We start from the raw sequence: 57671 nt of genomic DNA, 5'->3' as shown, positions 1-57671 counted from the left end.
CCTGCTCGACATCCTCGACCGCCATCTCGCCGTCGGCGTGCCCGTGCTGCATCTGCGGCGATCGGTCCCCCGGCAGCGCGCCGGCGAAGTTCTCACGGAGGCCCGATGACCACCAAGCCCCTGGTCGGTGGCCCGACCGCCGCCGAGGAGAGACTGCACCGGATGGTGGTGGCCAGCGACGGCTCCACGACCAGCCTGCTCGAGTCGTACCTCGACGAGCCGCTGCGCGTCGAGGTGCTCCCGCAACGTCCGGCCCGGGCCGGCGAGGCCGCCGCCTGGCCCGAGCAACCGTTGACGCCCGAGCTGCTCGTTCGCTACTCCACCCTCGTCGGAGCGCACACCGGCACCGTGGCCGCGTACGCCCGCTGCCTCATCGCTGTCGACCGGCTGCCCGCCGCGGCACGCGCCGACATCAGCCGCGGCGACGAACTCATCGGCCGGGCCCTGCGCGCCCACCGGGTCGAGCAGCACCGGGAGATCCTCGCCGAGGGCCGGGGGCGGCCCCCCGCGACGCTGACCGGGCCGGAGCACCCCGACCTGCCGTGGCGCACCGTACTGATCGTGGTGGGCGGCGCGCCGGCCATGCTGATCACCGAGTGGTTCCGGCTGTCCGGGCCGGACACCACCGATGGGTGAGCGACCCGGACGCCGGCTGCGCGCACGCGCGCGCCGCGTGGCCGACAGCTGCCTGGACCGGCTGACCGGCATGGCCAGCCGGCACCCCGACGGGGACGACGACGCCCACCCCTACGACGTACGCTACGAGGCGTCGCGGTGGGCGTCCCTGACCCGCGTGGTGCCCTGGTCCACGGTCGGCCGCGGCGACGTCTTCGTGGACTTCGGCTGCGGCAGGGGCCGCGCACTCTACGTCGCGTCGTGGTACCGCTTCGGCGAGGTCATCGGGGTGGAGAAGTCGGCCGACCTCGCCGAGGCCGCCCGGCGCAACCTGGGCCGCGCGCGCGGCCCGGCCCGGCTGCGCCGCGCCCGCGTGGTCACGGCCCGCGTCGAGGACTTCGACATCCCCGACTCGCTCACCGTCGGGTTCCTGTTCAACCCGTTCCACGGGCCGGTCTTCGACGACCTGTGCGCGCGGCTCGCCGACTCCGCGCGTCGGCGCCCGCGCCGGCTGCGCATCGTGTACGCGAACCCGGTCGAGGGCGACCGCCTCGTCGCGCACGGGTTCGAGCCGACCCGTTCGGCCCGCAAGCTCGCCCTGTACGAGTGGCGCCCCGAGGCGTCACGGCCACAGTAACGACGCCGGGCGGAACGAACCGACCGGCCGGCGCGGCTCGCGCCGGCGCAGCAGCCCGGCGAAGACCGTCCGCTCGTGGTCACGTTCGGCGTCGGTCTCCGGGCAGTGCACCACGTTGTGCCGCTCGTCGCCGCCGAGCGTCCGGCGCAGCCGCCGTTTGGTCCGGTGGGCCCGCACGATCGCATCGTCGCCGCGGACGTCGAGTACCGCCATAGGGCCCTCGCAGAGGTACCGCAGGGTCAACGGCCCGTCGGGCTCCTCCAGCTTCTCCGGGTACCAGTGGCGCGCCGCCTCGTCGGTCAGCCACACCCAGCCGACCGGCACCGCCAGCAGCCCGTCCGCCCGCAGCCCGTCCAGGACCGCACCGGTCAGCCCGCGCCGTACGCCGTCGGGCTTGACGAGGACGTGCGTCTCCTGCACGCTCGCTCACACCAGCGATCGGGACGCGGGCAGCGACGCGTCGCCGGCCCGGTCGAACAACCGCTGCGGGAACGGCTGTTCCCAGGCCATCGGCTCCGGCAGGTCCCACTGCCCGAACCGGGACAGCAGCTGCTCCGCGTCCGGGCAGCGGCCCCGCAGCTCGGCCAGCGCCTGCGCGTCGACCACCGCCGGGAACAGCAGCGCCAGGTGGGCGAGGCCGTAGTACACCGGCGCCACCAGACCCGCCTCGGTCACCCGGGTGACCAGCCCCGGCCAGGACACCCGGTCGCGGTTGGCCGCCAGGTACTCCGCGACATCGACGTACTTGAGCAGCCGTCGGTGCTTGCCCGCGTGCATGAACCGCAGTGCCGTCGAGTTCTTGTAGATGTGCGAGCACAGGTCGATGACCGTGTCCTCGACGTCCATCACGTACGCCGGGGCGCCCACCAGTTCCTGCCGGGTGGCCCGTTCCAGCACCGGCCCGACGGGGATGTCGAACTCCTTGCCGGGCAACGCCAGCGACACGTTGACGTCGATGGACACCACCGGCCGGGCGGTGTCGCCGGTGTGCCGGTTCAGCTTCGGCAGGTCGCTGCCGTACAGGTGCCAGAACAGCCGTTCCCGGCGGCTCAGCGGGCGGGTCTCCCCCGCGGCCCGGCCCCCCTCGGCGTAGCCCAGCTCGGTGAGCACCCCGAGCAGCTCCGCCACCCGGCCGCGGTCCACGAGCACGTCCAGGTCACCCATCGGGCGCAGCGCCGGATCGCGGTAGACCCGGTAGGCCAGGTACCCGCCCTTGCGTACCACGACCGGCACGCCGGCCGCGTCCGCCGCGGTGAGCACGGCGGCGAGCGCCTCCGCCATCACCTCGTTGCGCCGACCGGTGTAGAAGTGGATCGCGCGCAGCGCGGACAACACCGCCGGGTCGAACTCCGGCAGCGCCTCCCTCGCCGTCAGGGCCCGCACCTGGGGACTCAGCAGCGCCGCGACGCGGTGCTGGTTGGCCTGATCCAGGAACGTCGCCCAGGGGAAGCGTGGCCCCCCGGCGCGCACCAGTTCGCGGGCTCGCGCCTGCCGCTCCTCGGTCACGTCCTGCCCGGCAAGCAACAGGATCAGCTCGTACCCCGGATCCAAAACCGTGATCACCTACTTCTCGTCGCTCGTGTCGTCGGCGGGCGGGCGGGCGGTGAGCGCCTGCCCGACCGCGGCCAGGTCGTCCGCGACGATGCCGAACCGACCCAGCAGGGCCGCCGCGCCGCCGTGGCGCTGCTCCACCTCGTCCAACACGTGCCGGATCGTCGACGGCACCGTGTGCACCCGCCGGGCGAAGTCCGCCTGCGGTCGACCCACCAGGTCCCACACCGCCGGCCCCGGTCCCGGGCGCAGCCGCCGCGCGGTCAGCGCGTAGTCCCCGGCGATCCGGTCGGCCGGCGCGCCGAGCGCGGCCAGCAGCAACGCGACCACCATGCCCGTCCGGTCCTTGCCGAGGGTGCAGCCGATCTGCGCGGGCAACCGTCCGGGTTCGGCGAGCAGCCGCACCACGTCCGCGGTCACGGCGGCGGTCGGCTCCAGCAGGGCGGCGTACACCCGCACGTAGTCGCTCGGCTGCGGCGGTCCGCTGGGGAACGGCGCGGCCCCCCGCACCGGCAGACGGACCCACCGCACACCGTGCCCCAACGCCTGTGGGCAGGCAGGGTGTGCCGCCACCTCGTCGTCGCCACGCAGGTCCACCAGCGTCCGGAAGGCGAACCCGGCGGGGGGTGCCGGCCGCTCGGGCCACCACGTCGTCGGCACCGGGCCCCGGTAGAGCCGGCCGGGCGCGACCGTCCCCCACCGGGTCGGCATCCCCGCCAGGTCGCGGGTGTTGACCGTCGGCGCGTCGACCAGCCACACCGAGCGCGCGGCGCCGGCCGCCCCGGCCGTCATCGGGCCGACCAGGCGTCGATGAAGCGCAGCGCCTCCTCGGCGGAGCCCGCGACGCAGTCGGGGCCGGACTCGGCGGTCGCCGGCCGCGCCCAGGTCACCAGCACCGTCGCCATGCCCACGGCACCACCGCCGCCGACGTCCTCATGGATCCGGTCGCCGAGCATCACCGCGTCGGCCGGGGCGACCCCGAGCGATTCGGCGGCGGCGACGAACATGTCCGGGTGCGGCTTGCGCCGGTGACCGGCCGAGGAGAGGATCACCGAGTCCACCAGTGGGGTGATGCCGAGGTCGTCGAGCAGCGAACCCATGAGTGGCGGCGGGGTCGGCGTGTTGGACACGACCGCCACCGGCAACCGACGCTCGCGCAGGCCACGCAGTAGCCGCTCGCCGTCGGGCAGCAACCGCTGGAACCGGTGGAAGTGCCGGTGACTGGCGGCCAGGAAGGCATCGGCCTCGTCGAGGCTGACGTCCTCGCCGGTGAGCTCACCGAGGGCCCGACGCGCCAGGGCCACCAGATCCTGTTCGTGTTCCCGCCGCGTGCCGCCCTCGCCGACCGCGCGCCGCAACCACAGCATGATCCGCGTCGGGGACGCCCGGCCCGACCGGCCGACCGCCTCCAGGCCGATGCGGAACCCCTCGGTGCTGGCGGCGAGCGTGATGTCGTCGACGATCAGCACATCGCCGAGATCGACGAGAACCGCCTTCACACGTGCTCCCCACGACCGTCCCGACCGACGCCCGCCCGCAGGGAGCCATCGCGGGAGAATGATCGCATGATCGACAACCGCCACGCAATCGCTGACCAGCGCATCCTCTAGCCTGGTCGCGTGCCACTGTCGATCCCCCTCGGCGCGCTCGCCGAACACGACTTCCGCCGGTACTTCGTCGGGCAACTCTCCACCCAACTGGGCAACCGGATCGCGCCGCTCGCGCTCGCGTTCGCCGCACTCTCCCTGCCGGGCGCCGACGCCGCCACGCTCGGCCTCCTCCTGGCTGCCCAGATCGTCCCGCAGGTGCTGCTCCTGCTGCTCGGCGGCGTGGTCGCCGACCGGTTCGACCGGCGCGCCATCATGATCGTGGCGGATCTGACCCAGTTCGCCACGCAACTGGCCACCGCGGTCCTGTTCCTCACCGGCGCGGGAACGATCTGGCACATCGTGCTGCTGCAGTTCGCCTTCGGCACGGCCAGTGCGTTCTTCAACCCCGCGTCGACCGGCCTGGTCAAGCAGATGGTGTCGGCGGAGCGGTTGCAGCAGGCCAACTCGCTCCTCGGTCTGACCAAGAGCCTCACGGGCGTGGTGGGGCCCGCCATCGCCGCGGCGCTCTTCGCCGTCGCGCCCGCGGCGTACGGGCTGCTGGTCAACGCCGCCACCTTCCTGGTCAGCGCCGCGATGCTCAGCCTGATCCGGGCCGTCCGGGGCCGGGCGGCGCTGTCGACGACGATCCGCGCCGACCTGGCCGAGGGGTGGCGGGAGTTCCGCAGCCGCCGCTGGCTCTGGGTCCTCGTCGCCGACGCCAGCCTCTACGCCGGCGGGGTCGCCGCCGCGTTCGCCGTCGTCGGCCCCGTCGTCAGCGAACACAGCCTGGGGGGCGCGTCCGCGTGGGCGCTGGTGCTCACCGCCCGCAGCATCGGCGCGGTCGTCGCCGGGCTGCTGCTGCTGCGCTGGCGTCCCGCCCGGCCCATGCTCACCGGCCGCCTGCTGCTGCTGGCCGATGTGCCGTTCCTGCTGTGCCTGGCGCTGCCGACGCCGGTGTGGTCACTGGCCGTCCTGGCGACTGCCAGCGGCGCCATGCAGAGCGGGTTCGGCATCCTCTGGCGCACCGCCATGCAGACCCACGTGCCCGACCGGGTCCTCTCCCGGGTCGCGTCCTACGACTGGCTCGGCTCGCTGGCGGTGGCCCCGGTGGGCCTGGTCGCCGTGGGCCTGTTGAGCGAGCACGCCGGCGCCCGCGCCACCCTGCTCGGCGTCGTGGCACTGCACCTGGCCACCACGATCGTCGTGGTACGCGTCCGCGACGTGCGCGCCCTCACCTCGACGCCGCCGGAAGCCGACGTCGACGGCACCGGCCAGGACGGTGCGGACAGCCGGACGACCGCCGCACGCCGCTGACGCCGCGTAGCCACCCGCTGTTCCCCCTGTCACCGCCCCGAACGCCGCAGCCCGCACGGGGTCGGCCCGTGGCTGCGCCGGCCGCGCCCCAGGGTCACCCGCACAACTGACGGAGGCGCTTGAGCGAAGCCGCTCAAGCGCCTCCTACCGCCTGCCGGAATTACTGGCAGGCCATCGGGCCGCCGACAACGTCGTCCAGCTCGTCGTCGGCCATCTCACGGATGTCGACAGCCTCGAAAGAAACCTCGGTCATGTTGATTCACCTCTTCCCGCATCATCGGTATTTCTTTCACCCGACCGGTCGATCGGGCAACCATGGCGGCGGGCACAACCTCGCCGGCTTCCCTATGGAGCGAAAAAACCGTTACGGCTTGCAGCCAATCGGGCCGCCGACGACGTCGTCCCGCTCGTCGTCGGCCATCTCCCGCATGTCGACAGCCTCGAAATAACCCTCGGTCATGTTGGCTCACCTCTTCCCGCATCGACCGGTCAATCTCCGCCCGACCGGTCGATCGGTCAACCATCGCGGCTGGAGGCCATAGGATACCCCCGAAAGGCCCGCAAGCCGATGCCGTGTCGACCGCATTCATTCGGCACCTGACAGTAACCATCAACCCGACTCCAGGTCGGCTTTGACGGCGCGCAGGAACGCCACCGCGGAGCGGCCGTTGACAAATCGGTGGTCGTATGCCAGGCCGAGATGGAAATAGTCACTGGTCGTGACCGAACCATCATTCTGAAGCACCAACTCGCGCTGCATGGAGGCAAGCGAAACCGCGCACGTGTGTTCCGGGAAGACGATCGGCCGCGCGTGCACGACGTCCGCCTCCGTATGTATCGTGAGCGCGATGTTCGACCCGGCCAGGTCCGCTTCGGCGAATTCCCCGCGCGCCGCGGCCCGGCGGAACCGCAGCAGGTCGGCTGCGACGTCCCGCAGCGGCCGGGTGTCGGCGTCGACGACGACCGGCAGATAGAGGCCCTTCCCGACGTCGATCGTGACCCCGACGTGCGCTCCCGGCCGCACCGTCGCCGCCCGATCGCCCTCCGCTCGCGCGAAGCACAGCGGGAACTGCGCCCGACGCGCCGCGGTCGCCTTGACGACCAGCTCCGGCACGCCGACGAAGCCGATGGCTGCCGCCTCGTCGCGCAGGCGCTGCTTGAGCCTGTCGGCGACCACCTTCACGACCGTGTAGGCGGTGGGGATCTCGCGATGCGAGGTGGACACCGTACGGGCGACCCGTCGCTGGACGGCGGACAGGCTCACCCGCTCGGCCGTGTCCGGCGGCTCCTGCCCGGCGACGAGCTGCTCGATGTCCGACCGCGCGATGAGCGGCTTGCCGAGCGACCGGACGGCCGCCTCCGTCACCCCCTTCTCGGCCATCAGCCGCCGGGCCGGCTCGGTGATGGTGACGGTGACGGTGGTCGGATCCGGATCGACGGTCTGCGGTGCCGGCGACGGGCGGTCGTCCGCGCCGACGGTCGCCACCACCTCCCCCGGACGGCAGGTCGAGGGTGCGGGCATCCGCTGCCACAGCAGGCCGGCGTCGTCCGTGACGAGTTCGTGCGCAGCCTTGGAGGTCTCCACCAGAGCCACTGCGGTGCCCGCCTCGACCGGCGCCCCGTCACCGACCAGCCACTCGGTCAGCGTGTACTCCTCGTCGGTCGCGTTGAGCCGCGGCAGCCGGATGTCACCCACCGACGACCGCCGTCACCGTGGCGCGGATGTCGTCCTCCTGGACCAGCACCGCACGCTCCAGGTGAGGTGCGGCGGGGATGGTGCGCGCCGGCGCGTGCAGCAGCCGGACGGGCTGGGACAGCACCTCCCACATCTGCTGGTGGATGGTGTGGGCCACCTCGGCCCCCCACGTGCCGCCGGCCGCCGCGTCCTCGACGACCACCACCCGTCCGGCTGCGGCGACCAGCGGAGCCAGCGGCGCGGGGTCGAACGGGTAGAGCCGTGACGGCACCACGGCCCGTACCGCGATCTCGTCGTTCAGATAGGCGCCGCGCATCGCGCCGAGCACCCTGTCGGTGAGGCCGCCCGGTGCGATGACCACGACGTCCACCTGGTCGACCCCGCGCACGCCCAGCTCCGCGAAGTCGCAGGCGCCACCGATCCGCGCGCACTGGAACAGCTCGTCTCCGGCCGCCGCGCCGAACCGCCGCCGGCCGTAGAGGACCTTGTCCTCGAAATACAGCGCGGGAACCGCCGCGTCGAGGATCCGGGCCAGCGTGGCGTGCCCGTCGTGCACCGGGCTCATCTCGTGTACGGCGAGGTTGGGGACGCCGATGAAGTGCTTCTGCAGGCTCTGGCTGTGGGTGGGCCCGTATCCGCGGTTGCCCCCCGTCGGGCACCGGACGACCAGCGGCATCCGCACCGGCCGGCCGTACATCGTGACCACCTTGCTGGCGAGGTTGACGATCTGGTCGAAGCACAACGTGGCGAAGTCGGAGAACATCACCTCGACCACCGCCTCCCGGCCGCGCAGGGCCAGGCCGACCGCGAAGCCCACGATCGCCTGCTCGCTGATCGGGGTGCTGAGCACCCGCTCGGGGTGGTCGGTGGAGAGCCGGCGGGTGACGCCGAAGGCGCCACCGTACGGGTCGGCGACGTCCTCGCCGATCAGGTGGAGGTCCGGTCGCTCCGCGAGCAGGGTCGCCAGGGCGCGGTTGAGGTTCTCCCCGACCCGCTCCACGGTCTGGTCAGCCATGGCCGGCGCCGATCAACGGCCGGGAGAGTACCGACTCGACCACGGTGCGGATCCTCTCGGTCGCCGCCGCGTCGAGCCGGTCGACCTGCTCCGGGAACGCCGCCCGGTACCGGGGGTACCAGTCCCGCCCGGCGACGGCGTCGAGCTCCGCCGACGTGCGGGTGTCGTCGCCCTTGCTGTGCGGCCCGAGCCGTACCGTGTCGAACTCGACCACCAGCGGAGAGCCGTCGTGGCGTACGGCGGCGACGAGCGGTCCCAGGGTGGCCCGGATCGCTTCGACGTCGACACCGGTCACCCTGACGTGCCGGATGCCGAAGGCGGCACACCGGTCGGCGACGCTACCGGCCATCTGCGCCGACGTGGGCGTCGACTGGGCGATCCCGTTGTGCTCGACGACGACGACCATCGGTGTCCGCCAGAGCGCGGCGAGGTTGAGCGCCTCGTACACCACCCCCTCGCCCCAGGTGCCGTCCCCGACGTACACCACCGAGATCGAGGTCGTGCCGGTGCGCCGCATGTCGAAGGCGGCGCCCACCGCGACCGGCACCAGTTGCCCCTGGACACCGGTGGACATGAAGCCGGGGCGGTGGATGTGCTGTGACCCGCCCATCCCGCCGCACAACGCGCCCTCCCGACCCGCGAGCTCGGCGAGCAGGCCCGCCGGATCGTCGTACCGTGCCAGGTAGTGTCCGTGCCCCCGGTGGTTGCTGAACACCTCGTCGTCGCGACGCAGCAGGGACTCGAGTGCGACCGGGATGTACTCCTGGCCCAGACACGTGTGGCTGGTGCCCTTGATCAGTCCGCGGCCGAGCAGGTCGAGGACCGCGTACTCGAAGCGCCGGATGGAGAGCATCGCCCCGATCGCGGCGTCGGCCAACGGACGCAGCTGGCTCTCACGCATGCGCGACCTGTCCGCCGGCCATGAGGTCCCGGGCCCGCGCGGCGAGCACCGTACGGTCGATCTTGCCGTTCGCCGTGTGCGGGAACGCGTCGACGTCGCGGCACAGCAGCGGCACCATGTAGCCCGGCAGGATCGCGGAGATCGGGCGGCGGATGTCCACGCCCGGGGTGCCGACGTAGAACACCGCGAGTTCCGTCCGCCCGGCCGCCTCGAACGCCACCGCCACGGCCCGTTCCACACCGGGCAACTGCCCGACGTGCCACTCCAGCTCGTCCAGCTCGACCCGGTAGCCGCGGACCTTCACCTGCCGGTCCATCCGGCCGAGGTAGACGAGCTCGCCGCCGGCGAGCTGCCGGACCCGGTCGCCGGTGCGGTACCAGCGCACCGCGTCGCCGTCGTGGAAGCGACCCTGGTCGTCGGCGGGGTCGAGATACCCGGGGAACATCTGCTGCCCGGTCACGCACAGCTCGCCCTCGCTGCCGTCGACGCCGTCCTCGGCGATCCGGTACCGCAGATGCGGGTACGGCGCGCCGATGGGGACGACTCCGTGCACGGCGAGGTCGGCCGACTCGGCGGACAGCCGGTGCGCGGAACAGGCGATGGTCAGCTCGGTCGGGCCGTACAGGTTCTCCACCAGCGATCCCGACGCCGCCCGCTGCCATTCCTGGGCATCCGTCACGCGCAGCGCCTCACCGCAGAACAGGCTCCACCGCAGCGTCGGCATCGAGCCGGGAGTCAGCCCGCCCCGGCGCCGCACCAGGGCGATGGCGCTGGGCACGGAGAACCAGAAAGTCACGCGCTCGCTGGCCAGGAACTCCGGCAGCGCGGTGAACACCTGCGGCGGCGTGGACAACACGGTCGCACCCGCACCCCAGGCCACGAACAGGTCGAACATCGCCAGGTCGAAGGTCTGGTCGAAGGTCTGCGAGCAGACGTCGCCCGGGCCGAGGTCGTAACGGCCGAGGGTGTACCGCAGGAAGCTGTCCATGTTGGCGTGCGTGATCGGCGCGCCCTTGGGCTGGCCGGTGGAGCCGGAGGTGAACAGCACGTACGCCGCGTCCGCGTACCCGGCCCGGGGCAGGACGTCCAGCGGCGTCGCGGCCTGCGTCGCGATCCGGAGGTCGGGCAGGGCCGCCGTGAGGTGCGGGAGCGTCGCCGCCGCCGACCGGTCGGCGATCAGCGTGTCGACTCCGGCCAGCACCGCCATCCGGCAGGTACGCGCGGCGGGGAAGCCCGGGCTGAGCGGCACCGCCGTCGCGCCGGCGTAGAGCGTGGCGAGGAGCCCGGCGTACGACTCGATGCTGCGCACCGCGAGGATGCCGACGGTTCGCGCCCCGCACCCGGTCAGCCCGCCCGCCCAGCGCCGAGCCACCTGGTCCAGTTCCGCGTACGTCCACTCCTGCCGACCGATCCGCAGCGCGACGCGGTCCGGCGCCACCGCCAGCCCGGCCAGGAACCACTCGTGCAGGAGGCGTTGCGGCAGCTGACCGGTCACCAGGCGACCATGTCTTCCGTGAAGAGCCCCATCCGGTCGAAGAACCGGCTGGTCTTGTGCATGACGGTCCGGTGGAACTCCTGACGGTACGGGTCGTCGAGCAGTTCGGAGCGGATCTGCTTCGCCCCGGGGAGGGCGGCGTCCGCGTACACCGCCGGGTGGTAGAACGCGCGTAGGCAGGAGCTGACATAGCGCGACAGATATGTCGCGGCCCTCGACAATTCCTCCGGCGTCGCGCTCTGCGTCGCCTCCTCGTACAGCGCCCGCATCATCTGCCGGCCGAACGCGATGTGTCGCGACTCGTCCTGGTGATGGACGGCGTTGATCCGCTGCGCGATCTCGGGCAGCCGGGTGTCGGTCGCCATCTTCGCGTTGTAGTAGTCGCACAACTCCTCGGCGACGAGGATGCGACCGAAGATCATGACGTCACGAATGGCGGGATTGCCCTCGACGGCGTTCCCGGCGACGCGTTTCGTCTTGTATACCTTCCCCCCGTACCGGTTGCAGAACTGGGCGAAGAACCACATGTGTTCATTCTCTTCGTGAATGAAGTCGTGGAAGAACTCCGAAAGTCCCGGGTACCGCGTGTCATATATCCGCCCGGCCACCTCGCCGATCAGCTCGCGGATGAGATGGACGTTGAGACTGAAGAAGTTCACCGCCTCGGCCTGGGTCAGGCGCATCCGCTCGGCGTCCGAGAGCCGGTCCCACACCGCGGTGCCGTAACACGTCGTCAATTCCGGGCTCATCCAGAACTGGTCGGCCGGTAGCTCGGCCGGCCAGTCGAAGATGTCGAAGACGTGGTAGCGCTGGTCCCGTGACTGGTCGCTCAACCTGGCGGCCACCGTGGCGAGTCGCGCCCAGCTCTGCGGCAGGGTTCCGTGCCCCTGATCGACGGTGCCGGTCACATGAGGCTCCTGACCGCTTGCCAGATGGTGCCCGGGGTCGCGAACACTTCCGGCTGCAGCAACTCGGGTGGGAATTCGATGTCGAACTCGGTCTCCAGATTGACGATCAACTCGACCACTTCCAGCGAGTCGACCCCCAGCTCGGTCAGGCCCTGGTCGGGGTCCAGGGGCGCGTCGGCACCGAGCAGCCGACTGCGCTGCCGGATGAGCGGTTCAAAGGCGGGTGGCCAGTCCACCATTTCGCCCTCCTGTGTCGCGGTAGGTTGGAAATTTCGCCTGGATCGGCTGACCGGCGTGGGCCACGAGGTCGCGGCGTTCGGCTCCGACGCGGCCGAGGATGGCGCCGAGCGAACGGTTCCGGTGCCATTGCGGCCCGGCCACCCCCCACTGCCGCAGGACGTCCAGCAGCACCGGGTCGACAGGAACCCAGACCCCGTCGACAAGGAACTCCGCCCACGAGTGCGACGCCGAGATCGGTGGGGTCAGGGATCTGCCGTACGAGAACCGGGCGGTCAGTCCCCGGCTGCCGGCCTCCTCGACCAGCAGGTGGGCCACGCCGATACAGTCGCCGATGCCGGTGTCTCGGACGAAGCCGCTGGCTTCGCGCAACGTCTCCGGCAGCCAGAGGAACCGGATGTGCCGGGTCTCCGCCAGCAGGTCGAGCAGCGCGGCCGGCAGTTCCGGCCAGGTACGTGGCCGGTCGAACGTCACCGAGTGCAGGACGCCGCCAGCCGCCGGCGCGGCCGTTTCGTGCCAGTCGTCCTCCGGTACCGCCAGGCGGTACCGGCATGGTTCGTCGTGCCCGGGATCCGGGCACCGCGCCGCGTAGTCCATCCGGTAGCGGGCGTCGGCGCCAGGGCGCTCCAGCTCACGGAACCACCAGGACAGGACCTTCCGCCCGCGCGAGCGGGGGTCCAGATGTGTCGTGACGTTGCGCAGGTCGGTGGCGTCGAACAGGGGGCCGTCCGCGCCGGGCGCCGAGGGCAGGCCGGCGGCGACGAGGGTGTCGACGCCCGGCCCGTCGAGCTGGTACTCGGCGGCGGCCGTGGCGCCGTCCACCTCGAACCGCCGGTGGGCGTCCGGCACCTGGAGGATCAGCGGCAGCAGGGCGTCGAGCGCTTGGCGATCGAGCCACGGCGTCGCGGTCACGACGCCACCCCCGCCAGCCGACGGTACGGGCCGTCCTCGGCCATCAGGTCCTCGTGCCGGCCGCGCTGGACGAGCCTGCCGTCGCTCATCACGAGGATCTGGTCGGCGGCCTCGGGGTGGGAGAGCCGGTGGGCGATGACCACCAGGGTGCGCCCCGTTCCGCGCAGGTTGGCCATGATCCGGTCCTCGGTGAGCCGGTCGAGGGCGCTGGTCGCCTCGTCGAGGATCAGCAGCTCGGAGTTGCGGAGCAGGGCCCGGGCCAGCGAGAGGCGTTGGATCTGTCCGCCGGACAGGCCCGCCCCGGAACTGCCGAGGAGCGTCTCGTACCGCATCGGCATCGCGTCGATGTCGTCGTGGACCTCGGCCAACCGGGCAGCGGCGATGACGTCCTCGAGGGAGGATTCCGGCCGGCCGAGCGCGATGTTCTCCCGGATGGTCCCGGCGAACAACCGGGCGTCCTGCCGGACGTACGCCATCGACCGCCGCGCGGCCGGCCGATCGAGCTGCTCCATCGGCGTGCCGTCGAGGGACACCGTGCCGGCGGTGGGCAGGTAGAGCCCCGCCAGCAGCATGGCGAGGGTCGACTTGCCGGAGCCGGACTCACCGAGGATGAGGGTGAACTGCCCGGGCGCGATCTGTGCGTCGATGTCCACGAGCGTCGGCGATCGCGCACCGGGGTAGGCGAACCGCACGCCGTCGAGCGCGATGGCGCCGGTGACCCGGGACGGCACCACCGCGTCCGGCCCGGCCTCCGGTCGCGCGTCCAGGATGTCGGCGAGCCGGCTCAACGTGGCGCGCAGGCCGGCGACCTCCAGGCCGGTCTGCACGAGGCTCGCCAGCGGTACGAACATTCCCACGGCCAGGGCAGAGAAGCCGACCACCCGGGACAGGGAGATCTCGCCGCGTTCGAGCAGGATCAGACCGACGGCGAGCACGGTGAGCGGGGCGAGGAACTGGATCGCGCTGCTGGCGGCCTCGCACAGGCCGAGGAACCGCCGGCTGCGGGTTCTGGCGTTCACCTCGGCGGCGAAGCTGTGGCTCCAGTTCTCCGCCGCGGCGCCCTCCAGCCCGGAGGCCTTCAGCGTCGGCACGCTGTCCAGCAACTGGAACAGCTCGGTGTGGCTCTTCGCCTGCGCCTCCAACAACGCCGCGGTCAGGTACTCCTGCTTCCGCCAGCTGAACGCGAGCAGAGCGAGCTGAGCGACGGCGAGGGTGAGCACCAGCGCGCCGAGACGCAGGTCCGCGATGACGATGAGCCCGCCGTACACCAGTACCAGCACCCCGTCGAGCACGGCCGACAGCGCGGATCCCGTCAGGATCTGGCGGACGGTGTTGCTGGTGCGGACCCGCATGGAGAGGTCACCGGTGTGGCGTTGGGCGAAGTAGTCGAACGGCAGGGAGACAAGGTGGTGGATCGCTCCCAGCGTCACCGACTTGTCGGCGAGGGTCTGGATGGACAGCAGGGCCATCCGGCGCACGGCCTGCATCCAGAAGTACATCGCGAACAGCGCGATCGCCGCCCCGACGAGCAGCCAGGCGCTGACCGGCTCGCCGGGCTGGCTCGCCTGCTGCACGACGTAGGAGGAGGCGGCCGGCACCGCCAGGCCACACAGGGTCAGCGCGACCGAGGTCAGCGCGAGGGGAAGCCAGGCGGCCGTACGCGGAAAGAACCTCGACAGGTACGGCAGGCGGCTCGCGCCGAGGTGCCGGCTGTCGGACCTTCGCCGCGTCGTCGTGGCGCCGACCGGTGGATGGAACTCCAGCGCCACGCCGGTGAACGCCTTGCCGGCCTCGGCCAGGCTGACCTTGCGTCGCCCGAAGGCCGGGTCGACGATGTACAGGTGGCTGTCGGTCACCCGCTCCAACACGACGAAGTGCACGAAGTTCCAGAAGAGGATGGTCGCCGGCGGCAGGTTGCGCAGCCCGTCGATGGAGACCCGGACTCCGCGGGCGACCAGGCCGCGCCGCCGCGCGGCGCCGAGCATCGCGCGGGCGGCGACCCCGTCCCGGCCTGTGTTGGTCTCGGTGCGCAGGACGTCGAGGGGAACGGGTTGGCCGAAGTAGGCGAGGACCATCGCCAGCGCGGCGGCCCCGCACTCGCTCATCTGCGACTGGAGCACGACCGGCACCCGGTTGCGCGAGACCCGCAGCGCGGCCCGCACGTTGCGCCACCGCAGGCCGCGCAACGCGGCCAGGCCGGGCAGCGCCCGCCAGCTCAGCTCCACCGCGTCCCCGGCGTCCCGGTTGACGCCGTGGTGACGCAACGCCTCGCGCCGGAAGCGTTGCCGTCGGTTGGTGAACTCCGTCGGTGGGCTGGTCGCCTCCGCCGGCGCGGGGGCCTGTTCCGCCTGCCCGGCCCTGTCCAGCGTGCTCATCCGGCGCTGCCCGCGTCGACCCGGAGCACCTGCGCGGTGATGGCCTCCGCGGCGGGTGAGAGCAGGAACTCCACCGACCGCGCCACGTCGGCGGTGGTGGCGGCCCGGTCGAGCATGTTGCGCCGGCCGATCGCGGCGCGCAGGCCGTCGTCGATCGACGCGGTCATGTCGGTGTCGATGAATCCCGGGGCGACGCAGTTGACCGTGATGCCCCGGCTGCCGACCTCGGCCGCGAGCACCCTGGAGAACCCTTCGAGAGCACACTTCGTCGCCGTGTACGCGCCGAGTCCGCGGAAGGTCCGGTGGGCCGCGATCGAGGTGATGTTGACGATGCGTCCCCCACTGCGGTACATCGCCTTGACCGCCGCCTGACACAGGGACATCGGGACCTCGACGTTGAGCTGCCACATCCGGCTCGCGTCCGATCGTGCGGCGGCCACGTGCAGGGCCGCGCTCGCCACCCCGGCGTTGTTGACCAGACCGTGGAGATCGGCGCACTCCCGCAGCCGGTTGGCCACCGCGATCCGATCGTCGCCGCGGGTGAGATCGGCGGCGACGAACGTCAGCGGATCACCGACGGCCTCCCGCAGGTCCGCGAACTCGCGGGAGACGGTCCGCGACACGGCGACCACCCGGTATCCGGCGGTGAGCAGCTGACGGGTGACCGCCAGCCCGATCCCCCGCGAACCGCCGGTGACGAACACCGTTCCGAGCGCCTCACTCACCGCGGGCCGCCTTCCCGGACAACGCCATCGGGATCTCGTCGACGACGGTGACGCGGCGCGGCTGTTCCGCCGGGGCCAGTACGCGGCGGGCATGGGCCCTGACCCGCTGGACGACCAGGTCACGGTCGGTTCCCGGCAGCGTGACGATGTCGGCGCCGACGACGGCGCCGAGCACGCTGCTGCGCACCGGGTAGACCCGGGCCGCGACGACCTCCGGGTGTTCCTGCAGGAGCCGGGCCACGTGGCCGGGCACGACCTTCACCCCACCCACGTTGATGACCTCGCCGCGTCGCCCGAGGACGTGCAGTCGTCCGTCGCGGACGACGGCCGCGTCCCCGGTCGGCAGGTACGGTGCGCCGGGAGCCGACGACACCAGCAGTTCGCCGTCACGTACGGCCAGGGCCTTACCGGTCTGCCCGTACCCGTCGAGGACGGAGAGCGGCAGGCCCGGAAGCCCGTCGGTGACGGTGGCGATCCGGCCCAGTTCGGTGCTGGCGTAGATCTGCAGGACGCGCTGCGGCGCGAACGCCGACTCGATCAGCTGAAGCAGGTGCGCGTCGACCGGTTCGCCGCCCATCGAGACGGTGTGCACCCGCGGTCGGGCGGCGTCGGTCCCCCGGTGCAGCGCCGCCATCCGCCAGAACGACGGGGTACCGGCGACGACGTCGTAGCGCGCGCCCGTCCCGACGGCCAGGTCGGTGGGCGTGAGGAAGTCGACGCGGCCGGCCCTTCCCAACGCCTGGCTCACGGCCTGCACGCCGGCGTAGGTGAAGGGTGCGTATCCGATCCCCCACCGCTCGTCGCCGTGCGCGGTGTCCCAGTCGACGCCGCGGCTCAGGTCCTGCCAGGGCCAGTAGGTCGGCTTCGGGGTACCGGTGGTGCCCGACGAGAAGATCCACAGTCCTCCCGGCCTTCCGCCGGAGCCCTGGTCGGCATGCCCGGTGGGCCGGATCCGCCCGGTCGTGACGTCCAGCACGGCCTGCGGCCGCAGGTCCGCCAGCGCCGACGCGGCGGTGGTCGGACCCACCACGACGACGGACGCGTCGAGCGGGCGGAGCGCGCGCAGCGCGACCACCAGGTCCGGCCCGGCCGTCACCTCGACCGCGAGGTGGCGCAGGCCGGTCGCCGCGACCGCGTCTCGCAGCCGGGCGATCCGCTGCCCCGACAGGTCGTCACTCGTAGCCACCGGCACAGCTCAACCCGCTGCTGGTCGCAGTGCCCGGCAGAGATCGCCGAGCGTCTCCATCCGGTCGACGGCGACGACGTCCAGCAGTACGCCCAGCACCTGCTCGAACTCGACGATGAGTTCCGCGACGACGAGGCTGTCGATCTCCAGCTCGGCCAACTGCATTGCGGCGGTGTAGTGCGGCGCGGCGCCGGGTGGCGGCACGGCGAGGACCCGCTTCACCACCACGTCAAGCGTTTCCTCGTCGATCACCGTGTCGGCGTGGGTGCTCTCCACCGCTCAACCAACTCCATCCATGGATAGCGCCTCGGACCGTTCTTCGGCGGCTGTGCCGGACACCACCGCGACACGCGTGGGAACCGCCAGGAACGGCCGGCGCGCGACGGCGGAACGGACATGGTCGGCGAGCTCGTCCGCCGTGACGTGGACACCGGCGGTCGTCACCTCGGCGGCGAGCCGCGACCCACCATCCTCCGCGGTCTCCACGAAGGCCCGGGCGGAGGCCACCGCGGGATGCGAGTCGAGCGCCGCGGTCACCTCGGCCAGGTCGACGACGAGCACGACCGTACCGTCGGGTGCCCGCAGTGGCGTCAGCTGCGGGCCCTGGTCCTGGTGCTGGCTCGGTGCCGGCGCGACGAGGTGGGAATCGTCCCCACTCAAGCGTGCCCGGAAGGCGGCGACGAACCGGGTGAAGGTGTCTTCCGACATGGTCTCGCCATCGGCGGTCAGCCGGACGCGCAGTCGGTCGGGCTGCTCGGTGGCGGCGATCCGCAGGCCGTCGGCGGTCCGGTGGAACGTCGGCGAGTACGCGCCACGCTCGATGGTGACGTCACCGTCGGCCGGAGGCTCCCGATCGGCGTTGTCCTCCAGGTACGTCATGAGCAGGGTCTGGTGGACCGGACGGCCCAGGCGCCGGGCCGCCGTCGCCCACATGTCGTCCAACGCCTGCCGGGTGACGTTGCGGCGCGAGATCGCCGACAACAACTCCCGCCGAACCTCCGACAGCAGGTCGGCAGGCCGGGCCGGCCGGTCAAGGACCACCGGCACGATGACGTCGAACATGCCGACGACGCCACGGTCCGCGTGGCGCCTGCCGTTCAGCTTCATCGCGACGACGATGCGGTCCTGCGGGGTCACGAGGAACACGGTGGCCGCGAACACCGCGAGGAGCCGCTGCACAGAGGTGAAGCCGGACGCCTGCCACTGATCACGCAGGCCCGTCCAGGTGTCACCATCGATGCACAGCAGCTCACTGCGGGCGGTAGGCGTGGCCGGCCCGCCGAGACCCGGGAACAGCTGGCACCGGGGCGGCAGCCACGGACCACGCTGCCGCCAGTAGGCGGATACCGCGTGCGAGCGTTCCGAGGTGGCAGCGGCGGCCTGGCCGGTCACCGCGGCGCGGTACTCGGCGTCCCCCGGCTCAACATCGGTCTCGCGGCTGAAGTACGCGTCCCACAGCCCGCGTACGACGTTCATCCGGGCGGTGGCGTCGACGGCGTAGCTGGAGAACACCCCGAGCACAGCGTGCGACGTCGGGGACAACCGCAGCAACCGGACGACGAACGGGTACTCGACGGCCAGGTCGAAGGGGTGCCGGAGATCCGCGGCGAGGACGGCCCGCACGTACCGCGTGAACTGCTCCACGTCCTTCGCCGTCACCTGCCTCAGTTCGACGAGTCGGCCGCTCTCCGGCACCGGCCGGATCCACTGGACGGGCGTGCCTTCAACCGTGGTCACGCCGATGCGAAGCGCCGCGTGCCTCGTGACCGTCGACCGCACCGCGGCGACGAAGGCGGAGACATCCAGCGGGCCGGTGACCCGGTAGGACATCCAGAGCGACACGTCGGCCTCCGGCCCGCCCTCGGCGAGTGCGCGGTAGTGGGCGAGCTGTCCCGGTAGTAGCGGAAGGACCACAGCGGTGTCAGGGTTGAGCGGCTCAGGATGAGCCTGTCTCGACGACATATGGGTCCTCATCCCAGCACAGGGTCACCGACCAGAGATCAAGGTCAAGACCGAGAGGGTACCAACTACCAGAGGGCCGTCAAGGTCTGCGCACGTGGGCGGGGGTGAGGGGCCGTCAGGCAAGGATGATCTCGCGCAGCCGCGACCGATCCACTTTGCCACGCTGGGTAATCGGCAGGGCATCAACCGTGACGCAGCGGTCCGGCACCTTCGCCGGTTCGAGGCGACGCGCCAACTCCGTCAGCACGGTGTCAGCCGGCAGTGCGGTAGCTGCCACGAGGGTCAGCGGCCCCTCCTCCTCGGGCGGCACGACGGCGGCTCCGTCGACACCGGCGACATCGAGGGCCGCCGCCTCGAGTTCGGCGACGCTCGACCGCACGCCGCGGTGCGTGAAGACGTCGTCCTGCCGACCGTGCAGGTACAGGTAGCCGTCCACGTCCAGGCGTCCACGGTCACCCGTACGCAGTCGCCGCCTGCCCCCAGCGACCTGGAAGGTGGCGGCGCTGAGCTTCCCGTCGCGCCAGTATCCCTCCATCACGTGCTCACCCTCGACGACGACCTCGCCGACCTGCCCGACGGGCACGGGTCGCCCCCGGCCGTCGACGATCCGCACGACGGTGTCGGGAATCGCCCGACCGACCGACCCCGGGCGCAGCAGGTCGCCGTCCGGCTCCAGGATCGTGGCCCGCTTACACTCGGTCAGTCCGTACATGTGCGCCACGGCAGCGCCGGGGAACGCACCACGCAGCCCGTCGGCGAGCCGCGGCGACATCCGAGCGCCGGTGTTCGTGAACAGCCTGACCGGCTGCGGCGCCGGCAGTGCCGTCCTGGCCGCCAGCCGGAGCAGCGCCGTGGCGATCTCCGGCACCACGGGCACCACGGTGGCCCGCGAACTGGCTATCCGGTCGAGTAGGGCCAATCCCTCTCCCGGCCCAAGCGTCTCCAACTGGGCGCCGGCAGCCGTGGTGAGCAGGATCTGGTAGAGCCCGTAGTCGAACGAGGGCGGCACGCAGGAGAGCACGACGTCGTCCGACCGGTAGTTCAGCGACTGCCCGATCGCCCTGGTCGCGAAGAGGACGCGATCGTGCGGACACATCACGCCCTTCGGCTGCGCGCTGCTGCCGGACGTGTACATCAGGAAAGCCAGCGCCGCCTGGCCGCCGCCGGTGCGGCTGGCCGCGGTGCGGTGCCAGTCCACGACCGGCGCGTCGAGCGTCTCCGAGATCTCCCTGAATCGCGTCGACGACCGGGCGAGGGTGGGAACGCCGACCGCTGCGGGGTCGACGCCAATCACGAGGGCGGGATCGATGTCAGCGAGCACCGCCCGAAGCTGGAACGGACGCATCCCGGCCGACAGCGGTGCCAGCGTGAGGTCCGCGTACGCCGCCGCGAACAGGATCGCGGCGAAGCCCGCACCGCCAGAGCGCACGGCGATCCGGTCCCCGGGCCGCAGTCCGAGCGCCTGGAACAGAGCGGCGAGGTTGACGCTGCGCTGCCGGAGTTCCTCGTAGCTCCACCGGTGACCTCGGTCGACGACCGCGGTGCGCTGAGGATGCCGTCGCGCGGCGGTGTCCAGCAGCGTATGGATCCGCATGCCGACAAGGTATCGGGCCAGGGTCGCCGGTCGTGAAGTGAGGTTTGTCCGCTTACGGTTGCCGGGGCCATGACCTGGTTCGGCGAGCGCCCCGCCATCGCTGCGGACACGAAAAAGGCTCCGGCCGGGTGGAAACCACCAGGCCAGAGCCTTTATTGCTGGTGCGCCGCCAGGGACTCGAACCCCGAACCCGCGGATTAAGAGTCCGCTGCTCTGCCAGTTGAGCTAGCGGCGCTCGCTGGCAACGGGGAGAACATTAGCACGCACCCCGAGGGGGGTTCCAATCCGATCCCCGGCTCCCCCCTTCGGCCGAGCTTAACGGGCATACAGCGACAAACCCGCCGGGCGGACGACGACAGGGGGCGGACTTGCGGCGCCCATGCGGCACGATGTGCGCCAGGTACGCGAGAACAGAGGTGGGGATGGGCATGTTCGCGCGGGCCGGGGCGATGGTGGGCGCCCTCGGCCTGGTGGCGTCGCTGGCTCTGACGGGCTGCGGCGCGGAGCAGAAGAAGAAGGCGGAGTTCGTCGGCGGCACCGCGCCGGCGGCGTCCGCCACACCGGGTGCGGAGGGCACGACGGGCGAGCCCGACACCCCGGCCGCGCCCAGCGGTCCGCCGCTGACGGTGAGCCCGGCCGACGGGGGGAAGAACCGGCCGGTCAGCTCCGAGATCAGCGCCGAGGTGCCCGGCGGCGGGAAGGTGTCCGGCGTCACGCTGACCGCCGCCAACGGCGGCCAGGTCGAGGGGCGGCTGCGCGCCGACGGCTCGTCCTGGGTGCCGTCGAAGCCGCTCAAGTACGGCACCCGTTACACGGCCACGGTCACGGCCACCGGCCCCGACGGGGTGACCAGCCAGGGCACGAGCACCTTCACGACGATGGCGAAGCCCAGGTCGGTGATCAGCTCCGGTCTCTACCTCTTCGACGACAAGACCTACGGCGTCGCGATGCCGGTGGTCACCGAGTTCCACCCGGGGATCCCGAAGAAGGACCGGGCGGCGGTGCAGAAGCGCATGTTCGTGCAGACCGATCCGCCGCAGCCGGGCGCCTGGCACTGGGTGGAGAACGGCACCCAGGCCTACTACCGCGCGCCGGAGTACTGGAAGCCCGGCACCACGCTCACCGTCCGGATCGCGCTGGCCGGCATCCCGCTGAGCAACGGCCGCTACGGCAACGTCGACCGTACGGCGACGGCCAAGATCGGCCAGGCCTTCGAGATGAAGGTGGACAACGCCACCAAGAAGATGACGGTGTACGAGGACGGCCAGGTGGTCCGCACCCTGCCGGTGAGCCTGGGCAAGAAGAAGACCCCCTCCTCCAGCGGCACGATGGTCGTGATGGAGAAGAAGGAGTCCACGGTCTTCGACACGCGCGACGATCCGGACCCGGCGAACCGCTACGTCACGGAGATCGACTTCGCCCAGCGGCTCACCTGGGGTGGCGAGTACATTCACGCGGCGCCCTGGTCGGAGGGGCAGCAGGGCCGGGTGAACGTCTCGCACGGCTGCGTCAACGTCTCCATGGCGAACGCCCGCTGGTTGTTCGGGAAGACCAAGGTGGGCGACCCGATCACCATCACGGGCACCGAGCGCAGGCTGGCGCCGGGCAACGGCTGGACGGCGTGGAGCCTGAGCTGGTCCGAGTTCGTCAAGGGCAGCGCCGTGCCGGTGCCCGAGGCCGGCGAGGGGTCCGCCTTCTAGGGCGGCCCTCCACCGACGATCCGGCGACCGGCCCGCGCCCGCGGGCCGGTCGCCGTCCTCGTGGGCCCGGCCGCGGCACCGCCCGTACCGATGCCGGCGCGGGCCTCCCTCCGCGCTCCCGGGCCCGGTCGCGAACGGCGCGCGCCGGGGAAGGCGAGCCGACCTCGGAAAAGCCCCGGATCTTATCAACATTCGGACATCTCGTACGGCGTGTTTCGGTTCACCTTGCGGAACGGGTACCTGTCCCGGTGCGTCAGTGAGGGACGATGGGCAACCGGGGACCACGACTGTGAGGGAATCATGCGAGCTGTCCAGGACCAGCTGATCCGGCGCGGAGGCGACCGGCGGGACGGGCGACGCCGCGGGTTCGCGGCGGCGGTGCTCGCCGTGACGCTCGCGCTGGCCTCCGCCTGCACCGACGGCGGTGGGGGCAAGCCTTCGGGCTGGCAGAACGGCGACGACCAGCCCGCTCCGCCCAAGGCGGCGGCCACCATCGTCGAGCCCAAGGCCGACGCGAAGGACGTGCCCGCGTCGACCGGCATCACGTTCACCGCCACGGGGGCCGAGGAGACCACCGTCGAGCTGAAGGACTCCGCCGGTGCGGCCGTCGAGGGCGAGCTGGCCGCCGACGGGAAGAGCTGGCTGCCCGCCGGCACGCTGGAGTACGGCGAGACGTACACCGCGACGGTGACCGCGACCGGCGACGACGGCCGGCCCGCCACGGCGACCAGCACCTTCACCACCATGGCGAAGCCCGGCAAGCAGGTCCGGATCAGCAGCTTCCTGGGTGACGACCAGGTCGTCGGCGTCGGCATGCCGCTGATCGTCAAGTTCAGCCGGGCCATCCCGGAGGACTACCGCGACGACGTGCAGAGCCGGATGACGGTCACCTCCTCTCCGGCGCAGGAGGGCATCTGGCACTGGGTCAGCCCGACCGAGATCCGCTACCGCCCCAAGGAGTTCTGGCAGGCGAACAGCGAGGTCTCCTACCGGGTCCAGGCTGGCGGGCTGCCGCTGGGCGACGGCTGGTACGGCCGGGCCGACCTCAGCGTCGGCATCAAGGTCGGCCCGGCGGTGGTCATGACGGTGGACAACAAGACGAAGCGGATGACCGTCACGAAGGACGGCTCCGTGATCAAGACCATCCCGGTCAGCCTCGGCAAGAAGAGCACCCCGTCCTCCAGCGGCACCATGGTGGTCATCGAGAAGCTGCGCAAGACGGTCTTCGACACCTTCGAGGAGCTGGGCCCCGAGGAGGGCTACCGCACCAAGATCGACTACGCCCAGCGGCTGACCTGGGGCGGCGAGTTCATCCACGCCGCGCCCTGGTCGGAGGGGCAGCAGGGCCGGGTGAACGTCTCGCACGGCTGCGTGAACGTCTCGATGGCAAACGGCGCCTGGCTGTTCGCCAACACCCGCGTCGGCGACCCGATCACGGTCAAGGGCACCGAACGGAAGCTCCAGAACGGCAACGGCTGGACCGACTGGAACATGAGCTGGGAGCAGTACGTCAAGGGCAGCGCCCTGCCGTACGAGCCGCCGGCCGAGGCCGCCCCGGAGGAGACCGGCGAGCCCACGGCCACCCCGACCGCCTGAGCCCGGAACGCCGAAGGCCCCCTCCGCGAGGAGGGGGCCTTCGGTCAACGGGTGACTGATGGGAATTGAACCCACGACAACCGGGACCACAACCCGGTGCTCTGCCAACTGAGCTACAGCCACCATGCCGTTCACACCCGATGGATCCGCGCCCGGTCGATCGCCCCGGGCGGGGTGCGGACCAATAATAGCCCCACCCCTGCCCGCTACGTCCAGCGGGTTCCGCCGAGCGGGTTGTGCCCGGCGGCTCAGAGTCCGGCTGCTATTGCCTTGGCGGTCTCCACGTCCGGCCCGGGCAGGGGCACGAAGACGGTCCGCCGGTAGTACTCCAGCTCCCGGATGCTCTCCCGGATGTCGGCCAGGGCCCGGTGCGCGAGCCCCTTCTGGGGCTGGCCGAAGTACACCCGCGGGTACCAGCGGCGGCACAGCTCCTTGATCGACGAGACGTCGATCATCCGGTAGTGCAGGTGCGCGTCGAGGCGGGGCATGTCCCGGGTGATGAAGCCCCGGTCGGTGGCGATCGAGTTGCCGCACAGTGGGGCGGTGCGCGGGTCCTTCACGTGGCTGGCCACATAGTCCAGGACCATCTCCTCGGCCTCGGCGAGGGTCACCGTCGAGCGCCGGACCTCCTCGGTCAGCCCCGACTTGGCGTGCATCGTCGCCACGATCTCCGGCATCCCGGCCAGCGCCGCCTCGTCGGCGTGGATCACCACGTCGACGCCGTCCCCGAGCACGTTGAGGTCGGGATCGGTGACGAGCGCGGCAACCTCGATCAGCTTGTCCCTGCCGAGGTCCAACCCGGTCATCTCACAGTCGATCCAGACGAGAAGATCAGCCACCGGGACAGCCTACGCGCAGCCCACCCGGCCGCGCGCCCGCGCACCGGCGCGCGAGGTGACCGCTAGGGTTTCCCCCGTGCCAGCCGAACCCGCCGCACCGCCCGCCGTCACCGACGACGATCCGGGCGGCCGTACGGTCCGCCGGCTCGTCGCCCTGCTGGCGCTGGCCGCCGTGCTGCCGGCGCTCTACCTGCCCGGCCTGGTGCACGACTTCTTCGACCTGAAGATCTACATGCGGGCGATGGACTGGTGGGCGGCCGGGAACCCGCTCTACGACTACGTGCAGCCCGACCGGGTGCAGGGCGAGCTCTACTTCACCTACCCGCCGTTCAGCGCACTGCTGCTGCGCCCGTTCGCGCTGCTGCCGCTGGGCGCGACCGTGGCGATCTTCACGGTGCTGACGGGCCTGGCGGTCGTGGTCACCACCCGGTGGCTGCTCGCGCCGGTGATCGCCCGGCACCGCCTGCCGGGTGTGTTCACCCTCACCGTGGCGGTCCTGCTGGTGCTGGCCGTCGAGAGCACCCGCGAGACGATCACCTTCGGTCAGATCAACATGCTGCTGGTCGTGCTGATCCTGGCGGACCTGCTCTTCGCCGTACCCCGGGCGAGCCGGTGGGCCGGCGTGGGCGTCGGGCTGGCGACGGCGCTCAAGCTCTTCCCGGGCATCTTCATCGTCTACCTGCTGGTCACCCGCCGGTGGCGGGCGGCGGCGGTGGCGAGCGTGACGGCCGCCGCCGCGACCCTGCTCGCCGCGGCGGTCGCGCCACGCGACTCGTGGCGGTTCTGGACCCACGAGCTGTGGGCGACCGACCGGGTCGGCCGCACCGACTACACCGGCAACCAGTCGCTGTTCGGCCTGCTCAGCCGCATCACCGCGCCGGAGAAGCCGAACCAGCTGATCTGGCTGCTGCTGGTGGCGGTCGTCGCCGGGTACGGGCTGTGGCGCGCCGCGCGGGCCGCCCGCGCCGGGGACCCGCTCACCGGCCTCGCCCTGACCGGGCTGGTCGGCGCGCTGGTGAGCCCCATCACCTGGACCCACCACATCTACTGGTTCATCCCGGCGGTGGTGGTGCTGGCGGACGCGGCGCTGCGCGCCGACCCCGCGACCGGCGAGGGCGCCCGCCGGCGACGTCGGCTGGTGGCGCTCGCCGTCGCCACCTCCGCCCTCATCGTGTACGGGGTGGTGACCTTCCACGACTGGGGGATCGCCCCGGTGCGTACGGACTCACCGGGCGAGTTCCTGGTGCGCAACACGTACGTGCTGCTGAGCCTCCTGCTGCTGGTGGTCCTGCCGGTGCGGCGGGAGGGCGGCGAGCCCCGCCAAATGGACACTCTTCCCAAGTAGCCCCGTTCATCGCTAATCTGGTCGCAACTACCTCAGACGACTCTCGGGTAGCACCGATCCCCCGGTGAGGACGGCCCTCCGCGTCGGCAGCGCGGAGGGCCGTCCGCCGTCCGGGCCGCCCCTCGGGACGCAGGCGCGGTGCACCGGACAGCGGGACGCAGGCACCGTCCCGTGCCCCGGACGACGGGACGCAGGCGCCATCCAGTGCCCCCCAACGACGGGACGCAGGCACCATCCAGTGCCCCTGACTGCGGGAAGCAGGCACCGTCCCGTGGCCCCGACGGCGCCGTCCCGCGGCAAGGACCGCTGTCCGCAGCGCGAGGTGGCCCGGACGCGAGGTCAGCGCGGGTCGTCGGGCGACTGCGGGGCGTCGTCGGAGGCGGCGGGGCGGCGGCCCGCCGCGGCGACCGGGTCGGCCGTCTCCTCGACGGCGGCGGGCGGCCAGGCCAGGGTGAGGCTCACCTCCGGCGGCCGGAGCGCCGGGTCGTCTCCGGCGAGGTCGGCGAGCGTCGCGGGGCGGCGGGCGGGCACCGGCCCGATCGCCGGCCGGTCCCCCGTGGGGGCGGCGCCGACCGAGGCGAGCTGACGCCCGGCGACGCGGGACCGGTCGCTGTCCCGGGTCGGCTGCGCGCCGAGGCCGCTGAGCGAGGTCACCCCGAGGCGGCCGGCGAGCACCGGCACCTGGTCCGGCTCGACCACGAAGACCACCTCGCGGGGGCGCACCGGGCGCAGCAGGAGCAGGGCCAGCGCCACCGCCAGCACCCCGCCGGCCAGCAGCCCGGCGGTCGCCGGGGCGGTCCAGCCGGCGCGCAGGCCCGCGCGCAGCTCCAGGCTCAGGTCGGCCCGCCCGTCGGGGCGCATCACGACCAGGCTCAGCCGCCGGTCGGCCAGCTCCGCCGGGGTCCACTCCAGCGTGCCGATCCCCTCGCGTACCCAGAAGGGCTGGCCGATCGGCGCCACGGACGTCGCGGGACCGGCGGACGGCGCCGCTGACGGCGCGGGACCGGCGGGCTGCAACCGGACCGGCAGCGGCCCCCGGGCCAGCGCCACCCGGCGCACCTCGGCGTGCGGGACCGGGTCGAGCCAGCGCCGCACCTCGTCGGCGGGGGCCAGCCCGACGAAGGCCGGGCCGTCGGGCGTCCGGGCGTCGAGCCGGAGCCGGGCCTGCCCGGCGCGGGCGAACGGCGCCTCGGCCCGCAGCAGCTCGTCGACGTCCCGGACGACCACCGCGTGACCGGGGGTCTGCACGGTCTCGAACCGGGCGTTGAAGGCCCCACCCGGGTCGGCCTGCCGGGTGAGCAGCGCGAGCGCCCCACCGGCGAGCAGCGCCGTGATCCCGACCGTCAGCAGCAGCATGGCGGCGAGCACCCGCACGAACCGCATTCGTCTCGTCCCCCTCCGTAGCCGGATACCCGGCCGACCTTACCGACGCGGGGCGACCGATCAGCGGATATCCACGGCACGGGTCAGGAAAGGCAGCCGGCCCGTCGGATGGTCCGACGGGCCGGCGAGCGGTACGGGTCACACCTGCGACGTCGGCGCCCGCCGCGTACGCGAGAACGCGAGCCCGCCGAGCAGCAGGCCGCCCACGCCGGCGACCAGGCCGGCCACCGCGAGCCCGGTGGCCACGCCGTCGCTCTCGTCGTCGTCATCGTCGTCGGCCTGCGGTGCGGCCGCGCCGGTGGGGGCGGTCGGGGCGGTCGACGGCGAGGCGGCCGTGAGGGCGAGCACCGGGGCGGGGCTCTCCGGCTCCTCGCCGCCGGGGAGCGGCTCCTCGATCCACCGCTGCACGTTGCCGTCGGAGTAGGTCTGCAACGTCTTGAAGACCATCGTCTCGACCTGCGGCAGCGGCCCCATCGAGACCGGGAACTCCTGGAACTGGCCGGGCTTGACCGCCGCGTTGCCGGTGGCCGTCCAGGTGAGCTTGGAGACGACCTCGCTGAGCTGGCTGCCGTGCACCTCCACCGGCGGGTCCACCTTGCGCTTCTCCACCGCCACCGTCCAGCCGGGCACCGGCATCGTCGACACGGAGCCGACGGGCGCGTTCTCCGGCAGCACCACCTCCAGCTTCGTGGTGGAGGCCGTGTCGCTCTCGTTCGGCACCCGGAAGGCGAACCGGCCGTAGCCGCCCTGGGTCGCCTCCTGCGGGTTGACCGTGACGTGGGCGGAGGCGGGCGCCGCGAAGCCGAGGACGGCGGTGGCGACGGCGCCGAGCGCCAGGGCGGCGGCGGCGCTTGCGGTACGCCGGTGACGGATCATGGTGCGAGCCTTCCTGTTACCTGATCGGCACGGTGGCGGTCACCGTGGCCTGGTCGATGTCCGACGTACGGACGGTGACGCGCAGCTGCCACTCCCCCGCCGCCGGGAAGTTGATCTCGCCGGTGGCGTGGTTGTCGGTGAGCGGCAGCAGCGGGACCTGGATGGGTTCGATCCCCGCCGTCGGCAGGGCGACCGTGGCCCGCCACTCCACCACCGGCTGCGGCCGGTTGTCCTTGGTGTACGCGTAGAAGTGCACGGTGTTGTTGCCCCGCTCGGCCGGGTCCAGCTCGACCTGGAGCGAGAAGTTCGGGCTGGAGAGCGTCGTGGAGAAGTAGCCGCCCGTCGAGCCGGCCACGTCGGCGCCGGCGGTGCGGGCCGGGGTGGTCTGCACCAGGACGGCGGAGAGGCCGAGGACCACCGCCGTGATCGCCAGCTCCGCCCAGACCGCCCGCCGCATCGACGTCGGCCGGCCGGCCGCGGTGCGCCGGCGCACCAGCTGCCGCGAGTACGCGGCCACCGCGATCACCAGCACGAAGAGCCCGATCTTGCCCAGCACCAGCCGCCCGTAGGTGGTGTCGACCAGCGCGCGGGGGGTGGCCACCTCGATCAGCGCCTGGACGGTGCCGGCGAGCAGCAGCGCCGAGACGGCCAGCGCCGCCCAGCGCGACCAGATCGGCAGGATCGCACCCAACTCCCGCTCGTCGGCCCGGGGCAGCAGGAAGGCGGCGAGCATCACCAGCCCGCCCATCCAGACCGCCATGCCGCCCAGGTGGACGGTGTCGACGACCACGGAGACCGCCGGGGCGGGCGAGGCCGCCGGGTGCCCGGCCAGCGGCCAGGTCACCAGCGCCGCCGCCCCGAGCACGCCCAGGATGACCAGGTCGCTCCGCTCGACCGGCCCCGCCATCAGCGGCCGGAGCAGGAACGCCGCCGCGGCCAGCAGACCCAGCCGGATCAGGTGCGCGGCGCCGAAGGAGCTGCCGAGCACGTCGCTCAGCCCCTCGCCGGTCACGTCGAACACGTCGCCGCCGGCGGTGTAGGGCACCTGGAGCAGCAGGTTCGCCACCGTGGAGACCGCCAGCAGGCCGAGCCCCGCCCAGGCCAGCCGGGCCGGGCCTCGCCGGGGCAGCCGCCGGGGCCAGAGCGCGGCGAGCACCAGCGCCGGGCCGACGAGCAGCAGCAGGCCGGCGTAGCCGGCGTACTTGGCGACCTTGACGGCGTTGCCGACGAACGGGTCGGCCCGGCTGTCGTCCCCGCTGTCCACCGGGGGCGTCGAGGGCGCGCCGACGGAGTAGGTGAACGCGCCCGAGACGGGGTGGCTGTCGGCGGAGATCACCCGGTAGCTGACCAGGTACGTGCCGCGCGCCCCGGCCGGATCGACCGGGACGGTGACCACGGTGCCCTCGAAGGTGGGTTCGCCCCGGTCCGCGCGGGAGCCGTCCGGCGCGATCACCCGGATCTTGCCCGGCACCTTGCGCACCGACTCGCTGAACGTCAGCACGACCTCCGCCGGCCCGTTCGACACCACCGCCGAGGCGATCGGGCTGCTGCTCACCAGCACCGCGTGCGCACTGGCGGGCCCGGCGGGGGCGATCAGCAGGGCGACGACGGTGACCAGCAGGCCGGCGGTGGCGATCAGCCGGGCGGTCCAGCGGCGGTTGGCGACACTCATGCCGGCAATGCTCTCGAATCCGACGGGTCCGGCGCGACTCCGACCATGCCCGGGACCGCCGGAACCCGCGCGCCCGGCGCGAGCCCCGCCCCGCCCGACGCCGTCGGCACCCGCGCGGCCGGCGCGGCGTCAGCCATGGCGGGCCAGGAGTGCGGAGGACGGCCGGCGGCCCGGCTCGTCGCTGACCCGTCCCAGCGCCCACAGCAGCCCCGCCTGCACCACGGCGGCCAGGTGGCCGACCTCGTGCACCAGGGCGGTCGTCGAGTTGGCGATGTCCACCGCGCTGGTGCCGGCCAGGCAGACCGCCAGCACCAGCGCGACCGGCACGAACGCGCGGGCCCGCTCGGGCCGCCACGCGGCCAGCGCGAAGCCGACGGCCAGCGCCACGTCGAAGGAGGCCATCTCGCGGCTGGTGTGCGGGTCGACGGTCACGCCCAGCCCGGCGAGCAGCATCGGCAGGGCGATCGACAGCTGGGCGACCGCGGCCACCGCGACCGCCACCCGCAGCACCTGGCGGCGGGCCGCCCGGGCCGCCGCCCGTGTGCGCCCGGGCGCCAGCGGATCGGCGGCGACCGCCGCCAGCACCGACGCGGTCAGGTCGGGCACCGCCACCGCCTGCACCCGGACCAGCCGGGTCACCTGCTCGGCCCGGGTCAGCCAGGCACGGCAGCCGGGGCAGCTCTCCGCGTGCGCGTCCAGCACCGCCGGCGCCGCCAGCGGGTCCTCGCCGTCCAGCCGCGCCGACAGCGCCGCGCGTACGTCGTCGCATGTCATGTGGGGGTAGTCGTGCGGCGCGGCGGAATAGTTCCCGAGGTGGCGCAGGCCATGGAAGGGCCGAAGGACCCTCCCGGGCCCGGTCCCGCCGCGTAACCTGGACTGTCGTGATCCCCGCCCCGCGCGAGACCTCCGCCGCCAGCCCGACCGGTGACGCGGGCGCCGCTGCGCGGGAGTCGGCGACCGAGTGGGCGCTGGCCGCCCGCGACGGCGACCCCGTCGCGCAGGCCGCGTTCGTCCGGCTGACCCAGGCCGAGGTGTGGCGCTTCACCGCCGCGCTGGTCGATCCGGACAGCGCGGACGACCTGACCCAGGAGACCTACCTGCGGGCGTTCCGGGCGCTGCCGGCGTTCGAGGGCCGCTCCAGCGCGCGCACCTGGCTGCTGGGCATCGCCCGCCGGGCCTGCGCCGACCACCTGCGCACGGTCGTCCGTCGCCGCCGGCTCGGCGAGCGGCTCGCCGCCGACGCCTGGACCGACCGGTCGCACCCGGACCCCGCCGGTCAGCTCGGCGCCGCCGACCTGCTCCGCCGGCTGCCGGCGGAGCGACGCGCGGCGTTCGTTCTCACCCAGCTGCTCGGCCTGTCGTACGCCGAGGCCGCCGCCGTGGAGGGGGTGCCGGTGGGCACCATCCGCTCCCGGGTGGCCCGGGCGCGCAACGACCTCGTCGAGGCGGTCGGCGACGCCCTCGCCGGATGACCGGGAACTTCCGCCGGGGACGGGACGACCAATGATCGTGACCGCACCGCACACCCGGGTCGCCCGCTGGCCCGCCGTCCGTCCCTGGCTCGGCGTCGCCGCCCGGCTGGGCCTGGCCGCCGTGTGGCTGTTCGCCGGCGGCAGCAAGGTCGGTGACCTGGCCGCCTCCGGCCGCGCCGTGAACGCCTACCAGGTCATGCCGTACGACCTCGCCACGGTGATCGGCGCGGCGCTGCCCTTCGTCGAGCTGGCGCTGGGCGTACTGCTGCTGCTCGGGCTGGCCACCCGGCTCTCCGCCGGGGTCTCCGCGGCGCTGCTGGTGGTCTTCGTCGTCGGCATCGTCTCGGCCTGGAGCCGGGGCCTCGCCATCGACTGCGGCTGCTTCGGCGCCGGCGGGGAGCTCGCCGAGGGCCAGAGCCCGAGCTACCTCCCGGAGATCCTCCGGGACCTGGGATTCCTGGCCCTGGCCGGGTTCCTGCTGATCTGGCCCCGCACCCCCGTCTCGGTGGACGGCTGGCTGGCGGGGGACGCATCCCTGGAGGACGAGGATGAGTAGTCGCAAGGGGCAGAAGGGTGCCGCCCGGGTGGTCCGCGAGCAGCTGGCCCGGGAGCAGCGGCGCAAGCGGACGCTCTGGGTCTCCGTGGCCGCCGTGGCCGTCCTGGTCGTCGCCGGCCTCATCGGCTGGAGCGTCTACTCCAGCCAGCGCTCCGACGACTTCACCCCGCCGACCGGCTCGAACGAGGCCGGCACCGGGGTCGTCGCCGGCTCGGGCCCGGTCACCATCGACATCTACGAGGACTTCCTCTGCCCGGCCTGCAAGCAGTTCGAGCAGGCCAGCGGCCCGACCCTCGACCAGCTCATCAGCGAGGGCAAGGTGCGGGTCGTCTACCACCCGGTGGCGTACCTGAACCGCTTCTCCAGCACCCAGTACTCGACCCGGTCGTCGGCCGCCTCCGGCTGCGCGGCGGAGGGCGGCCGGTACCGGGAGTACGCCAAGGCGCTGTTCGACCGGCAGCCGCCGGAGGGCGGCGCGGGGCTCAGCGACGAGGAACTGACCGACATCGCGGCGGGCACCGGCATCGACCGGGACGGCTTCGCCTCCTGCCTGCGGGAGGGCACCTTCAAGCCGTGGACCGAGCACGTGACGGAGGAGGCCAGCAAGGCCGACATCACCGGCACCCCGACGATCCTGGTCGACGGCGAGGAGATCGCCGACCGCAGCCCCGAGGGGATCAAGGCGGCGGTGGAGGCGGCCGGCAGGTGATCCGCGACCTGGTGACCCGCGCCGGCCTGGTGCTCGCCGGCGCGCTGACCGCGACGGCCGCGTTCGCCGCGCCCGCCGCCGCGCACGGCGCCGACGCCCCCGACGGCACCGACTACCGCACCGAGGTGAGCGCCGTCGCCCCGGCCCGCCCCGGACTGACCGTACGGGTGGTCGAGGCGGGCGCGCGGCTGGAGCTGACCAACACCGGCGACCGCGCCGTCGAGGTGCTCGGCTACTCCGGCGAGCCCTACCTGCGGGTCGGCCCCGACGGGGTGTACGAGAACGTCCGCTCCCCCGCGACGTACCTGAACCGGACCATCGCCGGGGACACCCGGCTGCCGGCCGAGGCGAACCCGGCCGCCGCCCCGGACTGGCGGCGGGTCGACGGCTCCTCCACCGTCCGCTGGCACGACCAGCGGGCGCTCTGGCGGGAGTCGGCGCCACCACCGCAGGTGCGTGCCGCCCCCGACCGGGAGCACCGGGTGCGGGACTGGACGGTGCCGCTGCGCGCCGGCACCGAGACGGGGGAGATCCGCGGCACCCTCGACTGGGTGCCGCCACCGAACGCGTACGTCTGGTGGGTGGTCGCCACGGTCGGGCTGCTGGCCGTGGGGGCGCTCGGGCTGTTGCCGGCCCGGTCCGGGCCGGGCGCGCGGGCACTGGCCGGGCTCGGCGCGCTGCTGGTCCTCGGCGGGGTGGCCGCGGTGGTGTTCACCGTGGGCCGGGAGCTGGACGCCGGCGCCCAAGGCGTCGGCGGGGTGCTGACCGGCCTGCTGGGCGGGCAGGTCTGGGCGCTGCTGACCGGGCTCGGCGCCGTCGCGGCGGGGGTCTTCGCGCTGGCCCGCCGGCCGGCCGCCGACTTCGCGCTGGCGCTGGCCGGGGCCTGCCTGGCGCTCTTCGCCGGGCTGGCCAACGCCGCCGTCTTCGCCCGCGCCGTCGCCCCCGTGCCCTGGCCGGCGTCGACGGCCCGGATCCTGGTCGCCCTGATCCTCGTCGCCGGCGCGGGCGCCACCGCGGCCGGTGCCCTCCGCCTCCATGCCGCCCGCCCCTCCCCACCACCCCCCGCGCCCTCCCCACCCCCCTCCCCACGCGTCGATCATGGAGTTGTGGTGGGCGACGAACCAGAGCAGAGCGGACCAGATCGGGCACCATGACTGCATGATCGACGCCGCTGCACGCGCGTCCGGCGCGCCGGCCGGGGGCGGGCGGGGGCGGCGGTAGGGTCGTGCCATGACCGCGCCCGACCGCCTCTCCCCCGGTGACCCCGCGCCGGAGTTCAGCCTCCCCACCGACACCGGCGAGACGCTCTCGCTGGCCGACCTGCGCGGCCGCAAGGTCGTCCTGTACGCCTACCCGGCGGCCATGACGCCCGGCTGCACCAAGCAGGCCTGCGACTTCCGCGACTCGCTCGCCTCGCTCCAGGCGGCCGGCTACGAGGTCGTCGGCATCTCGCCCGACAAGCCGGAGAAGCTGGCGAAGTTCCGCGAGCGCGACGCCATCACCTTCCCGCTGGTCGCCGACACCGACAGGTCCGTGCTGACCGCGTACGGCGCGTACGGCGAGAAGCAGTCGTACGGCAGGACGGTGACCGGCGTGATCCGCTCGACCTTCGTGATCGACGCCGAGGGCAGGATCGAGCGCGCGCTCTACAACGTCAAGGCCACCGGCCACGTCGCCAAGCTGCGCCGGGACCTCGGGCTGGACTGAGGTCGCCGCCGCACCGGGGCCGAGCCTGTACAGGCCCGGTCGCGCCGCCAGCCGGGCACCCGACGGCCGACCGCGTGGCCGGGCCCACCACCGATGCGGCGGAACACTCTAGACTCAGCGGGTCGGCGGGAGTGGCGTAACGGCAGCCGCGGTAGGTTTAGGTCCTATTGTCCGAAAGGACGTGGGGGTTCGAATCCCCCCTCCCGCACCGAGCACCCTGTCACGCGCGTCACGATCACGGGTCCGCGCGGGGCCCGCGCCGTCAGGATTACCGGGTGAGCCTGCGCTTCGTCCTCGATCCCGAACTGACCCCCGAGTTGCGGGAACGGATCGTCGCCCTCTGGGTCGACGTCACCAACGCCGGCGGCGCGGTCGGGTTCGTACCGCCGGTCACCGCCGCCGACGTCCGGCACACAGCCGATCCCACCTTCGCCGGCATCGCCGAGGGCCCGGACCGCCTGCTCCTGGGGTACGCGGGCGAGCGGCCCGTCGCCGCGCTGATCTTCTGCGACAACCGGTTCGACCTGAAGGCGCACTGGTGCGTGCTGAAGCGGGTGATGGTCCACCCGGACACCCAGGGCCACGGGTACGGCGCCGCGCTGATGCGCGAGGCCGAGCGCCTCGGCCGCGGGATGGGCTGGGAGGCGCTGCACGTCACCGTGCGGGACGGGCTGGGGCTGGACCGGTTCTACCGGCGACTCGGCTACCGGGAGATCGGTCGGCTGCCCGGCGCGCTGCGGGTCGCCCCCGGCGACGACCGCGACGAGGTTCTCATGTGGCTGGACCTCGCCGCCCCGCCGGCACCCGCGGGCTGAACGCCGATCACGAACGTCAGAAGCCGTGCGGACGACACCGGCTCACGAGGGGGAGCCGGGCACGAGCGGGTCGCCCACCGCGATCCGACCCGTCTCCTCGGGAACCAGGTGCAGTCCGAAGAGGAGCTTCTGACCGACCTTGCGGTGCCGGGCGAGGGTGCGCAGCGGTTCCTTCCCGCGTGCCCCCGTCTCCTGGTCGGTGGTGGTGACCACGCAGCGGTCGCACGGCCCGGCGGCCCGGAAGCGGACGCCGCCGATGCGCAGCGGGCGGCCGGCCCAGTCGTCCTCGGCCCAGGCCGCCGCGCCCTGCACCACCAGGTTGGGACGGAACCGTGCCATCGGCACGGGCTCCTCGCCGGCCTCGGCGAGCCACCCGTTGAGCGCGTCGAGCGAGGCGGTGGAGGCCAGCAGCAGCGGGTAGGCGTCGGCGAAGCTGACCCGGTCGCCGGTGTCGTGCTCCCGGTCCCCCGCCGGGATGTGCCGGGTCGGTCGCGCGAGCCAGACCAGCCGGGCGGCACGGCCCAGCAACGCGCCGAGCCAGGCGTCGGCCGCCGGCCCGGCGGAGAGCGCGGGCACCGGCAGCTTCCGGTTGCGGAAGGTCCGCACCGCGACCGGATCGCCGCCGGCCGGCTCGGGCACGTCCAGGTCGTCGTGACCCTCGGCGCGCAGCAGCAGGCCGCCGTCGTGCGGCGTGGCGTGCAGGGCGACCAGGCGCGTGGTCTCCCGCTGGGTGACGCCGACGCCGTCGGCGTCGACGATCATCCAGCGCCGGTCGCCGGCCAGGCCCCACGGCTCGACGCCCGCGACGTCGTGGTCGCGCCGGTGACAACCCTTGACGGGGTACGTGTGGATGGCGCTCAACCGCATGCGTTCACCCTGCCACGGCTCGCGCCCGGCCGTTGCCCCGCGTGCGCGCCCGGACCGCCTCCCGCGCGGACGTGGTCGCGGTGGGACTTCCCGCGCACCGCGAGGAGCCGATGCTCACGCCCGCGGTCTCACCAGGCCACGCCGATGCCGTCGCCCGGGTACCAGTGGTTGGCGGGGGTCTCCCGGTAGGCGAGGAACCGCCGGTCGGTGCGCTCGGCGTGCTCGGCGAGGACGTTCGTGGCGGTGACGTTGTCGGTGAGCAGGATCGCGCCCGGGGCCAGCCGGCCCTCGACGGCCTCGAACTCGCGCCTCTCGTGGGCCCGGCTGTGGTCGCTGTCGTGCAGGAAGAGGTCGACCGGCCGGTCCAGCGCGGCGATGGAGGCGATGGAGTCGCCGATGACCAGGTCGACCACCTCGGACCAGGGCGCCGTCCGGGCCAGGTAGCCGGCCTCGGGGTTGATGTCCAGCGAGGTGACCCGGCCGGGGTGCCCGTCGGCGGCGTTGCGCAGCAGCGCGGCGGCGAGCACGCAGCTGCCGAGCCCCTTGTCGACGCCGGTCTCGACCACGTGCGACGGCTTCGTGGCGCGCACGATGGCGTACCAGCCGATGCGGCGGGCGTAGCGGACCTGCCGGTCGGCCAGGCCCCGGCGGGCGGCGCCGGCGGTGGCGGACTCGATGTGCCGGCGCAGCACGTCGTCCGACTCGATCTCGGCGAAGTACGCGCGGACCTGCTTCACGGGCACGTCGCAGACCACGCTGACGAACCAGGCGAGGTGGTGCCGGCTCAGCTTGGTCAGCTCGTACGTGTAGTTGTGGTGCTCCCGGGAGGTGACCAGCCAGCGGGCCGAGGTGCGCAGCACCTTCGCGTCGTGGCGGGCGACGCGGGCCAGGCGCTTGGGGAAGGCCGCGACGGGGGCGAGGGGGGTGCGGGCGATGGCCCGTCGAAGCTTCGTTGCGTCCACGCAAGGGTTCTACCAGCCGGAAGCGAACAGGTGTAGGGGAAAGCCCCATCGGCCCGCAACGAGGTGGACGGTGTGCGACGGGATGGGACGGGTCGGCACGGATGGGGGCCGTCACCAGCCGGATGAGGGTACGCGCACACCCCGGCGGATAAGTAGCATCGCCGCCATGCCAGTTCCACAACAGTTCGTCGAGCCGGACCCGGTCGCCGACCAGACCGGGCGTCAGCCGGGGAAGCACGCGAAGCCTCGTCGCCGGTGGCGGCGCGTCGCCCTCATCAGCCTGCTGGTGGTGGCGCTGCTCGGCGGCGGCGGCATGATCGCCGGCGGGCTCTACCTGCGTTCGGTGGAGTCGGACATCGAACGCGTCGACGCGTTCGCGGACGTTCCCGAGGAGGGCCGTCCGCAGGCGGTGGCCAAGGGCGCGATGAACATCCTGATCCTGGGCAGCGACACCCGCGACCCGGAGAGCACGTCGGGTTCCCGCACGGACACGATCATCCTGGCCCACCTGCCGAAGGACCGGTCGAGCGCCCAGCTCATCTCGATCCCCCGGGACACCTGGGTCCCCGTGCCCCGGTCGAAGGACGGCAACGAGGGCGGCCGGGACGCGAAGATCAACGCCGCGTACGCGTGGGGTGGCGTGCCGTTGATGGTGCAGACCGTCGAGAAGTTCACGAGCGTGCGGATCGACCACGTCATGATGGTCGACTTCGCCGGCTTCAAGGAGATCATCGACGCCCTCGGCGGCATCGACATCGACGCGGAGAAGACCTTCACCTCGATCCACCCTCCGTTCCGCACCTTCCGGCAGGGAGCGCAGCGGATGGACGGTGAGGCGGCGCTCGACTATTCGCGCCAGCGCAAGCAGTTCCCGGACGGGGACTTCGCCCGCATCCGGCACCAGCAGCAGGTCATCAAGGCGATCCTGGACCGCGCCGTGTCCGGGGGCATCGTCACGAACCCGGGAAAGCTGAACTCCTTCGTCAAGGCGACGTCGAACGCGGTGTCGGTGGACGAGAACATGTCCCTGTTGGGCATGGCGACCGACCTGCGCGGCCTGCGCGGCAACAACCTGCGCTTCATCACCAGCCCGACGAAGGGCACCGGCAGGGTCGGTAGCGAGAGCGTCGTGTTCGCGAACGCCGACAAGGCCAAGTCCTTCTACGACGCCGTGCGGCGCGACGCCGTTGCGGAGATCCTGAACGCCGGAAAGTAGGAGGTCGGACTGCCTTCCCGGCTCTGGTGAGGCGCGCGTACCGGTCGTATCCTTCGTTCGCCTCGAAGCTGCCGCGCGCCGCCGGGGCAGTCAACGGGGAAGGACCAACCATGTCCAGGCAACAGGCGATGGACCACGACGCCAGCACGCCGCACCGCGACGACGTGGCGCGAGGCATGCGGGCGGGGGTACGCGGCGGGGCCGGCGCCGGGGGCGGTGCCACCGGAGCGCTGCCCACCTCCGCGCCGCCTGCGGGCGGTCAGGCGAGCGACGGCGCGCCCCGCCCCGGCCTCGACGTGACGGCGGTGCTGCCGTACGCGAGTTCCCGCGCGTCCACGCGCACCCGAGGGCTGCGGGCCTGGATGATGACGGCGCCCGTCGACGTGGCCGCCCTGCTGGCGCCCCTGCTGATCAGCCTCCAGTACTGGCGCGGGACGCTGGCCATGGCCGGCCTGACGGTGGCCATCTTCGCGGCGGGCGGGCTCTACCGGGCCCGTCGTCACGTGAGCATCCTCGACGAGTTGCCGAGCCTCTGCGGGCGGCTGCTCGCGTCCGCGGCCGTGGTCACCATCGTCGCGGCGCTGCGGCACGACTCCGCGGAGTACGTGGGCGGGTTCGCACGCGGGGTGATCATCGCGGCCGGGCTGGTCCTCGTCGGTCGCGTCTTCTCGCGGGAGTTCGCCACCATCGCGCGCAAGCGTCGCTGGGTGGAGCACAACGCCATCATCATCGGCAGCGGGCCGATCGCCGTGGAACTCGCCCGGCTGCTGCGCCGCTACCCGCAGTACGGGCTGCGCTTCGTCGGCTGCGTCGACTCCACGCACCCGCAGGTGCCGGCGGCGCTCCCCCTGATCGGCACCCTGGACCAGCTGGAACCGCTCGTCCGGATGGTCGAGTGCGACGTGCTCATCATCGCGGACCCGAGCTGCCCGGAGCTGACCCTGATGGAGGTCCTCCGCCAGCCGCGCAGCGCGAGCTGCGACCTGTGGGCCGTGCCACGGCTCTGGGGCTCCCGCTCGCACGGCGACCACATCGGCGCGATCCCGATCGTCAAGGTCGGCGACATCACCCTGTCCGGGCCCCGGTGGGCGCTCAAGCGTGCGTCGGACATCCTCTTCGCCAGCACGGCGTTGCTGCTGCTGAGCCCCGTTCTCCTGCTCTGCGCGATCGCGACGCTCCTCGACGGCGGCCCGGGCATCTTCTTCTACCAGGAACGGATCGGCCGCCACGGCAAGCCGTTCCACATCATCAAGTTCCGCTCGATGCGTCCCGTCGACGAGCACGAGTCGCAGACGAACTGGTCGATCGCGCACGACCAGCGGGTCGGCCCGATCGGCCGCTTCATGCGCCGCACGTCGCTGGACGAGCTGCCGCAGCTCTGGAACATCCTGCGGGGCGACATGAGCGTGGTCGGGCCGCGCCCCGAGCGGCCGTACTTCGTCGAGAAGTTCTCCGCCGAGTACCCCAACTACGCCATGCGTCACCGGGTCGCGGTGGGGCTCACCGGGCTGGCGCAGGTCAGTGGCCTGCGCGGCGACACCCCGATCTCCGACCGGGCGCGGTTCGACAACTACTACATCGAGAACTGGTCGCTGTGGCTCGACGCTAAGGTGCTCATCCGGACGGTGTCCGAGGTCTTCCGTGGCGGTGGTCGCTGAGCCGTTGAGTGGGGCCGTCCGCCGACGGCCCGCCCGACCGAGGATGCCGTGGGCACCGTGGCCCCGGACCTCACCGTCTGCCGTTACCTGTGCGCGCTCGCCGTCAACCGCGCGCCGAGTGCTTGGAGAGTCGATTGCCGGACGTTTCGGTCGTGATCCCGACCACGGGCAGGCCCAGCATCGCGGAGGCGGTGCTGTCCGCGCGCGGGCAGCAGGGGGTGTCCGTCCGCATCGTCGTCGTCTGCGACCTGGCCGAGGTCCCCGCGTCCGTGCGGGAACTGCGGGGGCACGTGGACGAGATCGTGTGCACCGGCGGGGGCCGGCGGGGCTCGCACGCGCGCAACCTCGGGGTCGCGCACGCCGCCCCCGGCAGCCACGTGGCGTTCCTGGACGACGACGACACCTGGCTGCCGACGAAGCTGGCGACGCAGGTGCCGGTCGTCGACCGGCTGGCCGCCAAGGGCTGGCTGCCCGTCGTGTCGTCCCGGATCCTGCAACGCAAGGCCGGCGCGGCTCCCCTCCCGACCGCCGCCCCGGAGACGCTGATCGCCGACGGCATGCTGCCCGAGGACTACCTCTTCCGCCGCCGGCACCTCGGCGTCGGCCGCCAGTCGCTGCCCACCTCGACCCTCGTGACGACCCACGAACTGGCCACCCGGTGCCCGTGGGACGAGACGCTGCCCCGGCACCAGGACTGGGACTGGCTGGTGCGGGCGGCACGCCTGCCCCACGCGAGGATCGTGCAGGTGGAGGAGGCCACCGCCGTCTACACCGTGGGCAGCCCCGGCTCCATCTCCGCCCGCGCGGACTGGCGCCAGTCGTGGGAGTGGGCCAAGCGGTGGGAAGGCGTGTGGTCCCCGGAGACCTTCTCCGACTTCATCGCCGCGCAGACCCTCCGCTACGCGCTGCAGGCCCGCGACGGGCAGGGCGTACGGGAGATGGTGCGCGCCATCCGCCGCAACTCGCCGCCGTCGGCCCGTAACGCGGTGCTGGCCGCGCTCGGCCTCGTGCCGCGCTCCACGCTGGAGCGCGTGGCGATGCGCAAGTCCCGCGTCGCCGCCGGTGCCCGCCCGAGCGACGGAGCCCGCTGATGCGCCTGCACTTCGTGCTGCCCCAGCTGGAGCCCTTCTACGGCATGGAGCGGGCCGCCGCGCTGCTCATGCAGGGCCTGCGGGCGCAGGGCGTGGAGGTCTCCGCCACCGTCATGTCGCGGGGGATCCCGGCCGGCCTCGGTGACCTGCCGATCGACACCCTCAACCTGGGGTCCCGGATCACCCGCCTGATGGAGGCGGTGCCGCCGCTGCGTCGCCGGTTGCAGGGCCTGCCGGCCGACGTCGAGATCGTGGCCAGCGGCCTGTGGGGAACCGTGCCGGTGGGCGCGGCGCTCGCCGGGTCCGGCAGGAGCTTCGTGGCGTGGGAACACTCCCTGCTCCCGGAGCGGCTGCGCATCGACCGGAGGGTGCGGACCCTCGCCCGGGTCACCCGGGTCGGCGCGCTGCGGCCCCGGCTCGTCGTCGCCGTCTCGGAGGGTGTCGCGCGGACCGTGCGGCACCTCGCACCGGGGCAGCCCGTCGTCACCATCACCAACCCGATGCCGCTCACCCCGTTCGTCCCGCCCCGGGCCGTCGTCGACCCCCGCAGGATCCAACTGCTCACCACCGCGGCGTTCCGCCCGTACAAGAACCACTCCTGCGCCCTGTCCGCCCTCGCCCTCCTGCCGGCGGCCTACCACCTGACGCTGGCCGGCGACGGCGAGGAACGCGAGCTGCTCGAGAACCAGGCGCGTGACCTGGGCCTGGCGGGCCGTGTGACGTTCCTGGGCCGGGTTCCCGGCGTCGGCGCCCTCCTCGCCGAGGCCGACCTGCTGGTGCACCCCTCGCGAGCCGAGACGTTCGGGTTCAGCCTGGTCGAGGCGGCCGAGGCCGGCCTGCCCGTCGCCACGCTGCCGGTGCCCGCGCTGGACGAGCTGATCCCGACGCTGGTGCCGGGGACGCTGGCGGCGGCGCCCACCCCCGAGGCGCTGGCCGAGGCGGTGCGGCGGATGACGCAGGACGAGCGTCCCACCCACGCCGACTTCGAGAAGGCCTGGCACGCCCGCTGCGCGGCTCTCGATCCCGCCGTGGTGAGCCGCCGGTGGGTGGAGGCGTTGCAGCGGTGACCCTGGCCCAGGGCACGGCCGGATCCGTGGCGGCCCCCGACGGCGTCCGGCCTCGATCGCACCGGCGCAGGTCCGCCCTGTCCGGCCGGGGCGACGGCTTCCTGCGCAAGTCCGGGAAGTTCTTCACCGGGACCCTGCTGCGCACCATCGCGCAGGGCGCGCTCTTCGTTCTCCTCGCGCGGGAGATGCCGATCGACACCTACGGGTTGTTCGTCGGCATCACCGCTCTCGTCGCCGTGGTGTCGCCGTTCGCCTCGGCCGGCGCGCCGAGCCTGATCTTCCAGAGCTACGCCGACTCGCCGTCCGACTGGCCCCGGCACCTCGCCCGGGGCCTGCTGCTCACCCTCGTCTTCGGGGCGGGCGCGACGGTCCTGGTGACCGCCGCGGGGGTGGCCATCTGGGGCGCCCAGGTGAGCGTGGTCGCGGTCGCCTGCCTCGCCTTCGCCGACCTGGTGGCGTGGCGGCTCGTCGAGGTCGTGGCCGCCTCGGTCCAGGCCCGGGGCCAGGTCTTCCTCGCCTCGGTCATCCCCGCCCTGCTGCACGTGTGCCGGCTGGCCGGGGCGCTGGCGCTGGGCCTCGCGGCTGCGGCACCGATGACGCTGTACGGCTGGGCGACCCTGTCGGCCGCCATCTCCGGCGTCGTCGGCGTGCTGGTGATCGGGTTCGGGCTGCGCGGCGCGGGCGGGTTCGGGTTCGACGTCCGCGGCGCGCTCGGGCAGGCCCGCACCGGAATGCTGTTCGCCGTCGGCCTGTCGGCCCAGACCGTCTACAACGACCTCGACAAGGTCATGCTGTCGCGGCTGAGCACCCCCGAGAGCGCCGCCATCTACGCGGCGGCGTACCGGGTGGTCGACTTCGCGTACACCCCGGGCCGTTCCATGGCGGCGGTGGCGTACCCCAAGTTCTTCGAGGCCGGCCGGAACGGGACCCGCGCCGCCTTCGCCCTCACCCGGCGGCTGCTGCCGCGCTACCTGATGTTCAGCGCGCCGGCCAGCCTGGCGCTCGTCGCGTTCGCGTGGACGATGCCGTACGTCTTCGGGGCCGAGTTCGCGGCGGCCGAGACGGCGTTGCAGGGGCTGAGCGCGCTGCTCGTGCTGAAGGCGCTGCACTACCTGGCGGCCGACACCCTCTCGGGCAGCCGGATGCAGGGCCGCCGTACGGTGTGTCAGATCGCGGTGGGGGTCGTCAACGCGGGGCTGAACGTCTGGCTCATCCCCGCCTACGGCTGGCAGGGTGCCGTCGTCTCCAGCCTGGTCTGCGACGCGCTCCTCTGCGTGCTGCTGTGGGGCTGCCTCGTCGCCGCCCTCCGCCGGCAGCCGCCGGGTGACGCCGTGCCGGCGGCCGGCCCCACGTCCTCGAGAGAAAGGGCCTGAGTTGGTCGGCCTCTTCGGTGTCCTGCTGACGGTGAGTGGGGTCGCGGTGGCCGTCTGGCTGGTGCGCGCCCGGCGGCAGGTCACCGCGTCGTTCGGCGGCGGCGCCACGGCGGTCGCCCTCATCGGGTTCGCGGTGCTCACGAACGCGGCGCCCGTGCTCGCCGGCGACCGCAGTTCCGCGCTCATCGGGCTGCTGGTGCTGTGCCTGCTGGCCTGGCTGGTCGTGTCGGGCCGCCGCAGCCTACGCGGCCCCACCGACGTCTGGCGCCGGATCAGCCTGCTGATGGCCGGCGCGCTGCTCGCCTGGTGTTTCGCCGTGGACGCCCTCAGTGGCGCCGGGCTCTACGGCTCGAGACTCGCGGCGTACGGCGCCTCCGCGCTGCTGCTGCTCGCCGTGGCCCTGCTCTCGCACGGCACCGCCCTCACCAGCAGGGCGATGGCCTGGACGGGGCTGGCCGTCCTGTCGGTAATGACGATCCCGACCGTCTTCTCCGGGCAGTCGTGGCGGGCGTGCACGGCCGGGAAGCTGGAGAAGTGCTCGATGGCGGGCGCACTGTTCAAGAGCTTCTACGAGTCCGAGAACTACGTCGCCATGCTCGCGTCGTTCACCCTGGTCGCCAGCCTCTGCGCGATGCGTCGCCTGGCCGCGGTGGCATCGACGTCCTTCTGCCTGCTGATCATCGTCGCCACGGGCTCGCGGACCAGCTACCTGGCCCTCGCCGCCGCCGGCCTCTGGCTGCTGGGCAGCCTCGTCCTCGAACGGTGGCGGAAGTTCCCCCGGATCAGCTTCCCCCTCTGCGTCGCCCTGGTGGTGGCCGCCCTCGGGCTGGCCACCTACCTGACGTGGACCGCGTCGAAGACCACCCTGAGCAATCGCGGCAACATCTGGATGGCCGCCCGCGAGTACATCGCCTGCACGGAGGCGACCGGCGTCGGCGTCTCCAAGTGGTACTACCTGCGGGACGTCGGCGAGGCGCCCACCCACTTCTTCCACTCGGGGTACGTCCTGGTCATCTTCGCCGGTGGCCTGGTCGGGCTGACGCTGTGGGGCCTGTGGGCGGCGACCCTGCTGCACGGCGCCGTCACCGACGGCCGGGCCTTCTCCGCGAAGGCGCCCGTCGCGCTGCTGGTCGTCTACTCGTTCACCGAGGTCGTCTGGAACCCGCTCTCCGTCGACGGGCTGTCGTGGATCTTCGTCCTGCTCGTGCTGACGGCCTCGGCCTCCGCCACGGCGGACCCGGTGCCGGCCCGCGGGCCCGTGGACGCCGCCGACCGACCGGGCGGACGGTGGGCCGCGCTGCGGAAGCTGACGCCGTGGCACGCGCAGGGTCGGGCCGGCGCGCACGCCCGTAGCTGAACCCGCGGGCATGCGGGAGCAGGGCGCGGAGCGGGAACCAGGCGGAGAGCCGACCCGAGCTGATCAGGAGCCGCCCGCGGGAGGGGGGCCGGCGGCGATCGTCAGGTTGTGGAAGGCCAGCAGCCCCGAGCCCGTGGCGTTGACGATCCACGGCCCCGCCCCGGCGTGGCCCAGGTAGCTCACCCCCGAGACACCGTCCGCCGGGCCGGACAGGGTCAGCACCAGCCGGCCGCCGTCCCGGTACGCGACGCCGGTGACGGTGACGGTGCCCCCGTTGACGCGGAAGTCCGCCTGCGCCCCCGGCTGGACCGTGAGCGGGTCGTCGTCGCGCAGCTGGACCACCACCTCGGTGCGCTCGGCGTTGGCGAAGGCCGCCGAGCGCGGGTCGGGGGCGGCGACCCCGTCCCCCGGGCCGCCGTACAGGTCGTGGGCCAGCACGCGGAAGACCCGGTCGCCCAGCTCGCGGTAGCCCTCTTCCCAGGCGAAGTGGCAGCCCTGGTGGCCGGAGAGGCCGTTGGTGGACAGCACCGTCACGCCGAGGGTGTCGCGCATCCGCCGTTGGGCCTCCCGCAGTTGGCCGGTGCTGCTGTCGCCGCAGGGCGAGGTGCGCACCTGGAAGACGTAGTACCGGCTGTCGCCGGGGATGTCGGTGCCGATCTCCCGCCGCCAGTCGCCGAGCAGGGCGGTGAACCCCGCCACGTGCCGGGCGGCGGCGTCGTCGTCCGACTCGCCCTGGTACCAGAGCACGGCCCGGACCCGCCCGATCACCCCGGCGGCCACCAGACGTTGCCGAAGGCGGCCGTAGTTGGTGGCGAGGTCGCCGGGAGCGGCGTCGTTGCGCTGGAAGAACGAGATGGGCTTGCCGTTCTCGGCGCCGTTGAGGACGGCCACCGGCACCTGGTAGGTGTCCGAGAGGCGGTGGGCCATCCGGATGCCCCACTGGCCGACCGAGCCGGGCTGCCGGATCGCCTCGCTGACCGCGTAGTTCCACCCCCGGTCGGCCCCGGAGAGCGTACGGTCCGCCGTGGACGATCCGTAGCTGCGGACGAACGGTGACTCCTCGCCCGCGGACGATCCCCGGTACTTCGCGGAGACGGCGTTGGACTGGCCCTGGATGACGTAGACGTCGCCGGCCACGACCCCCTCCCAGAGGCCGACCCGGCGGCTCAGGCCGTCGCCCAGCACGTGCAGTTCGAAGCGGTACTCCCGCAGCGTCGCGAGGATGCGCCGGCGGAAGGTGAAGTCCGCGGCGCCGGTGACCGGCAGGGTGTCCTCCCACCCCTCGGCGCCGCTGGTGACCTTCAGGCGTACGGCCCTGACCCGGGTGTCGCGCACCTTGCCGGTGACGAGGACCGCCGCGCCGTTCTCGGCGTCCCTCGGGTACAGCTGCCGGTCGCGGGGGTGCTGGTCGAGGGTGAGCACGGACGGCCGCGCGTACACCGTCAACCGGCGCTCGGTGAAGGCGGCCGCGTTGTCGGAGAGCGTCCAGTCGGGGTGGCCGTTCGGGGCGGTGCCGATGCCGAGCGACAGCTTGTTCTTCTTCGAGGTGAACCCGTTGACCGCGAACACCGTCTGCGGGGCGACGGTGGAGGGCCGGGTGGGGGCGACCAGGTGCACCTGGAACGAGCCGTACGCGATGGCGCCCCGCAGGTCGTCGTCGGCGTCGAAGCGGCCGGCGGAGGCGCCGGGGATCTGGCCGGACGCCCCGACGTTGTACGAGTTGGGCCACATCTCCAGGTAGCCGGGAAGCCCCGTGCCGGTGGTCAGGCCCTCCACGTTGGACGCGATCTCCAGGTCGCTGACCCGCTGCCGGACGATCTGGCCGCCCCGGGTCGGCAGCCCGAGGCGGCGGGCGTCGGTGGTGAACGGCGCCATCGCGGTCCACACCCACTGCCGGCCGGCCGGGCCGGTCAGTTCCAGGCAGTAGCCGACCCGGTCGAAGCCGCCGGCCACCCCGGCGGTGCGGTCGAACGCGTACGCCGGGTCGCGGTTCGCCCAGTTGACGCGCTCGGGCAGGTCCATCGCCGCGACGGGGGTGAAGTCGGCCATGCCGGGGACGTTCGCGGCGCACGTCGTGCCGTCCACCGGCGCAGCCGTCGGCCGCGTCGCGTCGCCGCCGGACGCCGACCACGCCGCCTGCGGCGTGCCCGCCGGCGACGAGGGCCAGACGACCACCGTCAGCGCGGAGGCGAGCAGCCCGACCGTCCCCACGGCGATCCAGACCTTCCGGGGGACGGACCGGAGGCGCTGGAAGGGGGAGAGAGGATCGGGCACCCTCGGACCTCCACTGGTCGGGCGGTTCGTCGCGGCAAGGCTATGCGATGCGCGGCGACGGATGGTCCGCGCCCGGGACCCGCGACTGCGCCACGGCCCCGGCGGCACCCTTCCGGACCCCGCCGGGAGGCGTGGCGGCCGGCGCGGGGCGGGACATGACGGGTCGTCGTTGTCTGCGATGATGCCCGCCATGGCCGCTACCACCACGACGCCCGCGGTGGGCACCCGGTCCGTCGGGATCGACACCCTCCGGATCATCGGTATCGCGGCCGTCGTCGTCGGCCATGTCTGGATCGACGACACCACCCGGGCGGTCATCTACACCTGGCACGTCCCGTTGTTCTTCATCCTCACCGGCTACTTCTGGACGCCCGGCCGACCGATGGGCGGCGAGTTGCGCAAGCGGTGGCAGACCCTCGGCGTGCCGTACCTGGCCTGGTTGGTGCTCCTGCTCGCGATGCTCGCGGCCGCGGCGGCCGTGCGGGGCGGCGTGGCGTCGGAGACGTTCACCGGAGCGCTGTACGGCGGCACCGCCGCCGTCCGGCCGTTCTCGGCGTTCTGGTTCGTCTCGGTGCTGTTGCTGATCGCGGTCGCGTACCGCTGGCTGGAGCGGTTCGGGACGGCCGCCACCTGGGGGGTGGCGCTGGTGGGGCTGCTGGCCGCCCACCTCGCTCCGGACGTGGTCACGGCCGGGCCGCTCGGCCTGTTCCTCGTCCCGGCCTGCCTGCTGTTCGTGCTCTGCGGTCGTCACCTGCGCGAGCTGCGGCCGCGGTTGTCCGCCGGCATGGGCGGCGGCATGGTGTCGGCCGGTGCCGGCCTGGTGCTCATCGGCGCGAGCGGCTCGCTGGACATCAAGGCCGGCGACTTCGGCAAGCCGGTGTTCGGTGTGCTGACCGCGACCCTGCTCAGCTGCGGCTTCATCCTGCTGGCCGAGGCTCTCGACGGGCGCCTGAGCGCGCCCGCGGCGCACCTCGTCGGCCGGCTCGCCGGGTGCGGCATCGCCGTCGTGCTGAGCCACGCGGCGGTGCTGTGGGTCCTGCGCACGGGGCCGGACGGCGGGTGGTTCGACCTGGCGGCCACCCTCGTGCTGCCCTGGGGGTTCGCGCTGCTCGTGCTGGGTACGCGCCTCGGTCCCTACCTGACGGGCACGGGCGGACGCCGGCCGTAGGCGGCAACGCGGGCCGTAGGCGGCAACGCGGGCCGTAGGCGGCAACGCGGGCCGTAGGCGGCAACGCGGGCCGTAGGCGGCAACGCGGGCCGTAGGGACAGCGACGCCGGCCGGCGGGCGTATCGGATGCGCGCCGGGACCGGCCCTACGCCCGGCTGCCCCGCCGGCCGAACAGCATCGCGAACAGCGCCACGAGCCCGATCACGAGCACGACGCCGGAGGCGACGAGCAGCGGCACCGCCCAGCCCGGCCGCTCCGGCGAGCCGCCCTCGCCGCCACCGCTGTCGACGGCCGCCTGACGGTACGCCTGGGCCAGCAGGTTGACCGGGGACTTCTCCGTCACCCCGTCGAAGCGGGAGATCGCGGTGGACTCGTCGCCGGCGAAGTACGCCTCCAGGCCGGAGCGGTAGAGCTGGTCGGGCTCACCGAGGCTGTTCTGCACCCCCGCCGCGCCGAGCAGGCCGGTCATCGTGGACACCGGCACGACCACCCGGTTGGCCTTGTCGGGCCGGAGGATGTCGTTGTCGAGCAGCCCGACCACGCGGCCCTGCGGGTCGATCGCGATCCCGCCCCGGGAGTAGAGGCCGACGTCCTCGCTGATGCGGTACGCGCCGACCGACGACTGGGCGTCCACCCCGGTCACCCGCACGGGCTTGGACAGCACCGTGTAGGTGGCGGACCGGAAGCTGGCGTCGTTGGTGCCGTAGCCCAGGATCAGCAGCGGGGTCTCCGGGCTGACGGTGGCGGCGGGGTTCAGCTCGGCGGCGGGCAGGTTCTGCTGGGCGAGCTTGACCAGCGCGACATTCCCCTCCTCCAGCGCGAGCGCCCGGACGACGGTGCCGGGGATCGCCGGGCTGTCCGTGACGTCCCCCTTGGCGGCGTTCAACTGCCCGAAGAGCTTGACCTCGGGGGCCGTCGCGGCCTCCGTGCCGGTGAAGCGGGTCGTCCGCATCCTGGCCCGGGTGTAGGCGGGGACGTCCTTCGCGGCGAGCTCCTTCTCGCTGACGAGGACGTTGGCCAGGGCGGAGAGGGCGCCGGCGAGCACGATGTCCTCGGTCGGCTGCACGCACTGGCCGTTGGTGAGGACGTGTCCGTCGTGGTTGACCACGAACCCGCTGCACCGCCGGCTGAACGTGACGGGTGCCTCCCGCAGCAGGGTGTCGTTCTCCTTGTTCCGGACGTAGCCGGTGAAGATGACCTCCACGAAGACCATGGCGGGCGCCGCCGTCGCCAGCGCCCGCTCCTCGGGGCTGTACAGGGCCGCCTGCGCCCAGGGCTTGAGGCCCGGGTTGACCGGGGTGGCGGTCGGGAAGGCGGTGGAGGTGGCCGTCGGCGTGGCCGCCGGCTCGCCCGGGCCGCCGGCCGTGACCGCCCAGGCGCCGACCCCGCCACCCAGGGCCGCCACCAGCAGCAGCGCGGCGACGGCGATCCAACGCCCCGTGCGGCGCGGTGGCGGGCCGGAGGACTGGATCCGGCGGACCGGTGCGGCGAACGGGTCGTTCGGCGGCGGCTCGGCGGGCGGACGGGGCTGCACGATCGGCATCTGGACCGTCTCGCCGGCCACCGGCGCCTCGGCCCCGGCGGGCGAGGCGGGCGCGGCCGAGACGGGGTACGGGGTCGCCGACGCCGGCTGGGCGGAGACCGGGGTGGCGTGCATCGCCCACGGCACGTGCGGCAGCCCGGACACCGGGTGCGGCACCCCGGAGACCGAGTGCGGGATTCCGGAGACCTGCTGGGGAGGGGCCGAGACGGGGGGCGTGGCGGCCGGCGCGGGCTCGTACTCGACGCCGAGCGCCCGGAAGAGCTTCTCGGCCCCCGGGCCCACCTCGGAGGAGTACGCCACCCAGGGCGAGGTGGCCGAGAAGTCCGCGTACGTGTAGGGCAGCGCGTTCGGCCCCTGCGTCTGCGCGAGGGAGTTGGCGATCCCCGCGAACGCCTCCCGCCACCCGGGGGCCGCGGCGACGGCGGCGTCGAGGACGGCCACGGTGACGAGGCGGCCCTGTCCGTCGATGGCAGCCCAGGCCTTTCCGACCGAAGATCCGCCCAACGTGTGGGTGAACCTGTAGGGGCCCTCCGGCTGCATGTGCACTCCTCCGCTCAACCGCCGTGGGGATAGTACCGAGGCAGGACCAGCTCTCCCCCTGCCGGTCGCTGGCCCGACACTCAGCGGGACGGGCGGCTCCGGGGAACCCGCGCGACGGCCGGTTGCTTTGTGAAAGTTTTCATGCATAGAGTCACGGCATGAATGAGGGAACTGTCGTGGCGCCCACCGAGCGGGTGCTCGACCTGTTCCAGGGGGTCCGGCTCACCCCCACCCAGCGCCGCATCGCGCACTGCCTCGTGCAGCACGCGCCGGCCGCGGCCTACCTCTCGGCGGCCGAGGTCGCCGAGCTGGCCGGGGTCAGCCAGCCGTCCGTCACCCGGTTCGCGGTCGCGCTCGGCCACGACGGCTACCCCGCGCTGCGCCGTCGGCTCCGCGAGCTGACCGCCGGCACCCCCGGCGACGCCACCGCCGCCGGCAACGAGCTCCAGCAGGCGGTACGCGCCGAGATCGGCAACCTCGACCGCCTCGCCGGGCAGCTCGCCGACCGGGACCGGATCGCCGAGACCGGCAGGCTGCTGGCCGCCAGCCGCCCCCTGCCGGTGCTCGGCCTGCGCGCCGCCGCCCCGTTGGCCGCCTACTTCGCCTACTTCGCCGCCAAGGTGCACCCCGACGTGCGGGTGCTCGACGACGGCGGCAGCCTGCTCACCGACCGCCTCGAACAGGCCGCCGAGGCCGGGGCGGGCGCTCTGCTCGCCTTCGTCCTGCCCCGCTATCCCCGGGAGACCCTGGACGCGCTGCGTGAAGCCCGGGCCGCCGGCCTCACCGTGGTGGCCATCACCGACTCGCCGGTCAGCCCGGCCACCGAGCACGCCGACGTGGTGCTGCCCGCCGCCGTCGGCGCGCAGCTCGTCTTCGACCTGCACACCGCGCCGATGACCCTGGCCATGGTCCTGCTCCAGGCAATCTGCGACGCCGCCCCGACCGACACCCAGCGCCGGCTGGAGGCCTTCGAGGCCTCCGCCGCCCGCCGCCAGTTGTTCCTCGGATGACCCGGAGGAGAACCGAGATGACCCAGCCCGTCCGCGCCGCACGCGGCACCGAACGCACCGCCCGAGGGTGGCCCCAGGAGGCCGCGCTGCGGATGCTGATGAACAACCTCGACCCGGAGGTCGCCGAGCGCCCCGAGGACCTGGTGGTCTACGGCGGCACGGGGAAGGCGGCGCGGGACTGGCCGTCGTACCACGCGCTGGTGCGCACGCTGACCGACCTGCGCGACGACGAGACCATGCTGGTGCAGTCCGGCCGGCCGGTGGGCGTCATGCGCACCCACGAGTGGGCGCCCCGGGTGCTGCTGGCCAACTCCAACCTGGTGGGCGACTGGGCCACCTGGCCGGAGTTCCGCCGCCTCGAACAGCTCGGCCTCACCATGTACGGGCAGATGACCGCCGGCTCGTGGATCTACATCGGCACCCAGGGCATCCTCCAGGGCACCTACGAGACGTTCGCCGCCGTCGCCGAGAAGAGGTTTGGCGGCACCCTCGCGGGGGCGCTGACGCTGACCGCCGGCTGCGGCGGCATGGGCGGGGCGCAGCCCCTCGCGGTCACCATGAACGGCGGCGTCTGCCTGGTCGTCGACGTGGACCGGAGCCGGCTGGACCGGCGGGTGCACGACCGCTACCTCGACGAGGTCGCCGACTCCCTCGACGACGCCGTCGAGCGGACGCTGGCCGCGAAGCGGGACCGGCGGGCGCTGAGCGTCGGCGTGGTCGGCAACGCGGCCACGGTCTTCCCGGAGCTGCTGCGCCGGGGCGTCGAGATCGACGTCGTCACCGACCAGACCAGCGCGCACGACCCGCTGTCGTACCTGCCGGAGGGCGTGGAGCTGGCCGACGCCCGGGACTACGCGAAGGCGAAGCCGGTCGAGTTCACCGACCGGGCGCGGGCGTCGATGGCGAAGCACGTCGAGGCGATGGTTGGGTTCCTCGACGCCGGCGCGGAGGTCTTCGACTACGGCAACTCGATCCGGGGCGAGGCGAAGCTCGGCGGGTTCGAGCGGGCCTTCGACTTCCCCGGCTTCGTGCCCGCGTACATCCGGCCGTTGTTCTGCGAGGGCAAGGGCCCGTTCCGGTGGGCGGCGCTCTCCGGCGACCCGGCCGACATCGCCGCCACCGACCGGGCGATCCTGGACCTGTTCCCGGAGAACGAGTCGCTGGCCCGGTGGATCCGGATGGCCGGCGAGCGGGTCGCCTTCCAGGGCCTGCCAGCGCGGATCTGCTGGCTCGGCTACGGCGAGCGCGACAGGGCGGGGGTGCGGTTCAACGAGATGGTCGCCTCCGGCGAGCTCTCCGCGCCCGTGGTGATCGGCCGGGACCACCTGGACTGCGGCAGCGTGGCCAGCCCTTACCGGGAGACCGAGTCGATGGCCGACGGCTCCGACGCCGTGGCCGACTGGCCGCTACTCAACGCGCTGGTCAACACCGCCAGCGGGGCGTCGTGGGTGTCGATCCACCACGGCGGCGGGGTCGGCATCGGCCGGTCCATCCACGCCGGGCAGGTCTGCGTGGCCGACGGCACCGCCCTGGCCGGGCAGAAGATCGAGCGGGTGCTCACCAACGACCCGGCGATGGGCGTCATCCGCCACGTCGACGCCGGCTACGACGCCGCCCGCGAGGTCGCGGAGGCCACCGGCGTGCGGGTGCCGATGGCGGAGGGAGGCAACCCGTGAGCGACCTGGCCGCCCGGTTCCGGGCGCTGTGGGACGAGATCGCGCCGATCGGGCGGGACGAGGGCAGCGGCGGCTACCTGCGGTACGCGCTGACCGAGCCGGAACTGCGGCTGCGGGAGTGGTTCCGCGAGCAGGCCGACCGCCGGGGCATGCCGGTCACCGACGACGGCAACGGCAACCTGTTCGCCCGGTGGGGCGACCCGGAGGCCGGCGACGCGGTGCTGACGGGCAGCCACTTCGACTCGGTGCCGCACGGCGGGGCGTACGACGGGCCGCTCGGCATCGTCAGCGCGTTCCTCGCCGTCGACGAGCTGCGCGCGGCCGGTGTCGCGCCGGCCCGCCCCGTCGTGGTCGGCGCGTTCGTCGAGGAGGAGGGCGCGCGGTTCGGCGTACCGTGCCTGGGGTCGCGGCTGCTCGCCGGGGAGATCGCGGTGGAGCGCGCGGCCGGGCTGCGCGACGCCGCCGGGGTGAGCTTCGCCGAGGCGCTGGGCGGCCGGCCGGCGGGCGCCCGACCCGAGCTGCTCGGCCGCTTCGCGGCCTTCGTCGAGCTGCACGTCGAGCAGGGCCGGGCGATGGTCGACGCCGGCACGCCGGTCGGGGTGGCCAGCGCCATCTGGCCGCACGGCCGCTGGCGCTTCGAGTTCACCGGCGAGGGCAACCACGCCGGTACGACCCGGATGGCCGACCGCCGCGACCCCATGCTGACGTACGCCTTCACGGTGCTGGCGGCCAACAAGGAGGCGCGGCTGCGCGGCGCCCACGCCACCGTCGGCCGGGTGGCGGTGGAGCCGAACGCCACCAACGCGATCCCGTCGAAGGTGACCGGCTGGCTGGACGCCCGGGCCGCCGAGCCGGAGACGCTGGACGGGCTGGTCGACGCGGTGCGCGCGAAGGCCGCCGAGCGGGCCCGCCGCGACGGCACGGAGGTGGCGCTGACCGAGGAGTCGGCCACCCCGCTGGTCGCCTTCGACGGCGGCCTGGCGGGCCGGCTCGCGGCCCTGCTCGACGCGCCGGTGCTGCCCACCGGGGCCGGGCACGACGCCGGGGTGCTCGCCGCGCACGTGCCCACCGCGATGCTCTTCGTGCGCAACCCGACCGGGGTGTCGCACTCCCCCGCGGAGTCGGCCAGCGACGCCGACTGTGCCGCCGGGGTCACCGCCCTGGCCCGGGTGCTGGAGGAGCTGACATGCCGCTGACCGCGGCCCGGGGAGGTCGTCGGCAGCCTGTCGGGCTGATGTCGCAGACGATTCGCCCCCGCGGTGATCGACTGGTGTCGCAGACGATTCAGCTCGAAAGGGGGCGGACGACATGACCGGGACCCGCTGGCTCGCCGAGTACGCCTGGCTGCCCGACCACGTCGAACCGACCGCCGACGTGCTGATCGAGACGGCCGACGGCCGGATCACGGGGGTGACCCCGCTGACGACCGGGGGCAGGCCGGCCGCCGGCGTCGAGGTGCTCGGCGACGCCGTCCGGCTGCCCGGGCTGACCCTGCCCGGGCTCGCCAACGCCCACTCGCACGCGTTCCACCGGGCGCTGCGCGGGCGCACCCACGGCGGGCGCGGCGACTTCTGGACCTGGCGCGACCGGATGTACGCGGTGGCGCAGCGGCTCGACCCGGACTCGTACCTGGCCCTGGCCCGGGCCGTCTACGCCGAGATGGCGCTGGCCGGCATCACCTGCGTCGGCGAGTTCCACTACCTGCACCACGACCCGGACGGCACCGGGTACGCCGACCCGAACGCGATGGGTGCGGCGCTGGTCGAGGCCGCCGCGCACGCCGGGATCCGGATCACCCTGCTGGACACCTGCTACCTCACCGCCACCGTCGACGGGCAGCCGCTGGCCGGACCGCAGCGGCGCTTCGGCGACGGCGACGCGCTGCGCTGGGCGGAACGGGTCGACGCGTTCCGGCCCGCCGGCGACCACGCCCGGGTGGGTGCGGCGATCCACTCGGTGCGCGCGGTGCCGGCGGAGCAGCTCGCCACCGTGGCCGGCTGGGCGGACCGGCGCGGCGCGCCCCTGCACGTGCACCTCTCCGAGCAGCCCGCCGAGAACGACGCCTGCCGGGCCACGCACGGCTGCACCCCGGCCCGCCTGCTCGCCGACCGCGGGGCGCTCGGGCCGGGCACCACGGCCGTGCACGCCACCCACCTGACCGGCGGCGACCTCACCCTGCTCGGGGACGCCGGCACGGGCGTCTGCCTCTGCCCGACCACCGAACGGGACCTGGCCGACGGGATCGGCCCGGCCCGGCGGATGGCCGACGTCGGCCTGCCGCTCAGCCTGGGCAGCGACAGCCACGCCGTGATCGACCTCTTCGAGGAGGCCCGCGCGGTGGAACTGGACGAGCGGCTGCGCACCCGCCGACGCGGCCACTTCAGCCCCGCCGAGCTGCGCGACGCGGCCACCGTGGGCGGCCACGCCGCGCTGGGCTGGCGCGACGCCGGGCGGATCGCCGTGGGGGCGCGGGCCGACCTGGTGACCGTACGGCTGGACGGCCCACGCACGGCCGGCGTACCGCCGGTGGGGGTGTGGTTCGCGGCCGGCGCCGCGGACGTCACCCACGTCGTGGTGGACGGCCGGACGGTGGTGCGCGACGGCCGGCACCTGACCGTCGACGTGCCGGCCGAGCTGGCCGCGGCCATCGAGGAGGTGACCTCTTGAGCACTCTGCTGGTCGACGACATCGGCGAGCTGGTGACAAACGACGGCGGCGGCGAGGGCGGGCCGCTGGGCATCCGGCGCGACGCCGCCCTCCTGGTCGAGGAGGGGCGGGTGGCCTGGATCGGGCCGGCCCGCGACGCGCCGGCCGCCGACCGGCGCCTGGACGCCGGGGGCGCCGCCGTGCTCCCCGGCTTCGTGGACAGCCACGCCCACCTGGTCTTCGCCGGGGACCGGGCCGTCGAGTTCGCCGCCCGGATGGCCGGGCAGCCGTACACCGGCGGCGGCATCCGGACCACGGTCGGCGCGACCCGGGCGGCCACCGACGACGAGCTGCGGGCCACCGTGCGCCGGCTGCGCGGCGAGGCGCTGCGGCAGGGCACCACCACCATGGAGATCAAGAGCGGGTACGGCCTCACCGTCGCCGACGAGGCCCGCTCGCTGGCGATCGCCGCCGAGGTCAGCGAGGAGACCACCTTCCTCGGCGCCCACGTGGTCCCCGCCGAGTACGCCGACCGCCCCGACGACTACGTGGGGCTGGTCTGCGGGCCGATGCTGGCCGCCGCCGCGCCGCACGCGCGCTGGATCGACGTCTTCTGCGAGCGGGGCGCGTTCGACGTCGACCACGCCCGCGCCATCCTCGCCTGCGGCCAGGCCGTCGGGCTGGGCGTGCGGGTGCACGCCAACCAGCTCGGCCCCGGGCCGGGCGTCCAGCTCGGCGTCGAGCTGGGCGCGGCCAGCGTCGACCACTGCACCCACCTGACCGACGCCGACGTCGACGCGCTCGCCTCGACCCGGGTCGACGGCGGGCACACCGCCACCGTGGCGACCCTGCTGCCCGGCGCCGAGTTCTCCACCCGCTCGCCCTATCCGGACGCCCGCCGGCTGCTCGACGCCGGCGTCACCGTGGCGCTGGCGACCGACTGCAACCCCGGTTCGTCGTACACCTCGTCGATGCCGTTCTGTATCGCGCTCGCCGTACGCGAGATGCGGATGACCCCGGCGGAGGCGGTCTGGGCCGCGACGGCCGGCGGCGCGCGGGCGCTGCGCCGCGACGACGTGGGGGTGCTCCGGCCGGGGGCCCGGGCCGACCTGATGGTCCTCGACGCCCCGTCCCACCTGCACCTGGCCTACCGGCCGGGTGTGCCACTGATCCGCCAGGTCCTGCGCAACGGAGTCCCTCAATGACCGTGACCATTCTGCCCACCGGGGTCTCCCCCGCCGACGTGCTCGCCGTGGCGCGCGGCACCGCCAAGGTCGTCCTCGACCCGGCCACCGTGGACGCCATGACCGTCAGCCGGTCCATCGTCGACGGCATCGAAGCCGCCGGCCGGCCGGTCTACGGCGTCTCCACCGGCTTCGGCGCGCTGGCGAACACCTTCGTCGCGCCCGAGCGGCGGGCCGAGCTCCAGCACGCGCTGATCCGCTCGCACGCCGCCGGGGTGGGCGCGCCGATGCCGCGCGAGGTGGTCCGGGCCATGATGCTGCTGCGGGTCCGCTCGCTGGCGCTCGGCCGCTCCGGGGTCCGGCCCCTGGTCGCCGAGGCGCTGGTCGACCTGCTCAACCACGACGTGACGCCGTGGGTGCCGGAGCACGGCTCGCTGGGCGCCTCCGGCGACCTGGCGCCGCTGGCGCACTGCGCGCTGGTGCTGCTCGGCGAGGGCTGGGTGCTCGGCCCGGCCGGCGAGCGGCTGCCCGCGGCCGACGCGCTGCGCCGGGCCGGGCTGACGCCGGTCGAGCTGGCCGCCAAGGAGGGGCTGGCGCTGATCAACGGCACCGACGGCATGCTCGGCATGCTGCTGCTGGCGATCCACGACGCCGCGC

At 73.5% G+C, this 57671-nt stretch carries 51 protein-coding genes, 3 tRNA genes and 1 pseudogene (2 of these 55 running past the window's edge); 27 read left to right on the top strand and 28 right to left on the bottom strand.

The features are described 5' to 3' along the window. The 3 genes in view from AB0G08_RS14105 to AB0G08_RS14095 are tightly spaced (at most 37 nt apart) and all read left to right on the top strand, a layout consistent with a single transcriptional unit that may run on beyond the window. A protein-coding gene (locus AB0G08_RS14105) for an adenylate kinase (RefSeq protein ID WP_358087159.1) crosses the window boundary here: on the top strand, positions 1 to 109 show its final stretch. The gene continues 494 nt to the left of window position 1, outside the view; only the last 109 of its 603 coding nucleotides appear in the window; its start codon lies beyond the left edge, outside the window; its stop codon occupies positions 107 to 109. Next, the gene (locus AB0G08_RS14100) at positions 106 to 636 is read left to right on the top strand and encodes a chorismate pyruvate-lyase family protein (RefSeq protein ID WP_358087157.1); all 531 of its coding nucleotides are present in this window, start codon (positions 106 to 108) and stop codon (positions 634 to 636) included. The genes AB0G08_RS14105 and AB0G08_RS14100 overlap by 4 nt, the downstream gene beginning before the upstream one ends. Positions 637 to 673: 37 nt before the next feature. Beyond that, a complete protein-coding gene (locus AB0G08_RS14095; protein WP_358087155.1) occupies positions 674 to 1252 on the top strand; it encodes a class I SAM-dependent methyltransferase in 579 nt (192 codons plus the stop codon). Here the strand turns inward: AB0G08_RS14095 and AB0G08_RS14090 are convergent. From AB0G08_RS14090 to AB0G08_RS14075, 4 genes are read right to left on the bottom strand one after another with little or no spacing between them, the layout of a single operon-like run. Continuing rightward, the gene (locus tag AB0G08_RS14090; RefSeq protein ID WP_358087153.1) at positions 1238 to 1672 is read right to left on the bottom strand and encodes a nucleoside-diphosphate kinase; all 435 of its coding nucleotides are present in this window, start codon (positions 1670 to 1672) and stop codon (positions 1238 to 1240) included. The two genes, AB0G08_RS14095 and AB0G08_RS14090, sit on opposite strands and share 15 nt — an antisense overlap. A gap of 6 nt (positions 1673 to 1678) precedes the next feature. Then, positions 1679 to 2815, bottom strand: coding sequence for a nucleotidyltransferase family protein (locus AB0G08_RS14085; RefSeq protein ID WP_358087151.1), 1137 nt, complete (start codon positions 2813 to 2815; stop codon positions 1679 to 1681). Then, positions 2816 to 3595 carry a tyrosine-protein phosphatase gene (locus tag AB0G08_RS14080; protein ID WP_358087149.1) on the bottom strand — a complete coding sequence of 260 codons (780 nt, stop codon included), beginning with the start codon at positions 3593 to 3595 and terminating at the stop codon, positions 2816 to 2818. Next, positions 3592 to 4302 carry an HAD family hydrolase gene (locus tag AB0G08_RS14075; RefSeq protein ID WP_358087148.1) on the bottom strand — a complete coding sequence of 237 codons (711 nt, stop codon included), beginning with the start codon at positions 4300 to 4302 and terminating at the stop codon, positions 3592 to 3594. The genes AB0G08_RS14080 and AB0G08_RS14075 overlap by 4 nt, the downstream gene beginning before the upstream one ends. Before the next feature lie 120 nt (positions 4303 to 4422). Here AB0G08_RS14075 and AB0G08_RS14070 point away from each other — a divergent pair, with 120 nt between their 5' ends. Beyond that, positions 4423 to 5706 carry an MFS transporter gene (locus AB0G08_RS14070; RefSeq protein WP_358087146.1) on the top strand — a complete coding sequence of 428 codons (1284 nt, stop codon included), beginning with the start codon at positions 4423 to 4425 and terminating at the stop codon, positions 5704 to 5706. 610 nt (positions 5707 to 6316) lie between these two features. Here AB0G08_RS14070 and AB0G08_RS14065 read toward each other — a convergent pair. The 14 genes from AB0G08_RS14065 to AB0G08_RS14000 form a co-directional block, all read right to left on the bottom strand. Beyond that, the gene (locus tag AB0G08_RS14065) at positions 6317 to 7402 is read right to left on the bottom strand and encodes a 2-oxo acid dehydrogenase subunit E2 (RefSeq protein ID WP_358087144.1); all 1086 of its coding nucleotides are present in this window, start codon (positions 7400 to 7402) and stop codon (positions 6317 to 6319) included. Beyond that, positions 7395 to 8417 (bottom strand): transketolase C-terminal domain-containing protein, encoded by a 1023-nt coding sequence (locus AB0G08_RS14060; protein WP_358087142.1) that lies wholly within the window; start codon positions 8415 to 8417, stop codon positions 7395 to 7397. Before AB0G08_RS14060 ends, AB0G08_RS14065 begins: the two co-directional genes overlap by 8 nt. After that, positions 8410 to 9318 carry a thiamine pyrophosphate-dependent dehydrogenase E1 component subunit alpha gene (locus tag AB0G08_RS14055; RefSeq protein ID WP_358087140.1) on the bottom strand — a complete coding sequence of 303 codons (909 nt, stop codon included), beginning with the start codon at positions 9316 to 9318 and terminating at the stop codon, positions 8410 to 8412. The genes AB0G08_RS14060 and AB0G08_RS14055 overlap by 8 nt, the downstream gene beginning before the upstream one ends. Further along, positions 9311 to 10813: an AMP-binding protein gene (locus AB0G08_RS14050; protein ID WP_358087139.1), complete on the bottom strand. Its 1503-nt coding sequence runs from the start codon at positions 10811 to 10813 to the stop codon at positions 9311 to 9313. The genes AB0G08_RS14055 and AB0G08_RS14050 overlap by 8 nt, the downstream gene beginning before the upstream one ends. Continuing rightward, a complete protein-coding gene (locus AB0G08_RS14045; protein WP_358087138.1) occupies positions 10810 to 11721 on the bottom strand; it encodes a diiron oxygenase in 912 nt (303 codons plus the stop codon). Before AB0G08_RS14045 ends, AB0G08_RS14050 begins: the two co-directional genes overlap by 4 nt. Continuing rightward, positions 11718 to 11960, bottom strand: a complete 243-nt coding sequence (locus AB0G08_RS14040) for a phosphopantetheine-binding protein (RefSeq protein WP_357724402.1) — start codon at positions 11958 to 11960, stop codon at positions 11718 to 11720. Before AB0G08_RS14040 ends, AB0G08_RS14045 begins: the two co-directional genes overlap by 4 nt. Next, positions 11935 to 12870 (bottom strand): transglutaminase domain-containing protein, encoded by a 936-nt coding sequence (locus AB0G08_RS14035; protein ID WP_358087136.1) that lies wholly within the window; start codon positions 12868 to 12870, stop codon positions 11935 to 11937. The genes AB0G08_RS14040 and AB0G08_RS14035 overlap by 26 nt, the downstream gene beginning before the upstream one ends. Further along, on the bottom strand, positions 12867 to 15245 hold the full coding sequence (locus AB0G08_RS14030) for a peptidase domain-containing ABC transporter (RefSeq protein WP_358087134.1): 2379 nt from the start codon (positions 15243 to 15245) through the stop codon (positions 12867 to 12869). Before AB0G08_RS14030 ends, AB0G08_RS14035 begins: the two co-directional genes overlap by 4 nt. Further along, positions 15242 to 15970 (bottom strand): SDR family oxidoreductase, encoded by a 729-nt coding sequence (locus AB0G08_RS14025; protein ID WP_358087132.1) that lies wholly within the window; start codon positions 15968 to 15970, stop codon positions 15242 to 15244. The genes AB0G08_RS14030 and AB0G08_RS14025 overlap by 4 nt, the downstream gene beginning before the upstream one ends. Next, a complete protein-coding gene (locus AB0G08_RS14020; RefSeq protein ID WP_358087130.1) occupies positions 15963 to 17156 on the bottom strand; it encodes a class I adenylate-forming enzyme family protein in 1194 nt (397 codons plus the stop codon). Before AB0G08_RS14020 ends, AB0G08_RS14025 begins: the two co-directional genes overlap by 8 nt. A gap of 9 nt (positions 17157 to 17165) precedes the next feature. Beyond that, complete coding sequence (locus AB0G08_RS14015) at positions 17166 to 17432, bottom strand: acyl carrier protein (protein WP_358087128.1); 267 nt, start codon at positions 17430 to 17432, stop codon at positions 17166 to 17168. A gap of 3 nt (positions 17433 to 17435) precedes the next feature. Beyond that, positions 17436 to 19070 carry a condensation domain-containing protein gene (locus AB0G08_RS14010; protein WP_358087126.1) on the bottom strand — a complete coding sequence of 545 codons (1635 nt, stop codon included), beginning with the start codon at positions 19068 to 19070 and terminating at the stop codon, positions 17436 to 17438. A 163-nt stretch (positions 19071 to 19233) separates the two neighbouring features. Then, positions 19234 to 20712 (bottom strand): class I adenylate-forming enzyme family protein, encoded by a 1479-nt coding sequence (locus AB0G08_RS14005; protein ID WP_358087125.1) that lies wholly within the window; start codon positions 20710 to 20712, stop codon positions 19234 to 19236. A gap of 159 nt (positions 20713 to 20871) precedes the next feature. Beyond that, positions 20872 to 20947, bottom strand: a tRNA-Lys gene (locus AB0G08_RS14000). 187 nt (positions 20948 to 21134) lie between these two features. Here AB0G08_RS14000 and AB0G08_RS13995 point away from each other — a divergent pair. Both AB0G08_RS13995 and AB0G08_RS13990 read left to right on the top strand, forming a co-directional pair. Next, positions 21135 to 22412 (top strand): Ig-like domain-containing protein, encoded by a 1278-nt coding sequence (locus AB0G08_RS13995; protein ID WP_358087123.1) that lies wholly within the window; start codon positions 21135 to 21137, stop codon positions 22410 to 22412. Positions 22413 to 22712: 300 nt separating this feature from the next. Further along, the gene (locus AB0G08_RS13990) at positions 22713 to 24008 is read left to right on the top strand and encodes an Ig-like domain-containing protein (protein WP_358087121.1); all 1296 of its coding nucleotides are present in this window, start codon (positions 22713 to 22715) and stop codon (positions 24006 to 24008) included. A 50-nt stretch (positions 24009 to 24058) separates the two neighbouring features. Here AB0G08_RS13990 and AB0G08_RS13985 read toward each other — a convergent pair. Both AB0G08_RS13985 and orn read right to left on the bottom strand, forming a co-directional pair. Next, a tRNA-His gene (locus AB0G08_RS13985) sits at positions 24059 to 24131 on the bottom strand. A gap of 125 nt (positions 24132 to 24256) precedes the next feature. Continuing rightward, positions 24257 to 24847 carry an oligoribonuclease gene (orn, locus tag AB0G08_RS13980; protein WP_358087119.1) on the bottom strand — a complete coding sequence of 197 codons (591 nt, stop codon included), beginning with the start codon at positions 24845 to 24847 and terminating at the stop codon, positions 24257 to 24259. A 76-nt stretch (positions 24848 to 24923) separates the two neighbouring features. Here orn and AB0G08_RS13975 point away from each other — a divergent pair, with 76 nt between their 5' ends. After that, entirely contained in the window at positions 24924 to 26192 is a 1269-nt protein-coding gene (locus AB0G08_RS13975) for a glycosyltransferase family 87 protein (protein ID WP_358087117.1), read from the top strand. Positions 26193 to 26708: 516 nt separating this feature from the next. On the opposite strand, the pseudogene AB0G08_RS13970 reads toward AB0G08_RS13975, so the two are convergent. The 4 genes and pseudogenes from AB0G08_RS13970 to AB0G08_RS13955 form a co-directional block, all read right to left on the bottom strand. Further along, positions 26709 to 27035, bottom strand: a pseudogene (locus tag AB0G08_RS13970) (hypothetical protein); the annotation flags it as partial. A 678-nt stretch (positions 27036 to 27713) separates the two neighbouring features. Beyond that, entirely contained in the window at positions 27714 to 28451 is a 738-nt protein-coding gene (locus AB0G08_RS13965; protein WP_358087116.1) for a YcnI family protein, read from the bottom strand. 16 nt (positions 28452 to 28467) lie between these two features. Beyond that, positions 28468 to 30132 carry a copper resistance protein CopC gene (locus AB0G08_RS13960; RefSeq protein WP_358087216.1) on the bottom strand — a complete coding sequence of 555 codons (1665 nt, stop codon included), beginning with the start codon at positions 30130 to 30132 and terminating at the stop codon, positions 28468 to 28470. A gap of 120 nt (positions 30133 to 30252) precedes the next feature. Further along, complete coding sequence (locus AB0G08_RS13955; RefSeq protein WP_358087114.1) at positions 30253 to 30897, bottom strand: zf-HC2 domain-containing protein; 645 nt, start codon at positions 30895 to 30897, stop codon at positions 30253 to 30255. Positions 30898 to 31004: 107 nt separating this feature from the next. Here AB0G08_RS13955 and AB0G08_RS13950 point away from each other — a divergent pair, with 107 nt between their 5' ends. From AB0G08_RS13950 to AB0G08_RS13920, 7 genes are all read left to right on the top strand, one after another. Next, positions 31005 to 31595 carry a sigma-70 family RNA polymerase sigma factor gene (locus AB0G08_RS13950; RefSeq protein ID WP_358087112.1) on the top strand — a complete coding sequence of 197 codons (591 nt, stop codon included), beginning with the start codon at positions 31005 to 31007 and terminating at the stop codon, positions 31593 to 31595. A gap of 31 nt (positions 31596 to 31626) precedes the next feature. Next, positions 31627 to 32151, top strand: a complete 525-nt coding sequence (locus tag AB0G08_RS13945) for a MauE/DoxX family redox-associated membrane protein (protein ID WP_358087111.1) — start codon at positions 31627 to 31629, stop codon at positions 32149 to 32151. Further along, positions 32144 to 32860: a thioredoxin domain-containing protein gene (locus AB0G08_RS13940; RefSeq protein WP_358087109.1), complete on the top strand. Its 717-nt coding sequence runs from the start codon at positions 32144 to 32146 to the stop codon at positions 32858 to 32860. Before AB0G08_RS13945 ends, AB0G08_RS13940 begins: the two co-directional genes overlap by 8 nt. After that, positions 32857 to 34014: a hypothetical protein gene (locus tag AB0G08_RS13935; RefSeq protein WP_358087107.1), complete on the top strand. Its 1158-nt coding sequence runs from the start codon at positions 32857 to 32859 to the stop codon at positions 34012 to 34014. The genes AB0G08_RS13940 and AB0G08_RS13935 overlap by 4 nt, the downstream gene beginning before the upstream one ends. A 76-nt stretch (positions 34015 to 34090) precedes the next feature. Further along, on the top strand, positions 34091 to 34567 hold the full coding sequence (bcp, locus tag AB0G08_RS13930) for a thioredoxin-dependent thiol peroxidase (protein WP_357868117.1): 477 nt from the start codon (positions 34091 to 34093) through the stop codon (positions 34565 to 34567). 125 nt (positions 34568 to 34692) lie between these two features. Next, positions 34693 to 34775, top strand: a tRNA-Leu gene (locus AB0G08_RS13925). A gap of 67 nt (positions 34776 to 34842) precedes the next feature. Then, positions 34843 to 35382: a GNAT family N-acetyltransferase gene (locus AB0G08_RS13920; protein WP_358087105.1), complete on the top strand. Its 540-nt coding sequence runs from the start codon at positions 34843 to 34845 to the stop codon at positions 35380 to 35382. Positions 35383 to 35424: 42 nt separating this feature from the next. On the opposite strand, the gene AB0G08_RS13915 is transcribed toward AB0G08_RS13920, so the two are convergent. Continuing rightward, the gene (locus tag AB0G08_RS13915) at positions 35425 to 36249 is read right to left on the bottom strand and encodes an MOSC N-terminal beta barrel domain-containing protein (protein WP_358087103.1); all 825 of its coding nucleotides are present in this window, start codon (positions 36247 to 36249) and stop codon (positions 35425 to 35427) included. A gap of 128 nt (positions 36250 to 36377) precedes the next feature. Continuing rightward, positions 36378 to 37211: a class I SAM-dependent methyltransferase gene (locus tag AB0G08_RS13910; protein WP_358087101.1), complete on the bottom strand. Its 834-nt coding sequence runs from the start codon at positions 37209 to 37211 to the stop codon at positions 36378 to 36380. 166 nt (positions 37212 to 37377) lie between these two features. Between AB0G08_RS13910 and AB0G08_RS13905 the strand changes: the two genes are divergently transcribed. The 6 genes from AB0G08_RS13905 (at position 37378) to AB0G08_RS13880 (ending at position 44973) form a co-directional block, all read left to right on the top strand. Beyond that, the gene (locus tag AB0G08_RS13905) at positions 37378 to 38427 is read left to right on the top strand and encodes an LCP family protein (protein WP_358087099.1); all 1050 of its coding nucleotides are present in this window, start codon (positions 37378 to 37380) and stop codon (positions 38425 to 38427) included. 110 nt (positions 38428 to 38537) lie between these two features. After that, entirely contained in the window at positions 38538 to 40085 is a 1548-nt protein-coding gene (locus AB0G08_RS13900) for a sugar transferase (protein ID WP_358087097.1), read from the top strand. A gap of 8 nt (positions 40086 to 40093) precedes the next feature. Further along, a complete protein-coding gene (locus AB0G08_RS13895) occupies positions 40094 to 41176 on the top strand; it encodes a glycosyltransferase family A protein (RefSeq protein ID WP_358087095.1) in 1083 nt (360 codons plus the stop codon). Beyond that, positions 41176 to 42243, top strand: coding sequence for a glycosyltransferase (locus tag AB0G08_RS13890; protein WP_358087094.1), 1068 nt, complete (start codon positions 41176 to 41178; stop codon positions 42241 to 42243). Before AB0G08_RS13895 ends, AB0G08_RS13890 begins: the two co-directional genes overlap by 1 nt. After that, complete coding sequence (locus AB0G08_RS13885) at positions 42240 to 43616, top strand: oligosaccharide flippase family protein (RefSeq protein ID WP_358087093.1); 1377 nt, start codon at positions 42240 to 42242, stop codon at positions 43614 to 43616. The genes AB0G08_RS13890 and AB0G08_RS13885 overlap by 4 nt, the downstream gene beginning before the upstream one ends. Before the next feature lie 31 nt (positions 43617 to 43647). Then, entirely contained in the window at positions 43648 to 44973 is a 1326-nt protein-coding gene (locus AB0G08_RS13880) for an O-antigen ligase family protein (RefSeq protein WP_358087091.1), read from the top strand. A 63-nt stretch (positions 44974 to 45036) separates the two neighbouring features. Here the strand turns inward: AB0G08_RS13880 and AB0G08_RS13875 are convergent, their stop codons facing one another. After that, on the bottom strand, positions 45037 to 47247 hold the full coding sequence (locus AB0G08_RS13875; protein ID WP_358087090.1) for a sialate O-acetylesterase: 2211 nt from the start codon (positions 47245 to 47247) through the stop codon (positions 45037 to 45039). Between the two features lie 190 nt (positions 47248 to 47437). On the opposite strand from AB0G08_RS13875, the gene AB0G08_RS13870 reads away from it, so the two are divergent. Next, complete coding sequence (locus tag AB0G08_RS13870) at positions 47438 to 48415, top strand: acyltransferase (RefSeq protein ID WP_358087088.1); 978 nt, start codon at positions 47438 to 47440, stop codon at positions 48413 to 48415. Between the two features lie 145 nt (positions 48416 to 48560). On the opposite strand, the gene AB0G08_RS13865 is transcribed toward AB0G08_RS13870, so the two are convergent. Continuing rightward, the gene (locus tag AB0G08_RS13865) at positions 48561 to 50399 is read right to left on the bottom strand and encodes a trypsin-like peptidase domain-containing protein (RefSeq protein ID WP_358087086.1); all 1839 of its coding nucleotides are present in this window, start codon (positions 50397 to 50399) and stop codon (positions 48561 to 48563) included. A gap of 257 nt (positions 50400 to 50656) precedes the next feature. Between AB0G08_RS13865 and AB0G08_RS13860 the strand changes: the two genes are divergently transcribed. The 6 genes from AB0G08_RS13860 to hutH form a co-directional block, all read left to right on the top strand. Further along, positions 50657 to 51508: a MurR/RpiR family transcriptional regulator gene (locus AB0G08_RS13860; protein ID WP_358087085.1), complete on the top strand. Its 852-nt coding sequence runs from the start codon at positions 50657 to 50659 to the stop codon at positions 51506 to 51508. A 17-nt stretch (positions 51509 to 51525) separates the two neighbouring features. Next, positions 51526 to 53184 (top strand): urocanate hydratase, encoded by a 1659-nt coding sequence (gene hutU / locus AB0G08_RS13855; RefSeq protein ID WP_358087083.1) that lies wholly within the window; start codon positions 51526 to 51528, stop codon positions 53182 to 53184. Then, positions 53181 to 54380, top strand: coding sequence for an allantoate amidohydrolase (locus tag AB0G08_RS13850; protein WP_358087082.1), 1200 nt, complete (start codon positions 53181 to 53183; stop codon positions 54378 to 54380). The genes hutU and AB0G08_RS13850 overlap by 4 nt, the downstream gene beginning before the upstream one ends. A gap of 112 nt (positions 54381 to 54492) precedes the next feature. Further along, positions 54493 to 55851 (top strand): formimidoylglutamate deiminase, encoded by a 1359-nt coding sequence (locus AB0G08_RS13845; RefSeq protein WP_358087080.1) that lies wholly within the window; start codon positions 54493 to 54495, stop codon positions 55849 to 55851. Next, positions 55848 to 57035, top strand: a complete 1188-nt coding sequence (gene hutI / locus AB0G08_RS13840) for an imidazolonepropionase (RefSeq protein ID WP_358087079.1) — start codon at positions 55848 to 55850, stop codon at positions 57033 to 57035. The genes AB0G08_RS13845 and hutI overlap by 4 nt, the downstream gene beginning before the upstream one ends. Then, positions 57032 to 57671 carry the start of a histidine ammonia-lyase gene (gene hutH / locus AB0G08_RS13835; protein WP_358087077.1) on the top strand. The gene runs 896 nt beyond the window's last position, so 640 of the gene's 1536 nt are visible here — the first part of the coding sequence; its start codon is at positions 57032 to 57034; the stop codon falls past the right edge of the window. The genes hutI and hutH overlap by 4 nt, the downstream gene beginning before the upstream one ends.

This window comes from Micromonospora sp. NPDC023644 (genome assembly GCF_040640115.1).
Classification (GTDB): domain Bacteria; phylum Actinomycetota; class Actinomycetes; order Mycobacteriales; family Micromonosporaceae; genus Micromonospora.
Note: the sequence above shows the minus strand (reverse complement) of the source record. Positions and strands in the feature narration are given on the sequence as shown.

Coding starts and splice junctions, on each gene's coding strand:
- AB0G08_RS14055 (WP_358087140.1), bottom strand. CDS start 9,318: ATGCGTGAGAGCCAGCTGCGTCCGTTGGCCGACGCCGCGATCGGGGCG.
- AB0G08_RS13860 (WP_358087085.1), top strand. CDS start 50,657: ATGAATGAGGGAACTGTCGTGGCGCCCACCGAGCGGGTGCTCGACCTG.
- AB0G08_RS13905 (WP_358087099.1), top strand. CDS start 37,378: ATGCCAGTTCCACAACAGTTCGTCGAGCCGGACCCGGTCGCCGACCAG.
- AB0G08_RS13965 (WP_358087116.1), bottom strand. CDS start 28,451: ATGATCCGTCACCGGCGTACCGCAAGCGCCGCCGCCGCCCTGGCGCTC.
- hutU (WP_358087083.1), top strand. CDS start 51,526: ATGACCCAGCCCGTCCGCGCCGCACGCGGCACCGAACGCACCGCCCGA.
- AB0G08_RS14040 (WP_357724402.1), bottom strand. CDS start 11,960: ATGGTGGACTGGCCACCCGCCTTTGAACCGCTCATCCGGCAGCGCAGT.
- AB0G08_RS13940 (WP_358087109.1), top strand. CDS start 32,144: ATGAGTAGTCGCAAGGGGCAGAAGGGTGCCGCCCGGGTGGTCCGCGAG.
- AB0G08_RS13915 (WP_358087103.1), bottom strand. CDS start 36,249: ATGCGGTTGAGCGCCATCCACACGTACCCCGTCAAGGGTTGTCACCGG.
- AB0G08_RS14080 (WP_358087149.1), bottom strand. CDS start 3,595: ATGACGGCCGGGGCGGCCGGCGCCGCGCGCTCGGTGTGGCTGGTCGAC.
- AB0G08_RS14060 (WP_358087142.1), bottom strand. CDS start 8,417: ATGGCTGACCAGACCGTGGAGCGGGTCGGGGAGAACCTCAACCGCGCC.
- AB0G08_RS14005 (WP_358087125.1), bottom strand. CDS start 20,712: ATGCGGATCCATACGCTGCTGGACACCGCCGCGCGACGGCATCCTCAG.
- AB0G08_RS14100 (WP_358087157.1), top strand. CDS start 106: ATGACCACCAAGCCCCTGGTCGGTGGCCCGACCGCCGCCGAGGAGAGA.
- AB0G08_RS13900 (WP_358087097.1), top strand. CDS start 38,538: ATGTCCAGGCAACAGGCGATGGACCACGACGCCAGCACGCCGCACCGC.
- AB0G08_RS13995 (WP_358087123.1), top strand. CDS start 21,135: ATGGGCATGTTCGCGCGGGCCGGGGCGATGGTGGGCGCCCTCGGCCTG.
- AB0G08_RS14030 (WP_358087134.1), bottom strand. CDS start 15,245: ATGAGCACGCTGGACAGGGCCGGGCAGGCGGAACAGGCCCCCGCGCCG.
- AB0G08_RS13945 (WP_358087111.1), top strand. CDS start 31,627: ATGATCGTGACCGCACCGCACACCCGGGTCGCCCGCTGGCCCGCCGTC.
- AB0G08_RS13990 (WP_358087121.1), top strand. CDS start 22,713: ATGCGAGCTGTCCAGGACCAGCTGATCCGGCGCGGAGGCGACCGGCGG.
- AB0G08_RS13955 (WP_358087114.1), bottom strand. CDS start 30,897: ATGACATGCGACGACGTACGCGCGGCGCTGTCGGCGCGGCTGGACGGC.
- AB0G08_RS13890 (WP_358087094.1), top strand. CDS start 41,176: ATGCGCCTGCACTTCGTGCTGCCCCAGCTGGAGCCCTTCTACGGCATG.
- AB0G08_RS13870 (WP_358087088.1), top strand. CDS start 47,438: ATGGCCGCTACCACCACGACGCCCGCGGTGGGCACCCGGTCCGTCGGG.
- AB0G08_RS13845 (WP_358087080.1), top strand. CDS start 54,493: ATGACCGGGACCCGCTGGCTCGCCGAGTACGCCTGGCTGCCCGACCAC.
- bcp (WP_357868117.1), top strand. CDS start 34,091: ATGACCGCGCCCGACCGCCTCTCCCCCGGTGACCCCGCGCCGGAGTTC.